This is a genomic window from Micromonospora coriariae (assembly GCF_900091455.1).
Taxonomy (GTDB): domain Bacteria; phylum Actinomycetota; class Actinomycetes; order Mycobacteriales; family Micromonosporaceae; genus Micromonospora; species Micromonospora coriariae.
Window position 1 is genome coordinate 3470244 of sequence record NZ_LT607412.1, and the last position, 56082, is coordinate 3526325.

At 73.2% G+C, this 56082-nt stretch carries 51 protein-coding genes (1 of these 51 cut by a window edge); 30 read left to right on the forward strand and 21 right to left on the reverse strand.

Going from position 1 to position 56082, the window contains the following annotated elements:
- Nucleotides 1–59 precede the first annotated feature (59 nt).
- Nucleotides 60–920, forward strand: coding sequence for an ABC transporter permease (locus GA0070607_RS16320; RefSeq protein ID WP_089018971.1), 861 nt, complete (start codon nucleotides 60–62; stop codon nucleotides 918–920).
- A 110-nt stretch (nucleotides 921–1030) separates the two neighbouring features.
- Here the strand turns inward: GA0070607_RS16320 and GA0070607_RS16325 are convergent, their stop codons facing one another.
- On the reverse strand, nucleotides 1031–2212 hold the full coding sequence (locus GA0070607_RS16325) for an ABC transporter substrate-binding protein (protein WP_089018972.1): 1182 nt from the start codon (nucleotides 2210–2212) through the stop codon (nucleotides 1031–1033).
- A 444-nt stretch (nucleotides 2213–2656) separates the two neighbouring features.
- On the opposite strand from GA0070607_RS16325, the gene GA0070607_RS16330 reads away from it, so the two are divergent.
- The 4 genes from GA0070607_RS16330 to GA0070607_RS16345 all read left to right on the forward strand — a co-directional run bounded on the left by GA0070607_RS16330 (nucleotide 2657) and on the right by GA0070607_RS16345 (nucleotide 7237).
- The gene (locus GA0070607_RS16330) at nucleotides 2657–5773 is read left to right on the forward strand and encodes a sensor histidine kinase (RefSeq protein WP_089018973.1); all 3117 of its coding nucleotides are present in this window, start codon (nucleotides 2657–2659) and stop codon (nucleotides 5771–5773) included.
- On the forward strand, nucleotides 5770–6177 hold the full coding sequence (locus GA0070607_RS16335; protein WP_007465177.1) for a roadblock/LC7 domain-containing protein: 408 nt from the start codon (nucleotides 5770–5772) through the stop codon (nucleotides 6175–6177). The genes GA0070607_RS16330 and GA0070607_RS16335 overlap by 4 nt, the downstream gene beginning before the upstream one ends.
- 90 nt (nucleotides 6178–6267) lie before the next feature.
- Nucleotides 6268–6633 carry a DUF742 domain-containing protein gene (locus GA0070607_RS16340; protein WP_007465174.1) on the forward strand — a complete coding sequence of 122 codons (366 nt, stop codon included), beginning with the start codon at nucleotides 6268–6270 and terminating at the stop codon, nucleotides 6631–6633.
- Nucleotides 6614–7237 carry a GTP-binding protein gene (locus GA0070607_RS16345; RefSeq protein ID WP_089018974.1) on the forward strand — a complete coding sequence of 208 codons (624 nt, stop codon included), beginning with the start codon at nucleotides 6614–6616 and terminating at the stop codon, nucleotides 7235–7237. Before GA0070607_RS16340 ends, GA0070607_RS16345 begins: the two co-directional genes overlap by 20 nt.
- Before the next feature lie 42 nt (nucleotides 7238–7279).
- Here GA0070607_RS16345 and GA0070607_RS16350 read toward each other — a convergent pair whose 3' ends face one another.
- The 5 genes from GA0070607_RS16350 to GA0070607_RS16370 are packed head-to-tail and all read right to left on the reverse strand — an operon-like array spanning nucleotide 7280 to nucleotide 14790.
- A complete protein-coding gene (locus tag GA0070607_RS16350) occupies nucleotides 7280–8368 on the reverse strand; it encodes a uroporphyrinogen-III synthase (protein ID WP_089018975.1) in 1089 nt (362 codons plus the stop codon).
- Complete coding sequence (gene nirD / locus GA0070607_RS16355) at nucleotides 8368–8715, reverse strand: nitrite reductase small subunit NirD (RefSeq protein ID WP_089018976.1); 348 nt, start codon at nucleotides 8713–8715, stop codon at nucleotides 8368–8370. The genes GA0070607_RS16350 and nirD overlap by 1 nt, the downstream gene beginning before the upstream one ends.
- Nucleotides 8716–8735: 20 nt before the next feature.
- Entirely contained in the window at nucleotides 8736–11291 is a 2556-nt protein-coding gene (nirB, locus tag GA0070607_RS16360) for a nitrite reductase large subunit NirB (protein WP_089018977.1), read from the reverse strand.
- On the reverse strand, nucleotides 11288–12724 hold the full coding sequence (locus tag GA0070607_RS16365; protein ID WP_089018978.1) for an FAD-dependent oxidoreductase: 1437 nt from the start codon (nucleotides 12722–12724) through the stop codon (nucleotides 11288–11290). Before GA0070607_RS16365 ends, nirB begins: the two co-directional genes overlap by 4 nt.
- Nucleotides 12721–14790 carry a molybdopterin oxidoreductase family protein gene (locus GA0070607_RS16370; RefSeq protein WP_231931167.1) on the reverse strand — a complete coding sequence of 690 codons (2070 nt, stop codon included), beginning with the start codon at nucleotides 14788–14790 and terminating at the stop codon, nucleotides 12721–12723. Before GA0070607_RS16370 ends, GA0070607_RS16365 begins: the two co-directional genes overlap by 4 nt.
- Nucleotides 14791–15039: 249 nt before the next feature.
- Between GA0070607_RS16370 and GA0070607_RS16375 the strand changes: the two genes are divergently transcribed.
- The 7 genes from GA0070607_RS16375 (at nucleotide 15040) to glmM (ending at nucleotide 20531) form a co-directional block, all read left to right on the forward strand.
- Complete coding sequence (locus GA0070607_RS16375; RefSeq protein ID WP_089018980.1) at nucleotides 15040–15747, forward strand: methyltransferase domain-containing protein; 708 nt, start codon at nucleotides 15040–15042, stop codon at nucleotides 15745–15747.
- A 69-nt stretch (nucleotides 15748–15816) separates the two neighbouring features.
- On the forward strand, nucleotides 15817–16104 hold the full coding sequence (locus GA0070607_RS16380; protein ID WP_089018981.1) for a DUF6364 family protein: 288 nt from the start codon (nucleotides 15817–15819) through the stop codon (nucleotides 16102–16104).
- Nucleotides 16094–16387 (forward strand): hypothetical protein, encoded by a 294-nt coding sequence (locus tag GA0070607_RS16385; protein WP_074314529.1) that lies wholly within the window; start codon nucleotides 16094–16096, stop codon nucleotides 16385–16387. The genes GA0070607_RS16380 and GA0070607_RS16385 overlap by 11 nt, the downstream gene beginning before the upstream one ends.
- Before the next feature lie 158 nt (nucleotides 16388–16545).
- Nucleotides 16546–17928 carry an MFS transporter gene (locus GA0070607_RS16390; RefSeq protein ID WP_089018982.1) on the forward strand — a complete coding sequence of 461 codons (1383 nt, stop codon included), beginning with the start codon at nucleotides 16546–16548 and terminating at the stop codon, nucleotides 17926–17928.
- Nucleotides 17929–18120: 192 nt separating this feature from the next.
- On the forward strand, nucleotides 18121–18564 hold the full coding sequence (rplM, locus tag GA0070607_RS16395) for a 50S ribosomal protein L13 (RefSeq protein WP_053653864.1): 444 nt from the start codon (nucleotides 18121–18123) through the stop codon (nucleotides 18562–18564).
- Nucleotides 18565–18584: 20 nt separating this feature from the next.
- Nucleotides 18585–19058: a 30S ribosomal protein S9 gene (gene rpsI / locus GA0070607_RS16400; RefSeq protein WP_074314527.1), complete on the forward strand. Its 474-nt coding sequence runs from the start codon at nucleotides 18585–18587 to the stop codon at nucleotides 19056–19058.
- A 117-nt stretch (nucleotides 19059–19175) separates the two neighbouring features.
- Nucleotides 19176–20531, forward strand: coding sequence for a phosphoglucosamine mutase (glmM, locus tag GA0070607_RS16405; protein WP_089018983.1), 1356 nt, complete (start codon nucleotides 19176–19178; stop codon nucleotides 20529–20531).
- Between the two features lie 18 nt (nucleotides 20532–20549).
- Here the strand turns inward: glmM and GA0070607_RS16410 are convergent, their stop codons facing one another.
- Together GA0070607_RS16410 and GA0070607_RS16415 are read right to left on the reverse strand one after the other, a co-directional pair.
- Nucleotides 20550–21296, reverse strand: a complete 747-nt coding sequence (locus GA0070607_RS16410) for an ABC transporter ATP-binding protein (RefSeq protein WP_089018984.1) — start codon at nucleotides 21294–21296, stop codon at nucleotides 20550–20552.
- 2 nt (nucleotides 21297–21298) lie between these two features.
- Entirely contained in the window at nucleotides 21299–24127 is a 2829-nt protein-coding gene (locus GA0070607_RS16415) for an FtsX-like permease family protein (protein ID WP_089018985.1), read from the reverse strand.
- Between the two features lie 75 nt (nucleotides 24128–24202).
- Here GA0070607_RS16415 and GA0070607_RS16420 point away from each other — a divergent pair, with 75 nt between their 5' ends.
- Nucleotides 24203–24853 (forward strand): PadR family transcriptional regulator, encoded by a 651-nt coding sequence (locus GA0070607_RS16420; RefSeq protein WP_157743170.1) that lies wholly within the window; start codon nucleotides 24203–24205, stop codon nucleotides 24851–24853.
- Between the two features lie 9 nt (nucleotides 24854–24862).
- Here the strand turns inward: GA0070607_RS16420 and GA0070607_RS16425 are convergent, their stop codons facing one another.
- Nucleotides 24863–26104, reverse strand: coding sequence for a pyridoxal phosphate-dependent aminotransferase (locus tag GA0070607_RS16425; protein WP_089018987.1), 1242 nt, complete (start codon nucleotides 26102–26104; stop codon nucleotides 24863–24865).
- An 86-nt stretch (nucleotides 26105–26190) separates the two neighbouring features.
- On the reverse strand, nucleotides 26191–27210 hold the full coding sequence (locus GA0070607_RS16430) for an MmpS family transport accessory protein (protein ID WP_089018988.1): 1020 nt from the start codon (nucleotides 27208–27210) through the stop codon (nucleotides 26191–26193).
- A 239-nt stretch (nucleotides 27211–27449) separates the two neighbouring features.
- On the opposite strand from GA0070607_RS16430, the gene glmS reads away from it, so the two are divergent.
- Nucleotides 27450–29363, forward strand: a complete 1914-nt coding sequence (gene glmS / locus GA0070607_RS16435) for a glutamine--fructose-6-phosphate transaminase (isomerizing) (protein WP_089018989.1) — start codon at nucleotides 27450–27452, stop codon at nucleotides 29361–29363.
- Nucleotides 29364–29449: 86 nt separating this feature from the next.
- Here glmS and GA0070607_RS16440 read toward each other — a convergent pair whose 3' ends face one another.
- On the reverse strand, nucleotides 29450–31129 hold the full coding sequence (locus GA0070607_RS16440) for an alpha/beta hydrolase (RefSeq protein WP_089018990.1): 1680 nt from the start codon (nucleotides 31127–31129) through the stop codon (nucleotides 29450–29452).
- Nucleotides 31126–31422 (reverse strand): hypothetical protein, encoded by a 297-nt coding sequence (locus GA0070607_RS16445; protein WP_089021886.1) that lies wholly within the window; start codon nucleotides 31420–31422, stop codon nucleotides 31126–31128. The genes GA0070607_RS16440 and GA0070607_RS16445 overlap by 4 nt, the downstream gene beginning before the upstream one ends.
- Before the next feature lie 173 nt (nucleotides 31423–31595).
- On the opposite strand from GA0070607_RS16445, the gene GA0070607_RS16450 reads away from it, so the two are divergent.
- The 6 genes from GA0070607_RS16450 (at nucleotide 31596) to ung (ending at nucleotide 37047) form a co-directional block, all read left to right on the forward strand.
- Nucleotides 31596–31964: a holo-ACP synthase gene (locus GA0070607_RS16450; protein ID WP_089018991.1), complete on the forward strand. Its 369-nt coding sequence runs from the start codon at nucleotides 31596–31598 to the stop codon at nucleotides 31962–31964.
- Nucleotides 31965–32016: 52 nt separating this feature from the next.
- Entirely contained in the window at nucleotides 32017–33486 is a 1470-nt protein-coding gene (locus GA0070607_RS16455) for an NAD(P)H-hydrate dehydratase (RefSeq protein ID WP_089018992.1), read from the forward strand.
- Between the two features lie 89 nt (nucleotides 33487–33575).
- Nucleotides 33576–34694 (forward strand): alanine racemase, encoded by a 1119-nt coding sequence (gene alr / locus GA0070607_RS16460; RefSeq protein WP_089018993.1) that lies wholly within the window; start codon nucleotides 33576–33578, stop codon nucleotides 34692–34694.
- A complete protein-coding gene (locus GA0070607_RS16465) occupies nucleotides 34691–35797 on the forward strand; it encodes an alpha/beta fold hydrolase (RefSeq protein WP_089018994.1) in 1107 nt (368 codons plus the stop codon). Before alr ends, GA0070607_RS16465 begins: the two co-directional genes overlap by 4 nt.
- Nucleotides 35794–36276, forward strand: coding sequence for a tRNA (adenosine(37)-N6)-threonylcarbamoyltransferase complex ATPase subunit type 1 TsaE (gene tsaE / locus GA0070607_RS16470; protein WP_089018995.1), 483 nt, complete (start codon nucleotides 35794–35796; stop codon nucleotides 36274–36276). Before GA0070607_RS16465 ends, tsaE begins: the two co-directional genes overlap by 4 nt.
- 69 nt (nucleotides 36277–36345) lie before the next feature.
- Nucleotides 36346–37047, forward strand: coding sequence for a uracil-DNA glycosylase (ung, locus tag GA0070607_RS16475; protein ID WP_089018996.1), 702 nt, complete (start codon nucleotides 36346–36348; stop codon nucleotides 37045–37047).
- 28 nt (nucleotides 37048–37075) lie between these two features.
- Here ung and GA0070607_RS16480 read toward each other — a convergent pair whose 3' ends face one another.
- Nucleotides 37076–37780, reverse strand: a complete 705-nt coding sequence (locus tag GA0070607_RS16480; RefSeq protein ID WP_089018997.1) for a helix-turn-helix domain-containing protein — start codon at nucleotides 37778–37780, stop codon at nucleotides 37076–37078.
- 234 nt (nucleotides 37781–38014) lie between these two features.
- On the opposite strand from GA0070607_RS16480, the gene tsaB reads away from it, so the two are divergent.
- The 6 genes from tsaB to GA0070607_RS16510 all read left to right on the forward strand — a co-directional run bounded on the left by tsaB (nucleotide 38015) and on the right by GA0070607_RS16510 (nucleotide 44083).
- Complete coding sequence (gene tsaB, locus GA0070607_RS16485; RefSeq protein ID WP_089018998.1) at nucleotides 38015–38692, forward strand: tRNA (adenosine(37)-N6)-threonylcarbamoyltransferase complex dimerization subunit type 1 TsaB; 678 nt, start codon at nucleotides 38015–38017, stop codon at nucleotides 38690–38692.
- On the forward strand, nucleotides 38689–39168 hold the full coding sequence (rimI, locus tag GA0070607_RS16490) for a ribosomal protein S18-alanine N-acetyltransferase (RefSeq protein WP_089018999.1): 480 nt from the start codon (nucleotides 38689–38691) through the stop codon (nucleotides 39166–39168). The genes tsaB and rimI overlap by 4 nt, the downstream gene beginning before the upstream one ends.
- Nucleotides 39161–40207, forward strand: coding sequence for a tRNA (adenosine(37)-N6)-threonylcarbamoyltransferase complex transferase subunit TsaD (gene tsaD / locus GA0070607_RS16495; RefSeq protein ID WP_089019000.1), 1047 nt, complete (start codon nucleotides 39161–39163; stop codon nucleotides 40205–40207). The genes rimI and tsaD overlap by 8 nt, the downstream gene beginning before the upstream one ends.
- A 14-nt stretch (nucleotides 40208–40221) precedes the next feature.
- Nucleotides 40222–40476 carry a hypothetical protein gene (locus GA0070607_RS16500; RefSeq protein WP_074314499.1) on the forward strand — a complete coding sequence of 85 codons (255 nt, stop codon included), beginning with the start codon at nucleotides 40222–40224 and terminating at the stop codon, nucleotides 40474–40476.
- 101 nt (nucleotides 40477–40577) lie between these two features.
- A complete protein-coding gene (locus tag GA0070607_RS16505) occupies nucleotides 40578–42278 on the forward strand; it encodes an ABC transporter transmembrane domain-containing protein (RefSeq protein WP_089019001.1) in 1701 nt (566 codons plus the stop codon).
- Entirely contained in the window at nucleotides 42278–44083 is a 1806-nt protein-coding gene (locus GA0070607_RS16510; RefSeq protein WP_089019002.1) for an ABC transporter ATP-binding protein, read from the forward strand. Before GA0070607_RS16505 ends, GA0070607_RS16510 begins: the two co-directional genes overlap by 1 nt.
- A 14-nt stretch (nucleotides 44084–44097) precedes the next feature.
- On the opposite strand, the gene GA0070607_RS16515 is transcribed toward GA0070607_RS16510, so the two are convergent.
- The 8 genes from GA0070607_RS16515 to GA0070607_RS16550 all read right to left on the reverse strand — a co-directional run bounded on the left by GA0070607_RS16515 (nucleotide 44098) and on the right by GA0070607_RS16550 (nucleotide 51653).
- Nucleotides 44098–44838, reverse strand: a complete 741-nt coding sequence (locus GA0070607_RS16515) for a DUF4142 domain-containing protein (RefSeq protein ID WP_089019003.1) — start codon at nucleotides 44836–44838, stop codon at nucleotides 44098–44100.
- A gap of 125 nt (nucleotides 44839–44963) precedes the next feature.
- Nucleotides 44964–45272, reverse strand: coding sequence for a DUF1707 SHOCT-like domain-containing protein (locus tag GA0070607_RS16520; RefSeq protein WP_089019004.1), 309 nt, complete (start codon nucleotides 45270–45272; stop codon nucleotides 44964–44966).
- Between the two features lie 19 nt (nucleotides 45273–45291).
- Complete coding sequence (locus GA0070607_RS16525; RefSeq protein WP_089019005.1) at nucleotides 45292–46473, reverse strand: ROK family protein; 1182 nt, start codon at nucleotides 46471–46473, stop codon at nucleotides 45292–45294.
- Nucleotides 46474–46493: 20 nt separating this feature from the next.
- Nucleotides 46494–47756 (reverse strand): sugar ABC transporter permease, encoded by a 1263-nt coding sequence (locus tag GA0070607_RS16530; protein WP_089019006.1) that lies wholly within the window; start codon nucleotides 47754–47756, stop codon nucleotides 46494–46496.
- Nucleotides 47753–48577: an ATP-binding cassette domain-containing protein gene (locus GA0070607_RS16535; protein WP_089019007.1), complete on the reverse strand. Its 825-nt coding sequence runs from the start codon at nucleotides 48575–48577 to the stop codon at nucleotides 47753–47755. Before GA0070607_RS16535 ends, GA0070607_RS16530 begins: the two co-directional genes overlap by 4 nt.
- A gap of 113 nt (nucleotides 48578–48690) precedes the next feature.
- Entirely contained in the window at nucleotides 48691–49785 is a 1095-nt protein-coding gene (locus GA0070607_RS16540) for a sugar ABC transporter substrate-binding protein (RefSeq protein ID WP_089019008.1), read from the reverse strand.
- Between the two features lie 178 nt (nucleotides 49786–49963).
- Nucleotides 49964–50443 (reverse strand): Cys-tRNA(Pro) deacylase, encoded by a 480-nt coding sequence (gene ybaK, locus GA0070607_RS16545; RefSeq protein ID WP_089019009.1) that lies wholly within the window; start codon nucleotides 50441–50443, stop codon nucleotides 49964–49966.
- A gap of 10 nt (nucleotides 50444–50453) precedes the next feature.
- Nucleotides 50454–51653, reverse strand: coding sequence for a THUMP-like domain-containing protein (locus GA0070607_RS16550; RefSeq protein WP_089019010.1), 1200 nt, complete (start codon nucleotides 51651–51653; stop codon nucleotides 50454–50456).
- Between the two features lie 395 nt (nucleotides 51654–52048).
- Here GA0070607_RS16550 and groES point away from each other — a divergent pair, with 395 nt between their 5' ends.
- From groES to GA0070607_RS16570, 4 genes are all read left to right on the forward strand, one after another.
- Nucleotides 52049–52363 (forward strand): co-chaperone GroES, encoded by a 315-nt coding sequence (groES, locus tag GA0070607_RS16555; protein ID WP_084757526.1) that lies wholly within the window; start codon nucleotides 52049–52051, stop codon nucleotides 52361–52363.
- A gap of 70 nt (nucleotides 52364–52433) precedes the next feature.
- Nucleotides 52434–54074 (forward strand): chaperonin GroEL, encoded by a 1641-nt coding sequence (groL, locus tag GA0070607_RS16560; protein ID WP_089019011.1) that lies wholly within the window; start codon nucleotides 52434–52436, stop codon nucleotides 54072–54074.
- Nucleotides 54075–54197: 123 nt separating this feature from the next.
- Entirely contained in the window at nucleotides 54198–55865 is a 1668-nt protein-coding gene (locus GA0070607_RS16565; RefSeq protein WP_089019012.1) for a molybdopterin-dependent oxidoreductase, read from the forward strand.
- A gap of 61 nt (nucleotides 55866–55926) precedes the next feature.
- A protein-coding gene (locus GA0070607_RS16570) for a low temperature requirement protein A (RefSeq protein WP_157743171.1) crosses the window boundary here: on the forward strand, nucleotides 55927–56082 show its 5' end (the start). 1017 nt of this gene lie beyond the right edge of the window; the window shows 156 of its 1173 coding nt (coding positions 1–156); it begins with the start codon at nucleotides 55927–55929; its stop codon lies beyond the right edge, outside the window.

Here is a 56082-nt window from a genome sequence, read left to right on the forward strand (position 1 = left end):
GTCGTACCCCCGTCGCTCGTCGGCCCCCGTGGGGGGCCCGGCATATCGAGGAGGACAAGATGACCGACGTCCGGTCAGCGGAGCCGGTGGCGGGGGTGCCCGTACCCCCGGGTGCCGGCACCGAGGCGGCGCGAGCGGGGCGGGGCGCCGGCCTGCGTGCCGGGGCCGGGGCGGTGCTGCTGCCCGCGGTCGGTCTCCTGGTCGCCCTGGCGGCCTGGTGGCTGACCGCCCGGCTGGAGTTGGTCCACCCGGCCGCCCTCCCACCGCCGGGCGAGGTGCTCACCGCATTCGTCGACAAGCCGGCCCGGATGCTCGAGCACACCTGGGACACCCTGTTGGAGATCGTGATCGGCTTCGCCCTGTCGGCGGCCGCCGGTGTCCTGATCGGGCTCTCCCTGGCCAGCTCCCGCACGGTGGAGCGGATGTTCACCCCGCTGCTGGTCGCCGTCAACGCGGTGCCCAAGATCACGCTGGGTCCGCTGCTGGTGGTCGCGTTCGGCTGGGGTCAGACGCCCATCCTGACCATGGTGTTCCTGCTCTGCTTCTTCCCGGTCGTGCTCTCCACCGCGACCGGGCTGACCACCACCCCGGCCGACCTGGCCGAGCTGGTCCGCTCCTGGAACGCCTCCCGCTGGCAGGCGTTCCGCAAGGTGCGCTTCCCGGCCGCGCTGCCGCAGATCTTCGTCGGGCTCAAGGTGGCCATGCCGCTGGCCGCGATCGGCGCGGTGATCGGTGAGTTCCAGGCCGGCGAGAGCGGCCTGGGCTACGTCATCACCCAGTACGCCGGCATCGGCGACACCGCCACCGCCTGGGCGGCGATCATGCTGGTGGCGCTGGTGAGCATCCTGCTCTACTCGGTGCTGGTGCTGCTCGAGCGGATCGCCCTGCCCTGGGTCCGAGAGACCACCAGCAGCCGCTGACCAGAGCAACGACAAGATCTGTCCCAGACGAAGGGCCGGCCCCCAACCAGGAGGCCGGCCCATTCCGTTGACCGTGACGCGCGGAGGTGTGGCCCAGCGGCCCCCAGCGTCTACCCCGCCAACCGCCACCGGCCGTTGCGCGCGACCAGCGTGGTGAGCGCCTGCGGCATCAGCCCGGAGTGGTTGTCCGGCGTCATCCGGATCGGGCCGGAGAGGCCGTCCATCTGGGACGTCTCCAGCACGTCCCGGATGCCGTCGCGGTCCACCCGCCCCGCCGGGCCGCCGGCGCGCAGCTCGGCGTCGGCGATGAGCTGAACCGCGTCGGCCGCGAAGGACGAGGATCCGTTGTACCCGCCGAAGCGCGCGGTGTAGTCCTGGAACCACTGCCGCCGGGCCGCCTTCGCCGGCGTCGTGGCGATCACGTCGTCGATCACCATCGTCTGGGTGAAGATCAGCGTGGCCTGTTCGGTGGCCCGGGCCGCCGCGCCGAGGAAGAGGTCGCCGGCCGCGCCCGGGTCGAAGAAGAGCGACCCGCGGAAGGTGGTCTGCTGGGCGCTGGTGGCGGCCAGCGTCGCCTGCTCCGGCGGGGTCCAGATGACCAGCGCGTCGGGCTTGAGCTTGGCCAGCCGCTCGACCTGCTGCGAGACGTCGGTGTCGGTGGTCTTCACCGATTCCTCGCCGACCGGTTTGATCGTGGTCTTGGCCAGCTCCCTGCGCAGCGCGACCGCGCCCTCCCGGCCGTAGTCGTCGTCGCTGTAGAGCAGGCCCACCTTGCGGACGTTCTTGCGACGCAGTTCGGTGGTCAGTGCCGCGGCGCTGTCCACTGCGTTGGGGCCCAGCTTGAACACGTATCGCCGATCTGCGACCGGGCTGGCGATCGCACCGGAAGAGGCGAGCGCAATGGTGGGAATCCGCTTCTCGTTGATGGTCCCGACCGCGCCGACCGCGCATTCGTTGCAGCCGCCCATGATGATGGCGCTGACCCGGGAATCACCGCTGAAGTCGGCGATGTTGCGCAACGACTCGGCAGCGTCGGAACGGTTGTCCTTCGGCTTCAGTTCGATCTTCCGGCCGTTCAGTGCTCCGGAGGAGTTCAACTGCTCGATCTTGAGATCCAGGGCCCTCTTGTATGCCCGGCCCACCGGCGCGGCGGCGCCGGAGAGTTCGAGGTCCGCAGCGATCACGATCGGACTCGTGTCCTGCTCCGCCCCGCCGAACTGGCAGCCGGTGAGCGTGGTGGCAACTACGGCCGATGCGAGCGCCGCGATGGTCGCGGAGCGGATGGGGCTCAACTCAGTCCTCCAGGTGCGGGCGCGGGCGCTGCCCGGTCACCGCCGCTAATCCGTCCTCAGTGGAGGACGGGATCTCCTCTGCCGTACGGTGTGCGCGAAGCCTGCAAAACCTTGCCAATGGCCGGCGCTGTGGTCAAGCGCGGACGTGGGTCGCATTTTCGGGACGGCCATCCCACATGCTGGGGTAACGCAATGTTTGCAAAAGGTCACTTTGCATGCACGCGCGACCACTCTGGAGTTACACGCCCTGTTCAGGGGCTTGCGGAAATGAAGGTATCAGTTGACCGGATCACGGGTTGCGCGCCGTCCGACCGTTTCCTGCCCCACTGCGGCTTCCCAAACAGAACCTTCTCTGATGAAATCGCGGCCGTGCCGCGCGTGGTCCCCTCCGCTGGCGGCACGGTTCGGCGGGTCAGGCGGGGAAGAAACGACGGAGGCGATGTCGTGAGCACCGGACCGACGACCCTGCCCGCGCTCGGCGACACCGCTCGGCCCACGCGCCGACGGTTGCCGAGGCTGCGCGACGCCCGGATCCGGTCCAAGCTGGCGCTGATCCTGGTCGTCCCGGTGGCGGCGGTGATCGCGCTGGCCACGGTCCGGCTGATCTCGGTGGGCGAGGGCGCCTTCGACGCCACCCGGGCGCGGTCGCTGACCGCGCTCTCCATCGACGTCAGCGCGCTGACCCAGGATCTCCAGGTCGAGCGGATGGCGGCGGCGGCCTACCTGGCCGCTCCGCAGCAGCCCGCCGACACGTACAACCTGCGGGTCCGCCAGACGCAGCAGCGCATCGACGAGTACCGCGCCGAGCGGGCCCGGATCGGCGAGGTGCCGGCGGCCCTGCGGAGCCGGCTGACCGCGATCGACGGGCATCTGGCCACGCTTGACGGAACCCGTCAGGAGGTGCTCGACCGTCGGCAGATGGCCGTCGCCGAGGCGGTGCTGCGGTACGGCGTCATCCTCACCGACCTGGTCGCCTACGGTGACGGGCTGGCCCAACTGCCCGGCGAGGAACGCCTGTCGGACAGCCGTCGGGCGGTCGCCGCGTTCGCCCGGGCCAAGGCGTCCGTCGCCGAGGAGGAGGCGGTCGCCTTCACCGCGCTGTCCGCCGGTCAGCTCGACGAGGAACAGTTCTCCTCCTTCGTCGCCACCCTGACCAGCCAGCAGGAGGCCCTGGTCGCCTTCTCGCTCGCCGCCGACCCGGTGCAGCGCGCCCTGGTCGACAGCACCGTCTCCGGTGACGCCGTCGGCCTGGCCGACCGGGTGGCCACCGACATCACCCGCTCGGTGGGGCAGCGACCGCTGGTCAGCGCCCAGGACGCCACCGCGGCCATCGGCGCGGTCAACGACCTGATGCGCTGGGCCGAGATCCAACTGCAGAACCGACTGCTCACGCAGGCCGACGAGGCGCGCTCGAACGTCATCCGGCAGGCCGTGGTCGAGTCGGTGCTGGTGCTGCTGACCCTGATCATCGCCGTGTCGCTGGCCGTGGTGCTGGCCCGCTCGCTGAACCACTCGCTGCGCCGGCTGCGCGAGGGCGCGCTCTCGGTGGCCAACCACGACCTGCCCGACGCGGTGCAGCGCCTGCAGAACATGGGCAGCGTGGGCGACGGTGGGGTGGACGAGATCGTCCGCCAGGTCCGGGATCCGATCCAGCTCACCAACCGCGACGAGGTCGGTCAGGTGGCGCTGGCCTTCAACGTCGTCCACCGGGAGGCCGTGCGGGTCGCCGCCGAGCAGGCCGCGCTGCGTACCAGCGTCTCGGCGATGTTCCTCAACCTGGCCCGCCGCAGTCAGACCCTGGTCGACCGGATGATCGGCGAGCTGGACGCGATCGAGCGTGGCGAGGAGGACCCGAAGCGGTTGGCGCAGCTCTTCGAGCTGGACCACCTGGCCACCCGGATGCGCCGCAATGACGAGAACCTGCTGGTCCTGGCCGGCGCCGACTCCGCCGTGCCGCGCCGCGACGACGCCCTGGTGGTGGACGTCCTGCGCGCCGCCCAGTCCGAGGTCGAGCTGTACAACCGCATCGAGTTCGGCACGGTGGACACCGACATCTCGGTGGCCGCGCACGCGGTCAACGACGTCGTACGGCTCATCGCCGAACTGCTCGACAACGCCACCCGGTTCTCGCCGCCGAACACCACAGTGGTCGCCGACGGTCGGCGGATCCGCGACTACGTGCTGATCCAGATCGAGGACCGGGGGCTCGGTCTCAGCGACGAGCAGCTCGACTCGCTCAACCGGCGGCTGGCCGCGCCGCCGAGCGTCGACGTCGCCGCGTTCCGGTTGATGGGTCTGGCCGTGGTGAGCCGGCTCGCCTCCCGCTACGGCATCCGGGTGGAGTTGCGCCGCAACATGGAGGGCGGCACTGTTGCCCAGGTGACGTTGCCCGCCGCAACCGTGGTGCTGCCCGTCAATCGGGGCCGCGAGCAGGCGCTGACCCGGCCACGCCAGCCGATGGCGGTCGAGCAGACGCCGCTCACCCCGGTCGGTCACGCCGAGCCGTTCGCCGGTGCCACCACCTCGGCGGCGACGCTGCCCGACCAGTGGCGGACCAGCACGCCGGCGCCGGCGACCTGGCCGTCCCCGCTGGACGCCCGGAACACCGCCCCGGCCGTGCAGGCGGGTGGCTTCACCGGGGCGCACACGACGGTGCCGCCCGCCGCGGCCCCGGCGGCCCCGGTCCCGCCGGCCCGGAGCCCGTTCAAGGGTGCGGGTGCCTCGGTGGGCAGCCCGACCGTCGCCTACCCGACCGTCGACCCGCTGCCCCGGCGTGGCTCGGTGTCGGACGCCGCCGACGCGCGGAGTGCTCCGGTGCTGCCGGTCGGGCCGGTCGCCGGCCCCGGTGCGGTCGCGCCGCCCGCCGCGCCGCCGGTGCCGGCCGCGCCGGTCACCAACCGGCCCGACTTTCCCGCCGAGGCACCGATCTTCCGGGAGATGGAGGCGGTCTGGTTCCGGTCGCACGGCGACGACGCCACCGCGATCTTCACCCGGCCGCAGTTCGACTCGCCGCCACCGTCCACCGACGCCGGCACGCGCTCGGGCGGCGGCGGTCAGCCGACCGCAGCGGCCGCGCCGGCCGCGCCGCCGGCCCGACCGCCCCTGCCCACCCGTACCCCGGGTAGCTCCGCCACCGACGGCACCGGAACGCCGGGCGCCGCGAGCACCGGCGGGTTCGGCGCCGCTACACCGCCGCCCCCGCCGTCGTACAACCCGCCGCCGGCCGCCCGGACCGCGCCCGCGGCGCCCGCCGCCGCGAGCGCGCCCGCCGCTCCGGCGGTGGACCCGAGCGCCTGGCGGACGGCGGCGGACGAGGGCTGGTCCCGGGCCAGCCGGGCCGCCGAGCCGGCGGCCGCTGGTACCACCCGCTCGGGGCTTCCCAAGCGGGTGCCGCAGGCGCAGCTCGTGCCGGGCGGCATCGAACCGAAGGGCGGCCGGGACCGCAGCCGGCGGACCCCCGATGAAGTACGCGGCCTGTTGTCGGCCTACCACCGTGGCGTGCAGCGCGGACGGACGGCCGGGACGGACCTGAACAGCACCTCGACCAAGGAGAGCCGATGAACAGGCCAGCTGCCATGCAGGACATGGGTTGGCTGCTCACCAACTTCGCCGACAGCGTGGCGGGTATCGCCCACGTGGTGGCGGTGTCCGCCGACGGGCTGCTGCTCGCCTCCTCCCGGGACCTCCCGGGAGACCGGGCGGACCAGCTCGCCGCGATCACCTCGGGCGTGGTGAGCCTGACCGAGGGCGCGGCCCGAATGTTCAGCGCGGGCGGGGTGTTGCAGACCGTCATCGAGATGGACAGCGGCTACCTCTTCCTCATGTCGATCAGCGACGGGTCGTCGATGGCCGTGCTGGCCGCGCGCAGTTGCGACGTGGGCCAGGTGGGCTACGAGATGGCGCTGCTGGTCGAGCGGGTGGGTGCCGCGCTGGTGCCGCTGCCGCGCGACGCGGTGCGCTCGTAGCGACGACGAGACGGCGTGCCGACGGCACGCCGGACCAGGGAGGGGAGGCGGTGTGGACCGGCTCCACGGGGGACGAGGAGGTGATCGGGGATGGACCAACGACGCGCTGACCCGCGCGGCGCTCTGGTACGTCCCTACGCGGTCACCCGTGGTCGTACCGAGCCCCGGCAGGACATCGCCCTCGAGGCGGTCCTCACGGCCTCTCCAACCCAGGTCGCCGAGTCCCGCTTCGCCGGGCACGACAAGCACCGAATCGCCACGGTCTGTGAAGGCCGGGCACAGTCGCTGGCGGAGATCGCCGCGTACACCCGGATGCCGCTGGGCGTCGCCCGGGTACTGGTCGCCGACATGGTGGCCGAGAGCCTGCTGACGTTACACACTGCTGCTCCCGCCGAGGGGTTCGAGGAGCGGATGGAACTGCTTGGAAGGGTGCTAAGTGGACTTCGCAGGCTATGACCCCGCCGGGGGACGGCCGAGCCGGGGAATCGTCTCCGCGAAGATCGTCGTCGCGGGCGGCTTCGGTGTCGGTAAGACGACGCTGGTCGGGTCGATCTCCGAGATCACACCGCTGACGACGGAGGCGGTGATGACCGCGGCCGGTGTCGGCATCGACGACCCGTCCAAGGTGCCGGGCAAGGAGACCACCACGGTCGCCATGGACTTCGGCCGTATCACCATGGCCCAGGACCTGATCCTGTACCTCTTCGGCACACCCGGCCAGACCCGGTTCTGGTTCATGTGGGACGAGATCATCCGGGGTGCGGTGGGTGCGGCCGTGTTGGTGGACACCCGCCGGATCACGGACGCCTTCGCGCCCCTGGACTACTTCGAGAACCGCAACCTGCCGTACGTGGTGGCGCTGAACCGGTTCGACGACGCTCCCCAGTACGAGCTGGAGGAGGTCCGTGAGGCGCTGGCCATCTCGCCGCAGGTGCCACTGGTGATGACCGACGCCCGGCAGCGGGATTCGGTCAAGCAGGTGCTGGTGACCGTGGTCGAGCACGCCATGCTCCGGCTCCAGGCCGAGCACGGGCGGGGATTCGCCACGCCGGTCGGCTGACCCGGCGCGGCCGGCCGGCACACACCGGCCGGCCGCGAGGCGTCAGTCGACCCGGAGCCGGTAGCCGCGCTTGACCACGGTCTGCACCACCCGGGGGGCGCGCAGGCCGGCCCGGAGCCGGGCCACGGCCATCTCCACCGCGTGCTCGTCCGCGCCCCGGGGCAGGGTCCGCAGCAGGGCCGTACGGGACAGCACCCGGCCGGGGGACTGGGCCAGCGCACGCAGCACCGCCATCGGGGCGGGGGCGAGCGGGCGCAGCTCACCGTCGATCACCGCCGCGTGCCCGCGCAGGGTGAGCAGGTGCCCGCCGGCCTTGAACGTCGTCGTCCGGCGGGGCAACTCGTCGACGATGGTCCGCACCAGCGCGCCCAGCCTTGCCCGGCCCGGCGCGCTGACCGGCACTCCGAGCCGCAGCAGCGGCTCTGCGGTCACCGCGCCGACGCAGCTGACCAGCACGTCGCCACGGAACGCGGACAGCACCGCGTCGGTACGGTCCCCGGCCGTCCGCAGCAGCGCCTCGGCCGCCGGTGCCGAGGTGAACGTCACCGCGTCCACCAGCCGGCCGGCGATCAGGTCGACCAGTCTGTGCAGCGGCGCCGGGTCGGTCGGCGGGGCCCAGCGGTAGACCGGCACCTCGATCACAGTGGCACCGGCCGCCTCCAGCGCGAGCGTGCAGTCCGGCTGCCGCTCGCCGTGCAGCTGCATGGCGATCACCTGCCCGGCGACCCCGCGCCGCCGCAGGTGGTCGACGACCTCGTCGCAGCTCTCCGAGGCCGGCGACCACTGGTCGTGCAGCCCGGCGGCCCGGATCGCGCCGCGCGCCTTGGGGCCTCGGGCCACCACGTACGACCTGGCCAGCACCGAGCGCAGTGGCTCGGCCAGTCCCCAGCCCTCGGCCGCCTCCAGCCAGCCGCGCATGCCGATACCGGTGTTGGCCATCAGGATGTCCGGCGGCCGGTCCAGGCAGGCGCGGGTCGCCTCGCGCAGCTCGGTGTCGTCGGACAGCGGCACGATGCGCAGTGCCGGGGCGAGGACCACCCGGGCACCCCGCCGTTCGAGCAGCGCTGCCAACTCGTCGCGCCGCCGGTCGGCGGTCACCCCGATGGTGAAGCCGGCCAGTTCATCCCGCATCAGGCCTCCTGTCGCAGCCGCACCTCGACGAGCCCGTCCCGGCAGCGCACGTCGTGCCGGGCCACGGCCACCCCGGGCAGGTCGAGGCAGCGCCCGGTGCGCAGGTCGTACACCTGCTTGTGCAGTGGCGAGGCAACCGTGGGCACCGCGCCGCGGCTGCCCACGATGCCCCGGGACAGCACGTACGCGCCGGCGACCGGATCGTGGTTGTCGATGGCGAACAGCCCGTCCGCGGTCCGGAAGAGTGCCACCTGCACGCCATCGACCAGGGCGGCGACGCCCCGGCCGGGCTCCAGCCGGTCGAGCCGGCAGACCCGGGCCCAGGTCAGGGTGGCGGTCCCGCTCATCGCCGTACCTCCGGTCCCGCTCATCGCCGTACCTCCGGCAGGCCCAGTGCCACCGGCTGCCGCCGTCGGCCGGTCTCGGCCGGTTCCCGTTCCCGACGGTCTTCGCCCGTGGGCGGTGGACCGCCGCGCGCCGGCACTGGCTGGCCTCGCTCCAGGGCGAAGGTGATCGACGGGTCCGGCACGTCAGGTGCGTTGACGAAGGAGGTGAAACGGCGCAGCCGCTCGGGGTCGTTCAGCACGTCCCGCCACTCGTCGGAGTATGACGCGACGTGCCGGGCCATCGCCGCGTCGAGTTCGGCGCAGAGCCCCAGCGAGTCGTCGACGATGACCGACCGCAGGTGGTCGAGGCCGCCGTCCATCGCCTCGATCCAGGCGGCGGTGCGTTGCAGCCGGTCGGCGGTGCGGATGTAGTACATCAGGAACCTGTCGATCAGCGAGATCAGCGCTTCGGTGGACAGGTCGGAGGCGAACAGGTCGGCGTGCCGGGGTCGGAAACCGCCGTTGCCGCCGACGTACAGGTTCCAGCCGGTTTCGGTGGCGATGATGCCGAAGTCCTTGCCGCGCGCCTCGGCGCACTCCCGGGCGCAGCCGGAGACCGCTGACTTGATCTTGTGTGGGGCGCGTAGCCCCCGGTAGCGCAGCTCCAGCGCGACGGCCAGCCCCACCGAGTCCTGCACCCCGTACCGGCACCAGGTCTCGCCGACACAGGACTTCACCGTGCGCAGCGCCTTGCCGTACGCGTGCCCGGACTCGAAGCCGGCATCAACCAGCCGCCGCCAGATCTGCGGCAACTGCTCCACCCGTGCTCCGAACAGATCGATCCGCTGACCGCCGGTGATCTTCGTGTAGAGGCGGAAGTCCCGGGCCACCTCGCCGATGACGATCAGCTTCTCCGGCGTGATCTCCCCGCCGGGGATCCGCGGCACGACCGAATAGCTGCCGTCGCGTTGCAGGTTGGCGAGGAAGTGGTCGTTGGTGTCCTGTAGCGACGCCTGCTCACCGTCGAGCACGTGCCCCGAGCCCAACGAGGCGAGGATCGACGCCACCACGGGCTTGCAGATGTCGCAGCCGTGACCCCGGCCGTGTTCGGCGACCAGCCGGGAGAAGGTGCGGATGCGGCGTACCCGGACGATCTCGAACAGGTCGCGCCTGCTGGCGTCGAAGTGCTCGCAGAGTGCGGTGGACTGCGCCACGCCGGCCGCGTCCAGGAGCTGCTTCAGCGTCGGCACGCAGGAGCCGCAGCTGGTCCCGGCCCTGGTGCACGCCTTCAACGCCGGCACGTCCGCGCAGCCACCGACGATGGCGGCGTCCACGTCGCCCCGCGTCACCGCGTTGCAGGAGCAGACCTGGGCGGCGGCGGGCAGCGCACCGGCGTCCGCGCCGCCGTCCGGCGCCAGCAGCGCCAGCGGGGCGGCCGGCAACGGGCCACCGACGCTGGCCCGCAGCGTCGGGTACGCGCTGGCGTCACCGACCAGCACCCCGCCGAGCAGGGTGCGCGCGTCGTCGGAGAGAACCAGCCTGGCGTAGACCCGGGTGGCCGGATCGGTGAACGTGACATCCAGGCAGCCCGGGGTCACGCCGTGCGCGTCGCCGAACGAGGCCACGTCGACGCCGAGCAGTTTCAGCTTGGTGGCCGTGTCCGCGCCCGGGAAGGTCGCCGCGCCGCCGAGCAACCGGTCGACCACCACCTCGGCCGTGGCGTACCCCGGGGCGACCAGGCCGTGGCAGGTGCCGTCGACCGCCGCGCACTCGCCGACCGCCCAGATCCGCTCGTCGGCGCTGCGGCAGGTCCCGTCGACCAGCACCCCGCCGCGCGGACCCAGCGGCAGTCCGGCGGCCCGGGCCAGTTCGTCCCGGGGTCGGATGCCGGCGGCCACCACCACCAGTTCGGCCCCCACCGTGCGGCCGTCGGAGAGTTCCAGCGCCGCGACCGCGCCGTCCGGACCGGGCCGGATCGCGCTGGTGGCCACCCCGAGGTGGGTCCGCACGCCCAGCTCCTCGACGTAGCGGCGGAGCATCGCGCCGCCGGCCGGGTCCACCTGCACCGGCATCAGCCGGGGTGCGAACTCGACCACGTCGGTGCTCAGGCCGAGCAGCCGCAGGGCGTTCGCCGCCTCCAGCCCCAGCAGCCCGCCGCCGATCACCGCGCCGGCCCGCCGGCCCCGCGCGTACGCCCGGATCGCCACCAGGTCGTCGAGGGTGCGGTAGACGAAGACCCCGGGCAGGTCTGCGCCGGGCACCGGCGGCACGAACGGGTACGACCCGGTGGCCAGCACCAGCGCGTCGTACCGGTGCGCGCCGGTGGCCGTCTCGACCACCCGCCGCTCGCGGTCGATCGCGATGGCCGGCTCGCCCAGGCACAGCCGTACGCCGTCGTGCGGGGTGTGCAGGTTCAGCGCGTCCGCGTCCACGCCGTCGAAGAACGCCGAGAGTCGTACCCGGTCGTACGCGGGTCGGCTCTCCTCGGCGAGCACCGTCACCCGCCACCGCCCGTGCGGATCGCGGGCTCGCAGCGCGTCCACGAAGCGCTGCCCGACCATGCCGTTGCCGATGACGACCAGATCGCCGCCGTTCATCGCGTCACCTCCACGGAGTCCGCCTGAGAGAGCCAGTCGACGATGCCGGCGACGGCGTCCCGACAGCCGCCGCAGCCGGTGCCGGCCCGGGTCGCCGCCAGCACGGCGTCCACGCTCCGGGCGCCGGAGCGCCAGCAGCTCACCAGGGCGCCCTTGGTCACGGTGTTGCACTGGCAGACCGTGGCCGCGTCCGGCATCAGCGCCGGAGACGCGGCCGGTGCCGCGCCGGCGCCGTCCGAGGCCCGGCCCAACAGCAGTGACCGCCGGTCGGCCGGGACCGGTTGACCCCGGTCGAAGAGCTGGATCACTGTGCCGATCGTCGGGTTGTCGCCAATCAGGATCGCGCCGGTCAGCCGCTCGTCGCGGATCCGCAGCCGGGCGTACGTGCCCCGGGTCGGGTCGCTGAAGGTCAGCTCCTCACCCGGACCACCGCCGGTGGCGTCGCCCATCGCGGCCAGGTCGATACCGGCCGCCTTGAGTCGGGTCACCGCCGGCCGGGGCCGGTACCGGGCCAGCGGCTCGGTGCCGCTGAGCACCTGGGCCAGCACCCGTGCCTGGGCCCAGGCGGGGGCGACCAGCCCGGTGAGTGTGCCGTCGTGCTCGGCGCAGTCGCCGATCGCCGAGATCCGTCGGTCGCTGGTGCGCAGCCGGTCGTCCACCACCACGCCGTGCCGCACGGCCAGGCCGGCGTCGGCGGCGAGCGTGGTGTCGGGGCGTACCCCGCAGGAGAGCACCAGCAGGTCGGCGTGCAGCGACCGGCCGTCGGCCAGCTCGAGGCGGACGCCGGTCGCGTCCGCCGCTACGCCGGTCGCCGGCACGGCCAGCTGGATGGTGACGCCGAGGCCGGCGAGCGTGCCGGCGAGCACCGCCCCGGCCGCCGGGTCGAGCTGCCGTTCCATTAGGTGCCCGGTGGGGTGGACCACTGTGGTCGCCAGCCCCCGGGTGGCCAGCCCGCGGGCGGCCTCCAGCCCGAGCAGTCCGCCGCCGAGGACCAGCGCGCTGCGCGCGCCGTCGGCCACCGCGCGGATCCGCCGGCAGTCGTCCAGGGTGCGGAACGGCACCACCCGGCGCGGCAGCTCCCCGGTCAGCCCGGGCAGCGGCGGCACCATCGCGCGGCTGCCGGTGGCCAGCACCAGGTGGTCGTAGCCGATCCGGTCGCCGTCGGCGGTGCGGACCGTTCGCCCGGCCCGGTCGATGCGGGTCACCGGCACGCCGGGGCGCAGGTCGCTGCCGTGCCCGGCGGTCTCGGCCAGTTCCACGTCCTGCTCGCCGATCCGGCCGGCCAGCAGCGCGGAGAGCATGATCCGGTTGTACGCGCGATGCGGTTCCGCCCCGAGCACTGTGACCTTCCGGTCGCCGCCGCGGGCGTCCAGCTCGGCGGCCAGGCGTGCGCCCGCCATCCCGTTGCCGACGATCACCACGCGTTCGGTCATGCCTTCTCCACCCGCACGGCGCAGATCTTGAACTCGGGCATCCCGGAGATCGGGTCCACCGCGTCGTTGGTGACCGAGTTGGCCCGGGCGGGGCCCGGCCAGTGGAACGGCGCGAAGACGGTGTCCGGCCGGATGGTCGGGCTGAGCCGGGCCGGGGCCCGCAGCTCGCCCCGACGGGAGGTGACCCGTACCGGTTCCCCGTCGCCGATGCCGAGCCGGGCGGCGAGGTCGGGGTGCAGCTCGACGAAGGCGTCCGGTGCGGCCCGGCGCAGCGCGTCCACCCGGCGGGTCTGGGTGCCGGACTGGTACTGGGCGAGCACCCGGCCGGTGGTGAAGTGCAGCGGGTACTCGTCGCAGACCGGCTCGGCGGCGGGACGGTGGTCCACCGGGTGGAACCGGGCCCTTCCGTCCGGGGTGGCGAACCGGTCGGTGAAGAGTCGGGGCGTGTCCGGCCCGTCCTCGGTGGGGCAGGGCCAGAAGACACCGTCGGCGGCGTCGATCCGGGACCAGCTGATCCCGGCGTAGTCGGCCGGCCCACCGGCGGAGGCCCGCCGCAGCTCCGCGAAGACGGCGGCCGGGTCGGTCGGGAACCGGGCCGCCGCGGTGCCGGCCGGCCCGGGGGCGTCGGTCGGCACCGCGGCCGGCTCGGCGACGGCCAACCGGGCCGCCAGGTCGGCGAGGATGGCCAGATCGGTACGGACGCCCGGCGGGGGAGGGCGGAGCGCCCGTCGGCGCAGCACCCGGCCCTCCAGGTTGGTCATGGTGCCGTCCTCCTCGGCCCACTGTGCGGTGGGCAGCACCACGTCGGCCAGCGCGGCCGTCTCGGACAGCAGGAGGTCGGCCACGACCAGCAGATCGAGCCCGCGCAGCCGGCGTTCGACGTGGGCCGCCCGGGGTGCGGACACCACCGGGTTGGAGCCGAGCACCAGCAGCGCCCGTGGCCCGCCCGGGGTGCCGAGCGAGTCGAGCACTTGGTACGCCGGCACGCCCGGGCCGGGCAGCTCGTCGGCCGGTACGCCCCACACCCCGGCGACGTGCTCCCGTGCGGCGGGGTCGTCGATGCGTCGGTAGCCGGGCAACTGGTCGGCCTTCTGCCCGTGCTCCCGTCCACCCTGGCCGTTGCCCTGGCCGGTCAGGCAGCCGTACCCGGACCCGGGGCGGCCGGGCAGGCCGAGGGCGAGGGCGAGGTTGACGTACGCGGTGACGGTGTCCACGCCCTTGGCGTGCTGTTCGGCGCCGCGCGCGGTGAGGATGATGGCCCGTCCGGCGGTGCCCAGGGCCCGGGCGGTCGCCTCCAGGTCGGCCACCGGCACGCCGGAGAGCTGTTCGGCGCGGGCCGGCCACCAGGCCGCCACGCTGCGCCGGACGGCCGCGAAGCCGGTGGTCCGCTCCGCGACGTACGCCCGGTCGGTCCAGCCCTCGGTGAGCGCGATGTGCAGCAGCGCGTTGGCCACCGCGAGGTCGGTGCCGGGCAGCGGTTGCAGGTGCAGGTCGGCCTGGCGTGCGGTGGCGGTGGCCCGTGGGTCGACCACGATCAGCCGGCCGCCGTTGCGGCGCTGCTCGGTCAGCCAGCGGACCAGCGGCGGCATGGTCTCCGCCGGGTTGGCGCCGACCAGCAGCAACGTGTCGGCCCGGCCCAGGTCGGCGAGGGGGAACGGCAGCCCGCGGTCGATGCCGAAGGCGCGCAGGCCGGCGGCCGCCGCCGAGGACATGCAGAACCGTCCGTTGTAGTCGATGTGCCGGGTGCGGAGCCCGACCCGGGCGAACTTCCCCAGCGCGTACGCCTTCTCGTTGGTCAGCCCGCCGCCACCGAACACGGCGACCGCGTCCCGGCCGGACTCGGCCTGGACGGCGCGGATGCCGGTGACGATGCGTTCCAGCGCGGCGTCCCAGCTGGCCGGGCGCAGCTCGCCGCTGGCCGGGTCGCGGAGCAACGGGGTGGTCAGTCGTTCGGGGTGGTCGAGCAGCTCGGCGGCGGTCCAGCCCTTCTGGCACAACCCGCCCCGGTTGGTGGGGAACTGCCGGGGGAGCACCGTCACCCCGTCGGCATCCTCGCGCAGCAGCATCCCGCACTGGAGGGCGCAGTACGGGCAGTGCGTCGCCGCCTCCCGGGGTGGGAATCCCTGTGGAGTTGCCGGTCGTGCACCGTCTGTCATGTCGGGAAAGCGTGCCGCCGGGCGGTTTCCGGTCCGGGTCCCTTCTGTTTCGGTCCTGTCAAGTGGGGCTCACACCGCACCGGCGCAGGGGGCTCGATGGCGGGACGGTGCCCATGGCTTAAAATATGAGAAAGTTGTCTCGATATTTGGGAGAGCGCGATGACTGTGGCGGACGCCTTCGACGCGGTGGCGGGCAGCTACGACACGGCACGCCGACGGTTGGTGCCCTGCTTCGACTCCTTCTACGGCACGGCGGTGCAGGTGGCCGCGCCCCCGCTGCGGGCCGCGCGGGCGGCCGGGCGTACCCCTGAGGTGCTGGACCTGGGCGCGGGCACCGGCCTGCTCTCGTTGCTGCTCGCCGCCGCTGTGCCGGGGGTGCGGCTGACCCTGGTGGACGCCGCGCCGGCGATGCTCGCCCGCGCCACCGACCAGCTGCACGCCCGGTCCGTGCCGCACCGGACGGTCCGGGCCGACCTGGCCGACCCGCTGCCGACCGGCCGGTACGACGCGGTGGTCAGCGCGCTGGCGATCCACCACCTGGCCGACACCGACAAGCGTGCCCTCTACCGGCGGGCCGCCGCCGCGCTGGTGCCCGGCGGGGTGTTCGTCAACGCCGAGCAGGTGGCCGGCCCGACCCCGGCCCTGGACCTGCGCTACGACGAGGTGTGGACCGAGCGGATCACCGAGCTGGGACCGCCTGCCGAGGAGATCGCCGCCGCCCGGGAGCGGATGCGGCACGACCGACCGGCGACCGTCGCCGACCAGTGCCGGTGGCTCACCGAGGCCGGGCTGGTCGACGTCGACTGCTACTTCAAGGAGTGGCGCTTCGCGGTGTTCGGCGGCAGGGCGAACGGCGTGGGGCGCTGACCTGTCCGACCAACGCCGGAATGCGCCTTTCGACGCCGGTGGTGACCCGCCCGGTCGTGAGGATGACTGATGGTCATACCGATGGGTAGTCTCACCGGCATGACTGCCAAGGTGACCCTGTCGTTCACAGACGAGACGATCGAGGAGGCCCGACGGTTCGCCAAGCGCGAGGGGCTGTCGCTCTCCGCGTGGATGGACCAGGCCGCCCGGGAGAAGGCGCTGCGCGAGGTCTTCACCGCGCACGCCGCCGCAGTGAACCGCGCCGGCCTGGACCTGGAATCCGCCGCCCTCGCCGACGCCCGCGAGGTGGGCATGGTCGACGACCTGCTCTTCCGCGGCCGGCCGCGTGCTGCGTAGGGGTGAGGTCTGGCGCATCGAGGGCGCCCGGGAACGCCTCGGACTCGTGATCAGCTCGGACGTCTACAACTCCACAGACGTGCCCATCGTGATCGTCGTCGAGGTGGTCGAGGAGTCGCTGCTGCGGGACTCCCCGCTCGCCGTGTCGATGGGCCGGTACGTGGTGATGCCCGACCGGCTCTCCTCGCCGATGAAGAAGTGGTTCACCGACTGCGTGGACGTCGCCGACACCGACACCATGCTCCGCGTCGGCCGCGCGCTGCGCATCCTCCAGCAGCTCTGACCACCGCCGCTTCCCGTCCGGTCGTTGCCGGGCGGGTCTCACCACCGCCACCGGTCGGCGGTGCGGCCCTCGTTTCCCTGTCGACCCGCGACGGGCACCGCCCGGTAACCCGGCGTTCCTAGCGTTCCCCCTGGTCACACCGACGAGGAGGAGCCGCAGTGCGCACGCTCACCAGCACCGCAGTCACCGCTGCCCCACCCGACGCCGCCGGGCGTCGGCGCGAGCTCACCGACTGGCGCCCCGAGGACCCCGGCTTCTGGCGGACGACCGGGGCGCCGATCGCCCGGCGCAACCTCTGGGTCTCGATCTTCGCCGAGCACGTCGGCTTCTCGGTGTGGAGCCTCTGGTCGGTGACCGTGCTCTTCCTCGGCCCCGAGTACGGCATCGATCCGGCCGGCAAGTTCCTGCTCACCGCCGTGCCGGCCGCGCTGGGCGCGGTGCTGAGGCTGCCGTACACGCTGGCGGTGGCCCGCTTCGGCGGACGACTGTGGACCATCGTCAGCGCGCTGCTGCTGCTGGTGCCGACCGTGCCGATGGCGGTGCTACTGGAGCCGGGGATCCCGTACCCCACCCTGATGGTGCTGGCCTGCCTGACCGGGGTCGGCGGCGGCAACTTCGCCTCCTCGATGGCGAACATCAACCTGTTCTATCCGCAGCGACTCAAGGGCCGGGCCCTCGGGTTCAACGCCGGTGGCGGCAACCTGGGCGTACCCGCGGTGCAACTGGTCGGGCTGGCGGTGCTGGCCACCGCCGGGGCCGCGTACCCCCGGCTGGTGCCGGCGGTCTACCTGCCGCTGATCGTGCTGGCCGCGCTGGCGGCGGCCCGGTGGTTGGACACCGTCCCCGGGGCCCGGAACGAGCCCGGCGCGCTGCGCGAGGCGGCCCGCGACCCGCACACCTGGATCATGTCGGTGCTCTACGTCGGCACCTTCGGGTCGTTCATCGGGTTCGGCTTCGCCTTCGGCCAGGTGCTCCAGCTCCAGTTCGCCGAACGCTTCCCCACCCCGGTCGACGCCGCCTGGCTGACCTTCCTCGGCCCGCTGGTCGGCTCGCTGATCCGGCCGCTGGGCGGGCACCTCGCCGACCGGCTGGGCGGAGCCCGGGTGACCTTCTGGAACTTCGTGGCGATGGCGGCCGGCGCCGGAACCGTCCTGTACGCGGCCCGGGAGCGGTCGTTCGCGCTCTACCTGGCGGGTTTCCTCGCCCTGTTCGTCCTCTCCGGCGTCGGCAACGGCTCCACCTACAAGATGATCCCGGCGATCTTCCGGGCCCGGGCGGCGGGACTGGTGGCCGACGACCGGTGCGATCCGGCTGCCGCCGCCCGCTGGGCCCGCCGGATGACCGGCGCGCTGATCGGCATCGCGGGGGCCGTGGGCGCCTCCGGCGGGGTGCTGGTCAACGTCGCCTTCCGCCAGTCGTTCCTCACCTCCGGCACGGCCGACGCCGCCTACCTCGCGTTCATCGCCTGGTACGCGCTCTGCGTCACGGTGACCTGGGTCGTCTACCGCCGGCGGGGGGCGGCCCGGCTGGCCGGCGTGTGAGCTGTGCCATGATGGGCTGCGCCGGCACGCGCGGCCGTACCCCCGTTTTGACCTGCTGATGGGGCGCCGGGTATCGTTGCCTGCTGTTGTACGACATCCAGAGGCGTGCCCTATCAGGTACGCTTGGTCGTTCGTGCGCGCCTGGTCACCTCGGCGCGCGACCCCAGACCGACGACGAGACAAGGTAGACCTGTGCGTACGTACAGCCCGAAGCCGGGTGAGATCGAGCGTCAGTGGCACGTCATCGACGCCTCTGATGTCGTGCTGGGCCGCCTGGCCACCCACGCCGCCACGTTGCTGCGTGGTAAGCACAAGCCGACTTTCGCGCCGCACGTCGACACGGGCGACTTTGTCGTCATCGTGAACGCGGGCAAGGTTGCGTTGACCGGCAACAAGCGCCAGACCAAGGTCGCTTACCGCCACTCCGGTTACCCGGGTGGTCTGAAGCAGATCGGCTACGACGAGCTGCTGACCAAGCGTCCCGAGCGGGCCATTGAGCTGGCCGTGAAGGGGATGCTCCCGCACAACAAGCTCGGCCGTCAGCTGATCAAGAAGCTGAAGGTCTACGCCGGTGCCGAGCACCCGCACCTCGCGCAGCAGCCGGTGCCGTTCGAGATCAAGCAGATCGCGCAGTGAGCGCGGGCGAAGGAAGCAGCATGACCGACATCACCGAGACCGAGGTCGCCCCGGAAGCCCCCGAGGCCACCGAGGCGCCGGCGCCCGTCGCCCGCGCGCCTCGTGGTGACCGGCCGATCCAGACCGTGGGCCGCCGCAAGGAGGCCATCGTCCGGGTCCGTATCGTCCCGGGCACCGGCAAGATCACCTGCAACGGCCAGGACCTCGAGGCGTACTTCCCGAGCAAGGTGCACCAGCAGCTGATCAAGGACCCGCTGGTCACCGCCGAGAAGCCCGAGCAGTTCGACGTCATCGCCAACCTGCGTGGCGGCGGCACCACCGGGCAGGCCGGTGCGCTCCGGCTGGGCATCGCCCGCGCGCTGATCATCAACGACCCGGACGACCGCCCGGCCCTGAAGAAGGCCGGCTTCCTCACCCGGGACGCCCGGGTCAAGGAGAGCAAGAAGTACGGCCTCAAGAAGGCCCGTAAGGCTCCCCAGTACTCGAAGCGCTGATCTTCACCAGCGCGTTGTACTTCTGACGGACGGCCGGTCCGCCTCCCCTCGACCGGGGAGGTGGACCGGCCGTTCCGCTTTCTCCTCATTGGCAGTGCTCATCGGAGGTTGGCGGGTATGGGTCGGTTGTTCGGCACGGACGGCGTACGCGGGCGGGCGAACGCGGATCTCACCCCGGAGTTGGCGCTCGCGCTCGCCGTGGCCGCCGCGCACACTCTCGCCGAGACGGACCGCAGCCATCCGCCGCTCGCCGTGGTCGGCCGGGACACCCGGGCCAGCGGCGAGATGCTGGAGGCGGCTGTGGTTGCGGGGCTGACCAGCGCCGGCGCCAACGTGGTGCGGGTCGGTGTGCTGCCCACCCCGGCGGTCGCGTACCTCACCGCGGAGGCCAAGGCCGACCTCGGGGTGATGCTCTCCGCGTCACACAACCCGATGCCGGACAACGGCATCAAGCTCTTCGCCGCCGGCGGGCACAAGCTGCCCGACGAGATCGAGATGCAGATCGAGGCGGCCGTGGAGGCGAACGCCACCACCGCCTGGGAGCGTCCGACCGGCGCCGGCGTCGGCCGGGTGCACGACCTGCTCGACGGCGCCGACCACTACGTCCAGCACCTGGTCGGCACAGTGCCGCACCGGCTGGACGGGATCAAGGTCGTGGTCGACTGCGCCAACGGCGCCGCCGCCGAGGTCGCCCCGGTCGCCTACCGGGAGGCCGGCGCGGAGGTCGTGGCGATCCACGCCGAGCCGGACGGGCTGAACATCAACGACGACTGTGGCTCGAACCACATCGAGGCGCTGCGCGAGGCCGTCGTCGAGCACGGCGCCCACCTGGGCATCGCCCACGACGGCGACGCCGACCGGTGCGTGGCGGTCACCGCCGACGGCGACGAGGTCGACGGCGACCAGGTGATGGCCATCCTCGCGCTCGCCATGCGGGACGCCGGCACGCTCACCCAGGACACCCTGGTCGCCACCGTGATGAGCAACCTCGGGCTGCGGCTGGCGATGTCCGCCGAGGGCATCCGGCTCATCGAGACGAAGGTCGGCGACCGGTACGTGCTGGAGGAGCTGCGCGCCTCCGGGCTGGCGCTCGGCGGTGAGCAGAGCGGCCACATCGTGATGCCCGCGCACGCCACCACCGGCGACGGAGTGCTCACCGGCCTGCACCTGATGGCCCGGATGGCGGCCACCGGCCGATCCCTGGCCGAGCTGGCCTCGGTCGTCACCAAGCTGCCCCAGGTGCTGATCAACGTGCCGGTCGGCGACCGCACCGTCGGCGCCGCCGCGCCGGCCGTACGTGCCGAGGTCGAGCGGGCCGAGGCGGAGCTGGGCGAGACCGGTCGGGTGCTGCTGCGCCCGTCGGGCACGGAGCCGCTGGTCCGGGTGATGGTCGAGGCGGCCACCGAGCAGACCGCCCGCTCCGTCGCCGAGCGGATCGCGGAGCTGGTCCGCACCGCCAGCCCGGTCGGCTGAGGCCGCCAACCGGCGGCGTCACAACCGCAGTCGCGCCGCCCGCTCGTACGTGTCGGCGGGGTCCTCGCCGTCGGTGAGGTCGAGGTCCTCGACCAGGCTGCCGTCACCGAGCCGGACCAACCGGTCGCAGCGGGCCGCGATCGACCGTTCGTGGGTGGCCAGCAGGATCGTCATGCCATGCCGCTCCCGCAGGTCGAGCAGCAGGTCGAGGATCTGGGCGCTGGTGGTCGAGTCGAGGTTGCCGGTGGGCTCGTCGGCCAGCAGCAGCCCGGGCGCGCCCATCAGCGCCCGGGCGATGGCGACCCGCTGCTGCTCGCCACCGGAGAGCTGCGTCGGCATCGCCCGTTCCCGTCCGCCGAGGCCGACGGCGTCGAGCAGCTCACGGGCCCGGGTCGCGTGGTCGGCCCGGCCGCGTTGCGGCAGCACCGGGGCGATCACGTTGTCCAGCACGGTCAACGCCGGCAGCAGGTGGTAGCGCTGGAAGACGAAGCCCACCCGCTGCCGGTACCGGGCCAGCGCGGTACGCCGCAGCGCCGTGATCTCCACGTCGTCGACCGTGATGGTGCCGCTGTCGGCCTGCTCGATGGCGCCGATCAGGTGCAGCAGTGTCGACTTGCCGGAGCCGCTGGGGCCGGTCAGTGCCACCACCGACCCCGCCGCGATCTCCAGCGAGACGTCGTCGACCGCGGTCAGCCGCTCGGCTCCGGTGCGGAACTGCCGGGTCAGCCCGACGATCCGGACCGTGCTGCCCGTCGTTGCCTCCATCGTCACTCCTCTGCCAGTAGCCGTGCGGTCGGGAGCCGGCGCAGCAACGCGGCCGGCACGAGCGCCGCGAGACAGGTGATCAGCACCCCGACGAGCGCCACCGCGGCGGCGACCAGGATCAGGGCGCTCGGCAGGCCACCGACCAGCCAGGCGGCCCCGGCGAGCCCGAGCCCGGCTCCGGCCACCGCCCCGAGCGCGCCGATCAGGAGCCCTTCGTAACCCACCAGGCGGGCCAGAGTGGCGTCCGTCCAGCCGACCGCGCGCAGTGTGGACAACTCCGCGGCGCGGTCCCGGACGTTCAGGTACAGCACGTCGGCGACGGCGCCCGCGCCGAGCAGGACGGTGACGACCGCTGCCAGGGTGTCCGCACTCCGTACGTTCAGCGAGATGGTGTCACCGAGCAGGCTGCCGACGATCGCGCCGCGGAAGGCGTAGGCGGCGGCGCTGACCAGGGTGAGCGCGGTCACCCCGATGGCCAGCGCGCCCGCCCCGAGCAGGGTGCGCCCGGGGGTGCGGACCAGGTTGACCAGGGCCATCCCGAACAGGCTGCGGGGGCGGCGTACCCAGCGGGCCGGGGCCACCAGCGGCCGCAGGGCGGCGGCCGGGTGGGCGCCCGCGGCCCGCAGCGCCGGGACCAGGCCCGCCACCAGCGCCAGCAGCAGAGCCACAGGTACGGCGAGCACCGCCTGACGCCAACCGATCCCGATGTCCAGCGCGGCGGCCAGGGGGAACGCCAACCCCAGCGCGAGCAGGCCGGCGGCCAGCCCCAGTGCGGCCACCTCGCCGAGGACCAGCGCCGCGATCCGACGGGCTGACCAGCCCAGGCAGGCGAGCACCGCCAGTTCGCGGCGCCGGTCCCGGACGGCGGCGGACACGGCGTTGCCGAGGAACAGCCCGCAGACCACCAACACCAACCCGAACAGCACGAGGCTCTTGCGGTCGACGGCCCTGGTGATGACCGACGCCACCCCGAGGGCGGACCACGGCTCGGTCAGTCGCAGCTCCGGCCGGCCGAACGAGCCCGCCGGCAGCTCCACGGTCTGCGGAGCGGGAGACGAGCCGAAGGTGAGATCGACGTCCAGCCCGGTCGTGTCGGCGATCCGCTCGGCGATCAGCCGGACCCGCTCGGCGGACCGGTCGGTGTAGCCGGCGACGTCGGAGACCCGGACCCGGATCGCGCTGATCGGCGCCGTTCGGGTGGGGGTGACGTCGCCCTCCAGCAGCTTCGGCACCGCCGCCAGGTTGGTGAGCAGCAGCGGCGGCGAGGAGAGGTAGCCGGCCGGGTTTCCGCTCGGCTCCAGCGGCCGACCGCCCAACGCCTGGCGGCTGCGTTCGTCGGCGCCGTCGGTGCGTGGCGGCTCGTACGTCTCCAGCGGCACCCGGGACAGGTCGCTGAACCCGCTCAGCTTCTCCGGATCGAAGATGCCGACGGTCTGCCAGAACCGGAGTTGGAGGTGCCCGCCGGACGGCGGCTGAGGAAGCGCGGTCACCGGGCGGAAGCCGTTGTCGTCGGCGAGCCACGGACGGGAGTGGAGGTTCAGAGCGCTCTCGCCGCCGTACAGCGCGTGATCGAACGGTGGTCGCGCGACAGCACGGAGAGCGCCGTCGGGGAGCCGCTCGTACTCCGGCGCGCCCGCCTGCATGATCGTCTGCAACTCACCCGTGCAGCAGCCGGTCTTGGAGATCCCTTTGGCGAGCAGGTCGCGGTACCCGTCGGTCAGCGTGTACTCCTCGGTGCCGACCCCGAGCCCGGTGGCGCGGCCCAGCGTCCGCTCCAGCTCGCCGATGGGCAGCCCCGCCGGTCGCGCCTGCGGCAGCCGGGTGAGGGCGGACCGCACTGTGACGTCGAGGTAGGGGCGGCTGGTGCTCAACACCGGGACCGACCGCTCGGTCACACTCGGTCCGGGAGAGGTCTCGGTGGTCGTGTCGTCGAGCCGGAGCGAACGGCCCTCGGTCACCGCGTCGTCCAGGCCGACGAGGCGCTGCTCCGCCTCGGGGTCCACCGCCGCCAGCAGGAACGGCACCGTCACCCGGTAGGTGACCACCAGTTGGTCGGTGACGACGCGTTCGGCCCGGCCGGGCAGCCAGCGGTTCGCCTCGAAACGCCCGTCTGGCAGGAGCCGGACGGTGTCGACGCTCCAGTTCTCCCGTTCGGAAGACTGCCCCGCGTTCCCGGACCTCACGGCCAGGTACGGGTCGCAGATCGGTTCGCTCCGTCCATCGGGGAGCACCTCCCGTGGGACCTGCCCGCAATACTCGTCGTACTTGTACGTCCGGCCGTCCGAGTACGGAGATGAGGGAACGTCCACGTCGCCGCCCCACTCGGGGTAGAGCAGAGGGCGCTTGGTCACGTACACGTAGCGCGGGCTGCTGGGGGCGGTGGAGAGCCCTCGCTCGGCGGTGAACGTGGGGTTGAGCCGGATGACCTGCCGCTCCAGCGAGGGGTCGACCGCGCGGGTCACATCGAATCGGACCGGCACCGTCGAGGTCGAATAGCCCAGCATGGCGATCGGCGCGGCGACGTCGACGCCGGCGACCTCCTTCACCTGCTCGTACTGCGCCGGGGTGATGCCGCCGAAGAGGCCGGAGAGGTAGTTTGGGCGGACCAGCCCGCGCTCGGCCTCAAGCGGGGTGCGCGCCCCGTTGGGACGGACCAGGATGTCGTAGGCGGCCCGGGTGTTGCGCTCCACCGCGCCGGTGACGTCGAGACGGGAGGTGGTGGTGGCGCCGGTCAGGACGACGAAGCCGGTGGTCGCCACCAGCACCCCGGCCAGCAGCGCCACCGACCGCCCAGCACGGCCGCGTAGCTGACCCCAGATGAACCCCAGCATGTCGCGCCTCCCCGTGTGCTGCCCCACACTCTGCGCGTTACATTGTCACAATGCAAGACCTGGTCCGGTCGACCAGTGGAATCGGAGGAGACGGTGGCGATCCAGCACGCGGTCCTGGCACTGCTCGCACGCGGCCCGAGCTACGGCTACGAGCTGAAGGGCGCCTTCGAGGCCGCCGCCGGTCCACAGTGGGGGTCGCTCAACATCGGCCACCTCTACCAGATCCTCGACCGGCTCTCCCGGGACAGCCTGGTGGTCGCCGAGCGGCAGGCCCAGCAGGTCAAACCCGACCGGGTGGTCTACCAGATCACTCCCGCCGGCCGGGCCGAACTCGACCGATGGCTCGACGAGCCGAGCCGGCGCAGTGGCGGCTTCCGGGACGACTTCTTCCTCAAGGTCACCGCCGCCGCCCGATCGGGTTCCGCGCGCACCGTCCGCACCGTGCTGACCAACCAACGCGGGCACCTGCTCCGCGAGCTGCGCAACCTCGACGGGCTGCGCCGCAAGGCCGGCGACCCGGTGGTCGGGCTGCTGCTCGCGGCGGCGGGCCGGCACGTTGAGGCCGACCTCGCCTTCGTCGATGACGCCGAGGCGGTGCTGCTGGCCGACAGCGGCGCGCTGCTCGCCACGCTGGCGGGCACAACGTCAGAGATCACGGCGTACGCCGCCGACGACTCATCGCCCGCGCGGGCGGACGACGTCGGACCGGCCCGCGCGGCCGGCTGACCTTAGCGATCAGTGCAGCCCGCGCAGCCGGGTGACCGCCTCGGTCAGCACCTCGGGGCGTTTGCAGAAGGCGAACCGGACCAGCCGCCGACCGGCCTCCTGGTCGTCGTAGAAGACCTGGGTGGGCACGGCCACCACGCCGCAGCGCTCCGGCAGCGACCGGCAGAACTCCACCCCGTCCCGACCGCCGAGGGCGGTGACGTCGGCTGTGACGAAGTACGTCCCCTCCGGCACCAGCACCTCGAACCCGGCGTCGGTGAGGCCGCCGACGAGCTGGTCGCGGCGCTGCTGGAGCCCGTCCCGGAAGCCGGTGTAGTAGTCGTCGGGCAGGGCCAGCGCCACGGCGACCGCGGGTTGCAGCGGGGCGGCGTTGACGAAGGTGAGGAACTGCTTCACCCGTAGCACCGCCGAGACCAGCGCCGCCGGACCGCTCACCCAGCCGACCTTCCAACCGGTGCAGGAGAACGTCTTGCCGGCCGAGGAGATGCGCAACGTCCGCTCCCGCATCCCGGGCAGGCTGGCCAGCGGCACGTGCGGGCCCGACGCGTCGGTGAAGACCAGGTGCTCGTACACCTCGTCGGTCACCGCGTACGCGCCGTACTCCTGGCACAGCTCCGCGACCAGCGCCAGCTCGGCCGGGGTGAAGACCTTGCCGGTGGGGTTGTGCGGCGAGTTGAGCAGCACCAGCCGGGTGCGTGGGCCGAACGTCGCGCGCAGCTCGGCCGGGTCGAAGGCGTACCGACCGTCGGCGGCGGGACGCAGGGTGACCGGCCGCCGGACCGCGCCGGCCAGCGCGATCGAGGCGGCGTACGAGTCGTAGTACGGCTCGAAGCAGACCACCTCGTCGCCCGGCTCGCAGAGGGCGAGGATGCTGGCCGCTATCGCCTCGGTCGCGCCCGCGGTGATCACGATCTCGCCGTCCGGGTCGTACGCCAGGTCATGGAACCGCCGCTGGTGGGCAGCGACCGCCGCGCGCAGGGCGGGGATCCCCGGCCCGGGCGGGTACTGGTTCTGCCCGGCGCGCAGCGCTTCGGCGGCGGCGGCCAGCATCTCCGGTGGGCCGTCGGTGTCCGGGAAGCCCTGGCCGAGGTTGACCGCGCCGGTCCGTACGGCGAGGGCGGACATCTCGGCGAAGATCGTCGTGCCGAACGGCCGCATCCGGGCCACCAGCGGGTCGACATCGGTGCTCGTCGTCACCTGCGCCAGCCTACGGCCACCCACGGGCCGAACCCCAGCCCACCGGGTTCCCATGATCGACTCGAGATCGCTGATATCGGGGTATCAAAGGCACTCCGATACCGCGATATTGCCGATCCCGTGTCGATCAGGCGAAAGCCTCACTCCGCCGTGCAGGTGGTCCGCCAGTATCCGCGGGTCTTGTCGACGACCGGCTTGCCGGCGCCGGTGATCGTGACCGTGCAGTCGAGCGGTCCGTTGTATTCGATGTCCGGCCAGGTGGCCTCCACCATCACCCGGCTCTGGCCGTTGGTCCGGATGGTGGTGCGCCACGGGAGCTTCGCGTCGTCGACGTGGATGAGGTCGCTCTCGGCGTCGTAGTACGCGATGTCCGCCGGGCCCGATCCGGTCACCTCGTAGACCACAGTCACCGGGGCCGGCCCCGAGGTCGGACGGGTGACCGGCTTCTTGGTGGGCGCCGGCGCGGTGCTGGCGGGTGCGGCGGTGGACGGTTCGGTGGTGGGCGGTTCGACGGTGGGGGGCCAACCGTCGTCGTCGAAGGGGCCGGAGTCGTACGGGTCTTCGGCGACCGGCTCCGGGACCAACTGGCTGACCAGCGGGCCGGCCGCGCAGACGCAGCCGCAGAGGGCGAGGGTGAGGACCGCGACGATCGCGACGACGATCCCGACCCGGCCGTTGCCGCCCGGCGGGCGACCGGCGACCTGTGGATACCCCGGGTGGAGGTAGGGCGGCGGGTAGCCGGGCGGCGGCCACCCCGACGGTGGCTGGCCGGGCGGTGCCCAGCCCGGTGGCGGGTGGCCGGCGGGGGAGGGGCTGGAGCCGGTTGACGGCGACGGCGGCGGGGGCGTCGCGGAGGTGGGTGTCCACGAGGTCTCCGACGGGCCGGGCGTCCAGGGCGCGGACGACGGTCCGGGCGTCCACGACGTCTCGGGCGGTCCAGGCGTCCAGGGCGCGGAAGACGGTCCGGGCGTCCACGGGGCAGGTGGCGCCCAGGGTTGGCCGGGGGCCAGCGGATCGGGCGCCGGATATGACGCCGGAGGGGCCAGGTCGGACGGCGGGTTGGCGGCCGGCTGGCTGCCCGCGGCGGACGTGTCCGGCGGCGTTGGAGTCGGGTCCGAGGGCGGCGTCGGGGTCGGGTCAGGCGGAGGCGCGTCGGACATGGCTGCTCCGGGCGGGAGTGGGTATGGGTGGAACGAGTGTGGAGAGGACCCGCCGCACCCGCCGAGAGACTTTCGTACCCGGGGAGCCCTCGCAACCCCGTCGCCCTGGGACGCGGCCCGAGCGGACCGGGGTGGCTCGTCCCGTTGTTACCCGCCAGCCACCGATCGCTCAGTTTCAGTGATTGTTTAGCCGACTTTCGAGCAACCATCGTGAGCGAAACTGGGTTAGGCTGCGGGCCATGTGTGGAATCGTGGGTTACGCGGGCGCGCGCCCCGCACTCGGCATCGTGCTGGACGGGCTGCGGCGGCTGGAATACCGCGGCTACGACTCGGCGGGCGTCGCGATCGTCTGCGACGACCAGCTGCTGATCGAGAAGAAGGCCGGCAAGCTGGCCAACCTGGAGAAGGTGCTCTCCGAGCGGGCCGCCGACGACCCGACGTCCTGCGCCGCCAGCCCGATCGGCATCGGTGACGGCACCACCGGCATCGGGCACACCCGCTGGGCCACCCACGGCGGCCCGACCGACCGCAACGCCCACCCGCACCTCGCCCCCGACGGCCGGGTCGCCGTGATCCACAACGGCATCATCGAAAACTTCGCCAAGCTGCGCGCCGAGCTCGAGGCCGACGGCGTCCAGTTCACCAGCGACACCGACACCGAGTGCGCCGCCCACCTGCTCTCCGCCGCGCTGGCCGATCTGCGCGCCGCCGGCCAGCCGGACAGCCCGCAACTGCTCGCCGCCGGCATGCGGGTGGTGTGCCAGCGGCTGGAGGGCGCCTTCACCCTGCTCGCGGTGGACGCCGCGGTGCCCGGCGCGGTCGTCGGCGCCCGGCGCAACTCGCCGCTGGTGGTCGGCCGGGGTGACGGGGAAAACTACCTGGCCAGCGACGTGGCCGCGTTCATCGAGCACACCCGGGACGCCGTGGAACTGGGCCAGGACCAGATCGTCCTGATCACCGACGACAGCATCGAGATCACCGACTTCGAGGGCCAGCCGGCCACCGGCAAGGACTTCCACATCGACTGGGACTCGTCGGCCGCCGAGAAGGGCGGTTACGACTGGTTCATGCTCAAGGAGATCGAGGAGCAGCCGCAGGCCATCGCCGACACGCTGCTCGGCCGGCTCACCGAGACCGGCGAGATCGCCCTCGACGAGGTCCGCCTCAGCGACCAGGACCTGCGCGACGTCGACAAGATCTTCATCGTGGCCTGCGGCACTGCGTACCACGCCGGAATGGTCGCCAAGTACGCCATCGAGCACTGGACGCGGATCCCCTGCGAGGTGGAGCTGGCCAGCGAGTTCCGCTACCGCGACCCGGTGCTCGACCGGTCCACGCTCATCGTGGTGATCTCGCAGTCCGGCGAGACGATGGACACCCTGATGGCGCTGCGCCACGCCAAGGACCAGAAGGCCCGGGTGCTGGCGATCTGCAACACCAACGGCTCGACCATTCCCCGCGAGTCCGACGCGGTGCTCTACACCCACGGCGGGCCGGAGATCGCCGTCGCCTCCACGAAGGCGTTCCTCACCCAGGTCGTCGCCTGCTACCTGATCGGCCTGCACCTGGCCCAGGTGCGCGGTATCAAGTTCGCCGACGAGGTGGGCGCGGTGGTCGCGCAGTTGCAGGAGATCCCGGGCAAGCTGCGTGAGCTGCTGGACCGGATCGACCCCGTGCGCGAGCTGGCCCGGGAGCTGAAGTCCGAGCCAACTGTGCTGTTCATCGGTCGGCACGTCGGCTACCCGGTGGCCCTGGAGGGCGCGCTCAAGCTCAAGGAGCTGGCGTACATGCACGCCGAGGGCTTCGCCGCCGGCGAGCTGAAGCACGGCCCGATCGCCCTGATCGACAAGGGCACGCCGGTGATCTGCGTGGTGCCCTCGCCGGTCGGCCGGGGCATGCTGCACGACAAGGTCGTCTCCAACATCCAGGAGGTGCGGGCGCGCGGCGCGCGGACCATCGTGATCGCGGAGGAGGGCGACGAGGCCGTGGTCCGGTACGCCGACCACCTGATCTACGTGCCGCGTACGCCGACCCTGCTGGCCCCGCTGGTCACCACCGTGCCGCTCCAGGTGCTCGCCGCCGAGATCGCCGCCGCCCGCGGGCACGACGTGGACCAGCCCCGCAACCTGGCCAAGTCCGTCACCGTCGAGTAACCGACCCCGAGCGCCGACCCGGGCCCCGGACGTCGCACCACGCGGCGACCGGGGCCTTCGTCGTGCCTGACCTGGCCCGCCGGCCGTCAGTGGCCCAGGACGATGCGGGCCATGCCGTCCAGCGCCGGGTTGGCCGGATCCCAGTAGCCCACGTGGCCGTGCCGCCCGCTTGGAAAGGTGCGCCCACCAAAGCCCGCTCCGGCCGGATCCCGGCCGAACCACAGCTCGTGCTCGCCCGGCCCGGCCAGGTTGAGCGCGGCCGCCAGCGGTGACGTGCCGAGCAGCACCTGCCGGGCCAGGTCGGCCGGGGGACGGGTCAGCCGGATCACGTCGTCCGGTGCGCTGCTCGCCCAGACCTGCCCGGCCGGTACGCCCAGCTCCGCGGCCTGCGCGACGCCGACCCCCGGCGAGCCGACGAAGACCAGCGCGTCGGCGGCCAGGCCGTGGTCCCGGGCGGCCATGCCCACCACCAGCGACCCGTAGCTGTGCCCGAGCACGGTCTGCCGGGCCGGCGGCCCCTCGTGGCTGGCCCGTAGCCCCTCCTGGAAGCGGTGCAACGCCGGACCGGCGTCCCGGGCCTGGCCGGCCGTGGCCGCCTCGTGCAGGAAGTCCGGGGCGTCGTAGTCCAGCCAGAGCACCCCGGCGGTCTGCTCGCCCGGGTCGAGCGTGGCGCACCGGCCCTGCACGCGCGCCACCCGGGCCAGTTCGCCCGGCGCGTCGTCGAGGCCGGCGGTCATCCCCGGCACGTAGGTCACCACCCGGTCGGCCTGGTCCGGGTCACCGAGCGAGACCACCACCCGTCCCTCGCCGGTCGGGTCCAGCCCGAGCAGGTAGGCCCGCGGGGCTCGCGGCTCGCCCAGCCGCTCGGCGAGCGCCTCCAGCCCGGCCAGGCGCGCCTCGACCCGGCGCAGCCGCAGTGCGCCGACCGGCCCGGGCGGGACCCGGGACAGCAGCCGCCGCCGTTCGGCGAGCAGCTCCTCCCGCCGGGCACCGAGCAGCAGCCGGTTGGCCTGGTCGCGGGCGGCCACCGGCAGGCCGTCGAGCCGCCCGACCAGCGTCGGCTCGTGCCCCACCAGCCACCGGCGCTGCGCCGGTGTCAGCCCCGCCCACCACGCCCGCACGTCGACCGGGGCGGCACCCGGCGCGGGCCGGCCGGGCGGCGGTGGCGCCTGCCAGCCGTCGAGAGCCGCCATGACGAGTTCGCCCAGCCGGGCGGTCGCGGCCCGGTCCGCCGCGCCGGCCAGCTCCAGCGCCGCCCGTAGTGCCGTCGCCACCCGGGCCGCCGCCGGGCCGTCCCGCTCGGCGGACGGCCGCGACCGGGCCGGATCGGTGTCGACCCGGCCGTGCCGGTCGATCAGCAGCCCCGCTCCCTCCGCCAGCGCCACCGCCGCCGCGAGCCGGCCCTTCGCCGCCGTGAGCCGACCGGCGAACTCGGCGAGCACCTGATCGGCCTCGATCAGCGCGGGTGCGATCGAGGTCAGCTCGCCGCGCAGCCCCGCGAGCCGCCCGTCGGCCGCCGTCCCCGCCCGGCCCGACCAGGCGACGCGCAGCGCCCTCGCGTCCGTGCTCAGCTCGCCGGCCCGCCTCTCGACCAGCGCGGTCAGCCCCGCCCACGCGGCTCCGGCGGCCTGCCACGCTCCCGGATCGGCGGTCCAGAGCTGGGCGTAGCCGACCGCACCCGCCGAGGGGGCGTCGCGATCCGCCGCAACGCGTCCCCGGGCACCTGCCGGCCCGGCGTCCGTGCGCGGGCGTGTCCGGGCGGTCACCGGGGTAGCGCGGCGAGCCGGCGGGCGGCCCGGTCGTCCGCCGCCCGGTAGGACTCCACCGCCGTCCGGACCGCCCCGCCCGTCACCGCCACCAGGCCGCCGAGGCGGCCCAGCCACCCGTGCACCGCCGACTCCAGCCCGACCAGCGCCGCGCCGGCCGCCCAGTCGGGCGCGGACACCATCAGCCCGGGCACCCCGAGCAGCCCGTGCGCCAGCCGGTACGCGTCGTCGTCCAGCGCCCGGGCGACGCCCCGCAACAGCTCCGGCCGGACCGTCAACGGCTCATCTGTCATCCCCACACCCCCGTGTGCGATCGGCATCGACGGATCGACGGTAGGCGGGACAGGTACACCCCGACGTGCCCTGTGGACAGCCGCTGGCGGCCGTACCCCGACCTGTCCACAGGCGTTGCCCACCGCGCGGCCGACGGCTAATCTGCCGCCTCCGACGCCGGTAGGGTGGGTTGGTGATCGTCGCTGTCGGCATCGACGTCGTCCTGGTCGACCGGTTCGCCCGGTCCCTGGCGCGGACGCCGCTGCTCGCCGACCGGCTCTTCACCGAGACCGAGCGGCAGACGGGCTCCGGCAATCCACGCTCGCCGGAGTCGCTGGCCGCCCGCTTCGCCGCCAAGGAGGCCGTCGCCAAGGCGCTCGGCGCGCCGGCCGGTCTGAGCTGGCACGACTGTGAGGTCGTCTCCGACCCGGACGGCCGTCCCTGGCTGACGGTCTCCGGCACGGTGGCGGCGGCGGCCGTGGAGCGTGGGGTCAACCGCTGGCATCTCTCGCTGTCGCACGACGGCGGGATCGCGTCGGCGATGGTGGTCGCGGAACGGTGACGTCGGCCGGGTGGGCCGTTCCGGCCGCCCGCGAGCGGAATGGGACGGTGGCATGAGACCGGTGTGGCGGGTGGCCGACGTGCGGGCGGCCGAGGCGGGGCTGATGGGCACGCTGCCCGAGGGCACGTTGATGCAGCGGGCCGCCGCCGGGCTGGCCCGCCGGGCCGCGCTGGTGCTCGCCGAGCGGGGCGGGGTGTACGGCGGTCAGGTGCTGCTGCTGGTCGGCTCCGGCGACAACGGTGGCGACGCCCTGTACGCCGGGGAGCGGCTGGCCCGCCGGGGCGTCTCCGTCTCCGCCCTGCTCCTCACCCCCGGGCGGGCGCACGCCGCCGGGCTGGCCGCGCTGCGGGCCGCGGGCGGCCGGTTGGTGGACCGCCCGACCGGCCCGGTCGACCTGGTCCTGGACGGCATCGTCGGCATCGGTGGCACCGGTGGGCTGCGGACGAACGCGGACGAGGTGGTCCAGGGTCTCGACGAGCTGCGCGGGCGGGACGGCGTCCGGGCCACCGTGCTGGCGGTGGACGTGCCGAGCGGAGTGGCGGTGGACACCGGGCACGTGCCGCTGTCCGCGTCCGGTCGGCCCGCCGCCGTCCGCGCGGACGTGACGGTCACCTTCGGCGCGCTGAAGCCCGCGCTGGTGGTCGGGCCGGCGGCCCCGTTGGCCGGTCAGGTAGAGCTGGTCGACATCGGGCTGCGGCCGTGGCTGCGGGGCACCCCGGCGCTGCGGGTCACCGAGTGGTCCGACCTGGTCGACTGGTGGCCGACGTTGGGCCCGGCATCGGAGAAGTACAGCCGGGGCGTGGTCGGCGTGGCGACCGGCTCGGAGACGTACCCGGGGGCAGCGGTGCTCTCCGTCGGCGGGGCGCTGGCCGGGCCGACCGGCATGGTGCGCTACGCCGGCGGCGCCCGGGCCGAGGTGCTGCACCAGCACCCTTCGGTGATCGCCACCGGCCGGGTCGCCGACGCGGGCCGGGTGCAGGCCTGGGTCTGCGGCTCCGGGCTGGGCACGGGCGACGACGCGGCGGCCGAGCTGCGCGCCGTGCTGGCCGCGCCGGTGCCCGTGGTGCTCGACGCCGACGCGCTGACCCTGCTGGTCGACGGTTCGCTCGCCGACCGGCTGCGCGGCCGGGACGCCCCGATCGTGGTCACGCCGCACGACCGCGAGTTCGCACGGCTCTGCGGGGAGGAGCCCGGCGCGGACCGGGTCGCCGCAGCGCTGCGGCTGGCCGCCTGGATGAACGCTGTGGTGCTGCTCAAGGGGGACCGCACGGTGATCGGCACGCCTGACGGTCGGGCGTACGTCAACCCCACCGGCACCCCGGCTCTGGCCACCGGCGGCACCGGCGACGTACTGTCCGGGCTGCTCGGCTCCCTGCTGGCCGGCGGTGTGCCGGCGGACCGTGCGGCGGCCTCGGCCGCGTACCTGCACGGGCTGGCCGGCCGGGAGGCGGCCCGAGGCGGGCCGGTGACCGCGCCCGACGTGGCCACCGCGTTGCGTCCGGTCGTCGCCCGGCTGGGCTGATCGCGTCGTTGCGGCCGGGCTGCCCGGATCGGCGACTCGGGGCGTGCGTCGCCGCCCGCGGTGATCACGGCGGAAAGTAGGCTGGGCGTATGTGGCAGGCCGAGGTACGCGTCGATCTTGATGCGATCCGTGAGAACGTGAGCCGACTCCGGTCCGGCACCAACGCCGAGCTGATGGCGGTGGTGAAGGCCGACGGGTACGGCCACGGCATGGTCCCGGCCGCGCGGGCGGCAGTCGACGCCGGGGCGGACTGGCTCGGCGTCTGCACCCTCGAGGAGGCGCTCACCCTGCGCCGGGCCGGGGTGGCCGTGCCGGTGCTGGCCTGGCTGCTCGCGCCCGGCCTGCCGCTGCACGAGGGCGTCAGCGCCGGGGTGGACCTGGCGGCGGCCAGCCTGCCGCAACTGGACGAGATGATCGAGGCGAGCCGACGCGCCGAGCGCCCGGCCCGACTGCACCTGAAGATCGACACCGGATTGTCCCGGGGTGGGGCGACCGTCGCCGACTGGCCGGCGCTGCTCGACGCCGCCGCCAAGGCGCAGGCGGACGGCCTGGTCGAGGTGGTCGGTGTGTGGAGCCACTTCGTGTACGCGGACATGCCCGGCCACCCGACCACGGACCGGCAGTTGGCCGTCTTCCACGAGGGGCTGGCCATGGTGGAGCGGGCCGGGCTGCGTCCGCGCTGGCGGCACCTGGCCAACTCGGCGGCCACCCTGACCCGGCCGGACACCCACTTCGACCTGGTCCGGCCGGGGCTGGCCGTCTACGGGCTCTCCCCGGTGGCCGGCGAGACGTACGGGCTGCGGCCCGCGATGACCGCGCGGGCCCGGGTCATGCTCACCAAGCGGGTGCCGTCCGGCACCGGCGTCTCCTACGGGCACACCTACACCACGGCGAGCGACACGAACCTGGCCGTGGTGCCGCTCGGGTACGGCGACGGGGTGCCCCGGCACGCGTCGAACAGCGGGCCGGTGCAGCTCGCCGGCGCGCGGCGGACCATCTCCGGGCGGGTCTGCATGGACCAGTTCGTACTGGACTGCGGCGACGACCCGGTGGCCGACGGCGACATCGCGACGCTGTTCGGCAGCGGCGCCGACGGCGAGCCGACCGCCGACGACTGGGCCGAGGCCGTCGGCACGATCAACTACGAGATCGTCACCCGGTTCGGCGGCACCCGGGTGCCCCGGGTCTATGACGGTGAGCGGCCATGAGCCCGTACCGCATTCCACGACCGCGGACCGCGGCCGGCCGGGTCGCCGGGCTGGTCGGCGCCGCGGTCGGGGTGGCCGCGGCCGGCCTGGCGGCCGGCGTCGCGACCGAGCGCACGCTGGTCCGCCGCCTGAAGGCCGACCCGACCGACCGCTACGCGCACGAGACGTTCGGCGAGCAGCGGTACGACGAGGCGTTCCGGCTGGAGTTGCCGGACGGCACCGACATCCACGTCGAGGTGGTCGAGCCGACCCGGCCGGTGCCCGGGCACCCGACGGTGGTGCTTGTGCACGGCTTCTGCCTGGACATGGGCACGTTCCACTTCCAGCGCCAGATGCTCGCCGCGCGCGGCGACTACCGGATCGTGACGTACGACCAGCCCGGTCACGGTCGGTCCGGCCGGCTGGAGAGCGGCGAGTACGACCTCGCCGCGCTCGGCCAGACGCTGCGCCGGGTGATCGACCGGACCACGCCCGAGGGGCCCCTGGTGCTGGTCGGTCACTCGATGGGCGGCATGACGATCATGGCGTTCGCCGAGTTGTTCCCGGAGCTGTTCGGTGACCGGGTGGTGGGCACGGTGCTGATGGCCACCTCGGGCGGGCTGATCGCGGAGACCAAGCTGGTCGCGCCGGCGCTGCTCGGCCGGGTCGGTGGGCCGGTGCTGTTCATGGTCAGCAACGCCACCCGGTACGGCGGACCGGTGATCGACAAGGCCCGCAAGTCGACCTCGAACGTGGCCTGGCTGCTCACCCGCAAGTACGGCTTCGGCACCCGCAAGCCCAGCCCGGCGCTGGTGTCCTACGTGGAGACGATGAACTCCCGGACGTCCGCCGACACGGTGACCCGCTACCTGCGGACCCTGGCGACCCACTCGCGCTTCCCGGCGCTCGCGGCGCTGGCCGACACCCCTGTGCTGGTGGTGGTCGGCGACAAGGACATGATCACCCCGGTGACGCACTCGGAGGAGATCGTCCGGCGGTTGCCGCACGCCGAGTTCGTGAAGATCCAGGACAGCGGGCACGTGGTGATGCTGGAGCACGCGACCGAGGTCAACGCCGCGCTGGAGCGGTTCCTCGAGTCACTGCAGAGCGTGGAGGAACGGTGAGTCACGTCGTCAAGCTCCCGACCGTCGAGGACACCCGGGAGTTCGGCCGCCGGTTGGCCGGGCTGCTGCGCGCCGGCGACCTGGTGCTGCTGACCGGGCCGCTGGGTGCCGGCAAGACCGCCCTGACCCAGGGCATCGGCGCCGGGCTCGGGGTGGTCGGAGACATCACCTCGCCGACGTTCGTGATCGCCCGTGTGCACCGGCCCGACCCGGCCCGGGGCGGTCGGGTGGCCCTGGTGCATGCCGACGCGTACCGGCTGGGTGCCGCCACGGACCCGCGCGCCGAGATCGACGACCTGGACCTGGACGCCTCGGTCGACGAGTCGGTGACCGTGGTGGAGTGGGGCGAGGGCCTGGTGGAGCAGTTGGTGGACGCGCACCTGCGGGTCCGCATCGACCGCCGGGACGACGACACCCGGATCGTCGAGCTGGATCCGGTCGGTGGCGACTGGGCCCGGCGGCTCGCCGACCTGGGTTAGGCGGCCGGGGCGCTGTCGTACCGGATGCCTAGAGTGCGGGGGACCGACCCGCGCTGTGAGAGGTTCCTGATGCCCGACGACGCCCCCGCCCTGGATCTGCTGGCCCTGCTGCCCGAGCCGTGGCGTGCCGTGCTCACCCCCCACCTGGATCCGGCCCGCACCGCCGCGCTGGCCGAGTTCGTCGCCCGGGAGTACGCGACGCAGACCGTCTTCCCGCCGCTGGCGGACCTGTTCTCGGCATACCGGCTCTGTCCGCCGCAGGGCACCCGGGTGCTGATCCTCGGGCAGGACCCGTACCACCGGGCCGGGCAGGCGCACGGGCTGAGCTTCAGCGTCCGGGACGGGGTGACGGTGCCGCCGTCGCTGCGCAACGTCTTCAAGGAACTGGGTGAGGACCTGGGCGTGCCCAAGCCGCGCAGCGGCAACCTCGACGGCTGGGCCGCGCAGGGCGTGCTGCTGCTCAACGCGGTGCTGACGGTCCGTCAGGCCACCCCCGGCTCGCACGCCAACTCCGGTTGGGAAGAGTTCACCGACGCCACGATCCGGGCGCTGGACGCGTCACCCGACCGGGTGGTCTTCCTGCTCTGGGGCGGGTATGCCCGCAAGAAGGCCGCGCTGGTCACCAACCCGCAGCACGTGGTGCTGGAGGCCGGCCACCCGAGCCCGATGAACCCGCGCGGCTTCCTCGGCAGCCGGCCGTTCAGCGCGGCCAACAAGGCGCTCGCCGACGCCGGCCTGCCCACCATCGACTGGGACCGCACCGCCGGCTGACCCGGTCCGGGCCGACGGGTCGGGACCGTCATTTCCCGCCGGCGACCTGCCGGGCCCGATGACGACGCAGCAGGCCGGCCGCCCGCGGCTCGGTCAGCTCCAGATCGACCAGTGGCACGACCCGGTAACTCCGGCCCCCGTGGCACACCTCGATCGTTTCGGGCAGCTCGTCGCACATCGTGGCCCTGATCTCGCCGTAGCGGGTCGTCCAGAGATGCTCGCCCTGCTCCTCGGGCTCCAACCACACCCCGCCGAACTCACCCCAGCGGGCATTCCACCGCTGGCCGTAGGCCGCCTCCAGCCAGCGGGTGAACCGTTTCGAGTCCTGCCAACGCACGGCGATCTCCAGCGCCTCGACCGGCACCGGCGCGCCCTGCAACAGCGCCGCCGTGCTTCCGGTGATCACCTGTGGGAAGTCGGTGAGCCGGTCCAGCATCCGGTGCAGGCCCAGTTCGTCGATCCGCTCGGCGATCGGCCGGGCGGCCAGGTCGTCGATCCGGGCGTCCAGGTGTGCGTCCAGCGGCTCGACCCCGACGACCAACTGTGAGTCCATGGCCGCGAGCAGTCGCTCCAGCAGCGGGATGCTGGGCGTCCGATCGCCGCGTTCGATCCGGGCGACGGTCGCCTGGCTGACCCCGGCCAGGTCGGCCAGGTCCCGCTGGTTCAGCTCGCGCAGGTGCCGTTGCTGTCGCACGACGGCGCCGAGGAGGAGGGCGAGGCGAGTGGAGGACATCCCGGCATCGTGGAACAAGGGGAGCGGCGGCGGTACCGGTGAGGCAACTTGTCGACTCACGGGCTCGTGCCTCGGGGCGGCGGGCCTCGCTCTGATGAGCCTGATACCTGTGAGGCATAAATATGCCTGAGAGGTATCACGCTCACGAGGGTGACCGCCCCCCAACCCAAGCCCCGCGCCTTCGCCGGGGCCACCGGGTGGTGGGCCGGGCCGGGGCGGCTAGGCTGGCTAACCGTGCTCGTACTCGTGGTGGACAGCTCGACCCCCGCGGTGACCGCAGCGCTGGTGGAGGTCTCGGCGGACGGCGTCGCGTCCCGGGCGCACCGGTGCACGGTCGACGCCCGCGCGCACGGTGAACTGCTGGCGCCTCAGGTCGACGCGGTCCTCGCCGACGCCGACGCGCGCCCGCGGGACCTGGGCGCCATCGTCGCCGGGCTCGGCCCGGGGCCGTTCACCGGGCTGCGGGTCGGCCTGGTCACCGCCGCCACCATGGGTCAGGTGCTCAGCATCCCGACGTACGGCGTCTGCTCGCTGGACGGCATCGGTTACCCGGCGGCAGCCGGCGAGCCGGTGCTGGCCGCCAGCGACGCTCGCCGCAAGGAGCTCTACTGGGCCGTCTACGACGGCGCCGGCCAGCGGATCATCGGACCCGAGGTGTCCACGCCCGCGGTGGCCGCCGCCCGCGCCCGGGAACAGGGAGCGACGGTCGCGGTCGGTGACGGTGCCCACCGGTACGCCGAGACTCTGAGCCTTCCGGTCCGGGTCGAGCCGCGCTACCCGGACGCCACAGTGCTGGCGCTGCTCGCCGCCGAGCGGATCCGGGCCGGCGCACCCGGTGAGCGGCTCACCCCGCTCTACCTGCGCCGACCGGACGCCGTGGTGGCGACCGGCCGCAAACCGGTCCTCCCATGAGCGTGCGGCTGGACCGTTTCCGCTGGTGGCACATCGACCAGGTGCTGCCGATCGAGGCGGACCTCTTCGGCGCCGAGCAGTGGTCGCCGGCGATGTTCTGGAACGAGCTGGCCAACGGGCACCACTACCGGGTCGCCGTCGACGACGACGGCACGGTGCTGGGCTACGCCGGGCTCGCCGGTGCTCCGCCGGACGAGGTGTGGGTGCAGAACATCGCGGTCCGCCGCGACGCGCAGCGGCGCGGTGTCGGCCGTGCCCTGCTGGAGGAACTGCTCGCCGAGGCGGCCCGGGTCGGTGCCCGCAGCACCCTGCTGGAGGTCGCCGTGGACAACGCCCCCGCACAGCGGCTCTACGCGATGTACGGGTTCGAGCCGATCGGGGTGCGGCGCGGCTACTACCAACCGAGCAACACCGACGCGCTGGTCATGCAGCGCGTCGCCGAGTCGACCGGGGACGGACCACACGACCATGGCTGACGAACCGCTGATCCTGGGCATCGAGACCTCCTGCGACGAGACCGGCGTCGGCATCGTGCGAGGGCACACACTGCTGGCCGACGCGCTCGCCTCCAGCGTCGAGGAGCACGCCCGGTTCGGGGGCGTGGTGCCCGAGGTGGCCAGCCGGGCCCACCTCGAGGCCATCGTGCCGACCATGGACCGGGCGCTGGCCGAGGCCGGCGTCACCCTGGCCGACATCGACGCGATCGCGGTCACCTCCGGCCCCGGGCTGGCCGGCGCGCTGCTGGTCGGCGTCGCCGCCGCCAAGGGGTACGCGGTCGCCGCGGAGAAGCCGGTGTACGGCGTCAACCACCTGGCGGCGCACGTGGCCGTGGACACCCTGGAACACGGTCCGCTCCCCGAACCCGCCATCGCGCTGCTGGTGTCCGGCGGGCACTCGTCCCTCCTGCTCGTCGACGACCTGGCCCGGGGCGTCACCCCGCTGGGCGCCACCATCGACGACGCCGCCGGCGAGGCGTTCGACAAGGTCGCCCGGCTGCTCGGGCTGCCGTTTCCGGGCGGCCCGCCCATCGACCGCGAAGCCCGGGCCGGGGACGCCGCCGCGATCGCCTTCCCGCGCGGCCTGACCGCCGCCAAGGACCTCGCCGCGCACCGGTACGACTTCTCGTTCTCCGGACTGAAGACGGCGGTGGCCCGCTGGGTCGAGGCGCGGCAGCGCGCTGGCGAGCCGGTGCCGGTGGCCGACGTTGCCGCGTCCTTCCAGGAGGCGGTCTGTGACGTGCTGACCACCAAGGCGCTCGCCGCCTGCCGGGCGAACGGAATCGAGACCCTGGTGATCGGCGGGGGCGTGGCGGCGAACTCGCGGCTGCGGGCATTGGCCGAGCAGCGGGCCGAGAAGTACGGCATCCGGGTCCGGGTGCCCCGGCCGAAGCTCTGCACCGACAACGGGGCGATGGTCGCCGCGCTCGGGTCGCACCTGGTCGCCGCCGGGGTCGCGCCCAGCCGGCTGGACCTGCCGGCCGACTCGGCGCTGCCGTTGACCACGGTCAGCGTGTGACGGGGACGGCGGACATGATCGTGCGGATGTGGGAGGCGCGCGCCGAGGCGTACGGCGTCGCCGACCTGATCACCTGGGTGTGCGACACCGCCCTGCCCGAGTTGGAGCACGACCCGCTGCACGTGTCCAGCGAGGTGTTCTCCTCCACCGACCACCGGGTGGTGGTCATCTCCAAATGGCGCAGCAACCCGCGCCCGTTACCCGAGCCGCCCGCTCTGCTGGTGGCCCGCGCACCGCACTCCTGGGACTTCACCCAGGTCGACCGCTGACCCCGTCGACCCAACTGCTCGGGTGAGCTGCGGCACGTTCGGCACCCTCGGGCGGTAATTGATTCGCCCGGGCCAGTGTCGCCGCCTAGCGTCGAGCCGCTATGCGCTTCTCACCGGCCGGCGAACCCGGCATACCCGATACCCGGTCGGCGACCCGCTATCTGATCTGGTTGGCCGGCCGGCACAAGCCGCTGTTCACCGCCGGCATCGCGCTCGGTGTGGTGTGGATGGTGGCGCAGGCGCTGATGCCGGCCGCCGTCGGCCGGGCCGTCGACGGGTTGGCACGCCGCGATGAGGGCGCTCTGCTCACCTGGGGTCTGGTGCTGCTCGGGCTGGGCGTGCTCCAGGCGGTGGCAGGGATCCTGCGGCACCGCTGCGCCGTGCACAACTGGCTGGCCGGGGCGTACCGGACTGTGCAGTTGACGGTGGCGGCGGCGAACCGGCTCGGCGCCGCGCTGCCCCGCCGGGTGGCCGCCGGCGAGGTGGTGAGCATCGGTACCGCCGACATCGGCCAGATCGGGCACGCCATCGACATCACCGCCCGGGGCACCGGTTCGCTGGTCGCGATCGCCACCGTCGCGGTGATCCTGCTGAACGCCTCCATGCCGCTCGGGCTGGTCGTGGTGCTCGGAGTGCCGTTGCTGATGGCGGTGGTGGCGCTGCTCATCCGGCCGCTGCACCGCCAGCAGCAGGCGTACCGGGACGCCGAGGGAGCGCTCACCACCCGGGCCGGCGACATCGTCTCCGGGTTGCGGGTGCTGCGCGGCGTCGGTGGCGAGCCGGTGCTCTCCGCCCGCTACCGGGCCCGGTCACAGGAGTTGCGTACGCGTGGCCTGCGGGTGGCCCGCGTCGAGTCGCTGCTGGAGGCGGCGCAGGTGCTGCTGCCCGGTGCCTTCCTGGTGCTGGTGACCTGGTTGGGCGCCCGGTTCGCGCTGCGCGACCAGATCAGCGCCGGGCAACTGGTCGCCTTCTACGGCTACACCGCGTTCCTGGTCAGCCCGCTGCGCAACCTCACCGAGGCGGTCGACAAGCTGACCCGTGGGCACGTGTCGGCCCGCCGGGTGGTCCGACTGCTGCAACTCACCCCGGAACTGGTCGACCCGGCGCAGCCGGTGGCGCTGCCGGACGGGCCGGGTGAGCTGGCCGACCCCGCCTCCGGGGTGGTGCTGCCCCCCGGCCGGTTCACCGCGCTGGCCGCCGCCGCCCCCGAGGACGCGGCCGCGATCGTGGACCGGCTCGGCCGGTACACCGATTCGGACGCCACGCTGCACGGCGTACCGCTGCGGTCGCTCGCGCTGGCGACGGTGCGCGCGCGGATCCTGGTGGCCGACAACGACGCACATCTGTTCACCGGTCGGCTCCGCACGGAGTTGGACCCGCACGACCGGGGCGACGACGCGGCGCTCACCGCGGCGCTGGTCGCGGCGAGCGCCACGGACATCGTCGAGGCGCTGCCCGACGGGTTGGACAGCCCGGTGGCCGAGCGTGGGCGGGAGTTCTCCGGGGGGCAGCGGCAGCGGCTGCGGTTGGCCCGCGCGCTGGTCGCCGACCCGGAGACGTTGCTGCTGGTCGAGCCGACCAGCGCGGTCGACGCGCACACCGAGGCCCGCATCGCGCAGCGGTTGGGTGACGCGCGTGCCGGCCGGACCACAGTGGTCTGCACCACCAGCCCGCTGGTGCTCAGCCGAGCCGACCGGGTGATCTTCGTGGAGGACGGCAAGGTGGTGGCCGAGGGGACACACGCCGAACTGCTGGACGGCGAACCGCGCTACCGGGCGACGGTCAGCCGGGAGGAGGACTGATGGCCACCGCACTGCCGGTCGCCGACGCGCGGCAGGTCCGTCGGTACGCGCGCACGCTTGTCCGCCGGCACCCGCGCGCGCTGGCCGCCGCGCTGGGCCTGCACGCGCTGGCCGCAGCCGCCGGGCTGGCCGCGCCGCGGCTGCTCGGCGACCTCGTGGAGGGCATCGCCCGAGGTGTCGGCCAGTCCACCGTGGACCGGGTCGCGCTGCTCATCGGCGGTTTCGTGCTGGCCCAGTCGGTGCTGGTCCGGTTCGCCCACCTGGCCTCGGCCCGGCTCGGTGAGCGGGTCCTCGCCGAGCTGCGTGAGGAGTTCGTGGACCGGATCCTCGACCTGCCGCTGGCCACCGTCGAGCGGGCCGGCACCGGCGATCTGCTCACCCGCACCTCCCGGGACGTCTCCGCGTTGTCGCGGACCGTCCGCCTGGCGGTGCCGGAGACACTGATCGCGGTGGTCACCACCGGGTTCGTCATCGGCGCGCTGCTGTTGATCGGCCCACTGCTCGCGCTGCCCTGCCTGCTGGCGGTGCCGCTGCTGTGGGCCGGCACCCGCTGGTACCTGCGCCGCGCACCCGCCGGCTACCTGCGGGAGAACGCCGCCTACTCGGACATCACCGACGGCATCAGCGAGACCGTCGAGGGCTCGCGGACCACCGAGGCGTTGCGGCAGCAGGCGCGCCGCCGGGCCCGCACCGACGTGGACGTCCGCCGGTCGTACGCGGCGGAGCGGTACACCCTCAACCTGCGGACCGTCTTCTTCCCGGTTGCCGAGATCGGGTACGTGGTGCCGGTGGTCGCCACGCTGCTGATCGGTGGCTGGTTCTACCTGCGGGGCTGGGTCAGCCTCGGTCAGGTCACCGCGGCCACCCTCTACGTGCAGCAGCTGGTGGACCCGGTCGACCGGCTGCTGTCCTGGCTGGACGAGCTTCAGGTGGGCGGTGCCTCGATGGCCCGCCTGCTGGGGGTGGCCCGTACCGGCGACGGCCCCGCCGCCGACGCGCGGCCCGCCGGCACCGAGCCGTCCCCCGCCGCGTCCGTGGACGGCGGCGCGGAGCAGCTCGCCGCGCGCGACGTCCGGTACGCGTACCGCACGGGGCGGGACGTGCTGCACGGGGTGACCCTGGTCCCGAGGCCGGGGGAGAAGCTGGCCATGGTGGGGCCGTCCGGTGCCGGCAAGTCCACTCTGGGTCGCCTGCTGGCCGGGGTGCACGCTCCCCGCAGCGGCTCGGTGACTGTGGACGGGCGGCGGCTCGACGAGCTGCCGCTGGACGAGCTGCGCTCGCACGTCGCGCTTGTCACCCAGGAGCACCACGTCTTCATCGGTTCGTTGCGGGAGAACGTGGCCATGGTCCGGCCGGGCGCCGATCCGGCGCAGGTGCGGGCGGCGCTCGCCGCGGTCGCCGCCCTGGACTGGGCCGACGCGTTGCCCGACGGGCTGGAGACCGTGGTCGGCGCCGGTGGCCATCCGCTCTCTCCGGCGCAGTCGCAGCAGGTGGCGCTGGCCCGGCTGGTGCTGGCCGACCCGCACACCCTGGTGCTGGACGAGGCGACCTCGCTGATCGACCCGCGTGCCGCCCGGGAGTTGGAACGCTCCCTGGCCGCCGTGCTGGCCGGTCGTACGGTGATCGCCATCGCGCACCGGCTCTTCTCGGCGCACGACGCCGACCGCGTGGCGGTGGTCGAGGACGGCCGGATCACCGAGCTGGGCCCGCACGACGAGTTGGTGGCGGCCGGTGGCTCGTACGCGGCGCTGTGGCACTCCTGGCACCACAGCGACGCGCCCGGCGACCGGTCCGCCACCAGCTAGGCCCGCACGGAGGGTCAGCTGCGGCGCAGCATCCGGTAGGTGGCGATCCCGCCGGTGCCCAGCGCGGCGAGGAAGACCAGCCAGACGACTGTGCTGCTGACACCGACCTGCGGGCCGGTGTTCGCGGCGGCGGCGGCCAGCAGCCCGTCGTTGCCGGGGGCGGGCAGCGCCGCCGGCGGCAGCTCCGGCCAGCGGACCAGATTGGTGCTCTCCAGCATCTGCATGTGGTGCAGCACGAAGCTGTTGGCGTCGTCGCAGAGCTTGCGGACGGTGGCGTCCCGGGTGCTCGCCCGCACCGCGCCGATCACCGGAAAGATCTTGCCGTGGGCCACCCGGAGCCGGGTGACGAAGATCTGGTCGAACCGGGCGCCGGAGGCCTTCTGCATCTCCGACAGCCAGCCCTTCTGCTCGGCGGTCGGCTCGGACGGGATGGTCGCGCCCAGCTTGTTGGCGGCGTCCACGACGAGCTGGTCGAGCTTCTGGTGCTCGTTGGCGATGCCCGCGCCGATCTCCCGGACCTTGGCCGACTGTCCCTTCTCGGCGGCCATCTGGCCGGCTGGCATCTCCCACAGCCCGGCCAGCCGCACCCCGTTGAGCAGCGTCATGTCGGCGGCGTTGAGCTGCTGCCCGCCGGCGGGTGCGGCGACGGCCACACCGGGCAGGACACCGACCCCCGCGATGACAGCGATGAGCAGCATCGCCGCCCGGTGGGTCCGGTTGCCCGACCGGCGACGGGCGGATCTGAGCGGTGCCATGTCTGCGGTGCCTCCTCGGTCCGGACCGAAACGCGTCTGAACCGGGCAGCCGCGTGCCGCCGACTGCCCGTCCGTCCACTGATACGGACTGACCGCCCGATCAGTTCACCGGTGGGCGACTCGGGTCAGCGGGTGATGGCGAGGAAGCCGCCGAGCAGCAGCAGGGTGAGCGCGGCGACGGCGAAGAGCACCAGCAGCTCCCGGCGGCCGTGCCCGGCGGGGTCGCCGCCGGCCGACGCGTCGTCGGCCGGACCGGGCAGGGCCGGCAGGTCGCGGGTGAGTGCGGCCAGGTCACCGAAGGTGCGGGCGGTCCACACCGAACCCACCCGGTCGGAGAACTCGTCCAGGGTGAGCCGGCCCGCCGTGGTGTGCCGGTGCAGCTCGGCGACCACCTGGTTGCGGTCGTCGTCGGAGGCGCGCAGCTGGACATCCACGCCGGACAGCGTACGCGGATCAGCCCACGTCGAGGGGGTCGGCGAGCAGCCGTTCGAAGGCCAGCTCGGCGGCGCCGATCAGGGGCGCGTCCGCGCCCAGCTTGGGGGTGCGCAGCCGGACGTGCTCCAGGCAGGCGCCGAGCGCGTTGGAGTTGAGCCGGCTGCGGATCTGGGCTGCCGCGGCGAGGTAGAGGTCGCGCATGGTGCCGCCGAAGATGACCATCTCGGGGTTGAAGACGTTCACCAGGTTTGCCACCCCGAAGCCGAGCCAGTCACCGGCCTGGCGGACCGCCGTCTGGGCCCGGGCGTCGCCCCGGTCGGCGGCGTCGAAGACCGCGAGCAACGCGTCCCGGCCCCGGGCGTCGGAGCGTCCGGCCGCACGGAGCAGGCCGTGCTCGCCGATCTCGGTCTCCCAGCAGCCCCGGGAGCCGCACTCGCAGGGCATGCCGTCGCGGACCACCTTCATGTGGCCGACCTCGCCGCCGTATCCGCCGTGCCCGGTCAGCCGACGCCCGCCGGCGATGATGCCGGCGCCCACGCCGACGTCGCCGTACAGGTAGATGACGTTGTCGCAGCCGGCCGCGACACCTCGCGCGTGCTCGGCGAACGCGGCCACGTCGGCCACGTTGCCCACCGTGATGGGCACGTCGATGCCCAGTTCGGCGCCGAGCGCCGCGCCGATCGGTTCGTCCACCCAGCCGGTGGTCGGGCCGAGCCGGACCAGGCCGTCGTCGCGGCGGACCATGCCGCAGACCGCGACGCCGGCGCCCACGCAGATCGCGTCGGGCGGTACGCCCTGCTGCATCTCCTTGACCGCGCCGGCCAGCAGCGGCGCCGCCTCCGCGGCGAGCAGGCCGCGCGGGCGGTCCAGCTCCCGCTGGTCCAGCACCGCGCCGCCGAGGCCGATCCGGGCGGCGCGCAGCCGATCCACCTCCACGGAGTACGCGTACGCGAACACCCGGTCCGACTCGGGCCGGACGACCAGCGACGGTCGTCCGGCCCGGCCGGTCTCCCTCGGTGCTTCCTCGCTGACCAGCCCGACGCCGGCCAGGTCGGCGGTGAGCGCGCCGATGGTGCTGCGGTTCAGGCCCAGCGTGGTGGTGAGTTCGGCACGTGTGGTCGCCCCGTGGACGTGCACGTGCCGCAGCAGAGCTCCAAGGTTCTGCCGTCGGACCTCGTCCTGGCTCGGTGCCGGGCGCATCGCGGTGCTACCTCCCGCGGTCAGCGGGTGCCGGTGGCCGCCGCGCGGCGCCGGGAGACGGCGTCGACACTCGCGGCGAGCAGCAGCACGAGGCCGGTGACCACGTACTTGACTCCCGCGCTGTACCCCATCAGGCCCATTCCGTTCTCGATGACCGCGACCACCGCGCCGCCGAGCACGGCGTCCAGGACCCGGCCCTTGCCGCCGAAGAGGCTCGTGCCGCCGATCACCGCCGCGCCGACCGCGTAGAGCAGTACGTTACTGCCCCCCGTGTTCGGGTCGACCGAGTTGGCCCGGCTGGCCGCCACGATGCCACCGACGGCCGCCATCGACGAGCAGATCACGAACACCGAGATCCGGATCCGGTCGACGTTGATGCCGGCCCGGCGGGCCGCTTCCCGGTTGCCGCCCACGGCGTAGATGTGCCGTCCGTAGCTGGTGCGTTGGAGCACGAAGGTCCAGATGATCAGCAGCACCGCGATGACCGGGACAACGATCGGCACACCCTTGAGTGAGCTGAACAGGACGTTGCGGCTGCGCTCCAGGTTGAGGACGTACACGGCCGTGCCGAGGATGACGGCGAGTCCGCCGATCCGCAGTGCCACCACCGCGATCGGGTCGGTGATCAGGCCGCGGGCCAACCGGGTGCGGTGGCGCAGGAGTTGCACCGCCGCGTAGCCGACGACCGCGAGAGCGGCCAGCGCCCAGCCCAGGGTGGGGGTGAGGTTGCGGTTCGCGATGGCGAGCAGCACGTTGTCGCGGATGGAGATGTTTGTGCCCTCCTTGACGAGGAGCAGCACGATGCCCTGGAAGGCGAGGAAGCCGGCGAGGGTGACCACGAAGGACGGAATTCCGATCTTCGCGACGAGCAGACCGAGGCCGGTGCCGATGACCAGACCGGTGGCGACCGCGGCGAGCACGGCCACCCACCAGGGATAACCGAGCACGGTGACCACATTGGCCAGCACCGCCGCGCAGACCCCGCTGGCGAAGCCGGCGGAGAGGTCGATCTCGCCGAGCAGCAGCACGAAGACCAGACCCATCGCGATAAGCGTGACCGCCGCGCCCTGGGTGAAGAGGTTGGCGAAGTTGCCGGCCGACAGGAACGACGACGGCCGCATGACCGCGAAGACGGTGCAGAGCACGATCAGGCCCAGCACGGCCGGTAGCGCGCCGACGTCGCCACCGCGTACCCGGCTCCAGTAGTTGCGGACGTGGCCCCCGACGGTCGGCGGCGGTGTGACGGCCGCGGGGCCGCCCTTCCGCACGGCGGTGGTGGTCATCGGTGGCCTCCTGAGGTCGAGTCGGCCGGCTGCGCGCCGTTGCCGTTGCCGCCTGTGCCCGCGTCGGTGGCGAGGCCCAGCCCGCCCGAGCGCCCGGCCGTGATCAGTTCGACCACCTGGGCGTGGGTGATGTCGGTGGTCTTCACCTGGGCGACCATCTGGCCGAGGTACAGCGCGGCGATCCGGTCGGAGACGGCGAAGACGTCGTTCATGTTGTGCGAGATGAGCACCACGGCCAGGCCGTTGTCGGCGAGCCGGCGGACCAGTTCGAGCACCTGGGCGGTCTGTGCCACACCCAGCGCCGCGGTCGGCTCGTCCAGGATGACCAGCCTGCTGTTCCACAGCACCGCCTTGGCGATGGCCACGGTCTGGCGCTGACCGCCGGAGAGGCTGGAGACGTGCTGGCGCAGCGAGGTGACGGTGCGGATGGAGAGCCCGGCCAGCGTCTCGGCGGCGAGCTGTTCCATTGTCGGTTCGTCCAGCACTATGCCGCTGCGCTTCTCCCGGCCGAGGAACATGTTCTGCACGATGTCGAGGTTGTCGCAGAGCGCCAGGTCCTGGTAGACGACCTCGATGCCGAGCGCGGCGGCGTCGCGCGGGTTGCCGATGTGCACCGGTTCGCCGTTGAACAGGAACTCACCGGCGTCGGTGGGGTGGATGCCGCTGATGCACTTCACCAGGGTCGACTTGCCAGCGCCGTTGTCGCCGACCAGCGCGGTCACCTCGCCCGGGTGCACTGTGAGGGCGACATCGCGGAGCACCTGGACGGGACCGAAGCTCTTGTCGATCCCGCGTACTTCCAGCAGGGGGGTCGCGGACACGGGGGTCTCCTTCGCAAGGGAGGTCGGGGCCCGTCCGGCGTGCGCCGCCCGGCACGGGAGGGTGCTCCCGTGCCGGGCGGCGATGGTCGTCCCGGCGGGTACTGCGGCGTCGGTCAGCTGATGCCGGCGTCGGCGCAGAGCTTGGCGTACGTCCCGGAGCAGACCTCTTCCTTGGTCACGTAGCCGTCGGCGATGACGTCCTTGACGTTCTCCTTGTAGATGGCCTTGGGGGTGAGCAGCACCGAGGGGACGTCCCGGCCGCCCTCCGGGTCCTTCACCGTCTGGCCGGTTTCCTTCTTCTCACCCTTGGCGAGCGCGACGGCCAGGTCGGAGGCGGCCTTGGCCTCTTCCCGGACCGCCTTGTAGACGGTCATGCACTGGTCGCCGGCGAGGATGTTCTGCAGGCCCTCGGGGGTGGCGTCCTGCCCGGTCACCGGTACCTTGCCGTTGAGCTTGTTCTTCTTCAGCACCGAGATGGCCGCGTTGCCGAGACCGTCGTTGGCGGCGAGCACGGCATCGATCTTGCCGTTGGCCTTGGTGAGCTGCTGCTCGAAGATCGTCGTGGCCTGCGCGTTGTCCCACGCCGGTACGGCGTCCTCCGGGCCCTTGGTGTATTCCTTGGCGTCGAACTTCGGCTTGAGCACCGAGTCGTAGCCGTTCTTGAACAGGGTGGCGTTGTTGTCGGTGGGGGAGCCGTTGAGGTACGCCACGACCGGGTTCTTGGCGCTCTGGTCGGTCAGGCACTTGACCAGGCCCTCGCCCTGGAGCTTGCCGACGGACTCGTTGTCGAAGCTGACGTAGTACTGGGCCGAGCCGCCCAGGGTCAGCCGGTCGTAGTCGATGGTGGCGACGCCCTGCGACTTGGCCTTGTCGAGCACGGCCTTGCCGGTGCCGGAGTCCAGGTTGACGATCATCAGGGCGGTGACGCCGCTGGTGATCATCTGGTCGGCGATGGTCTGGAAGGCGGTCTTGTCGTTCTGGGCGTTCTGGATGTCGTACTGGACGCCGGCGGCCTTGAACGCCTCTTCCAGGAACCGACGGTCCGCGCTCTCCCAGCGGGCGGAGGACTTGCTGTCCGGCAGGATGACGCCGATCTTGGGGGTCTTGGCGGAGCTGGCCTGGTCGTCGCCGGAGTCGCCGCCGCAGGCGGTCATGCTGCCGGTCGTGAGCAGGCCCACGGCGGCGATGGTGAGGAGCCCCTTACGCATGTGCAGGGTCCTTTCGGGGTGGGGGAAGGTGTTCTTTTGTTGTGCCCGGCAACGTATTGCGCCCCGCGTGCGGTTCACAAGACCGGCGGGGCGTCAAGTTTGTTGGGAGCGATAACAATTCAGCAACGCGACTGTCACTCCCTGATCATCCAGGGGCAATGACCATGGGCGGCAGCCGTCAGCGGGCCTGCAACGCCGCAGTGCGCGCCTCGGTCAACGCCACCAGATCCGCCGCGGCCAGTTCGAGTTGCAGACCGCGCCGGCCAGCGGAGACATAGATCGTCGGCAGGCCCAGCGCGGAGTCGTCCAGCACGGTCGGCAGTCGCCGGCGCTGCCCGAGCGGGCTGATCCCGCCCCGCACGTAGCCGGTCGCCCGCTCGGCGACCGCCCGGTCGGCCAGCGCCGCCCGCTTGCCGCCGACAGCCGCCGCCAGCGCCTTGAGGTCGAGTTCGCCGGTGACCGGTACGACCGCGACGGTGAGCGCGCCGTCGACCTCGGTCACCAGCGACTTGAACACCCGTTCCGGCGGTACGCCGAGCGCCGCCGCCACCAGAGCGCCGTAGTTCGGCGCGTCCGGCGCCACCCGGTAGGGATGGGTTCGATGCGCGATCCCGCGCTTGACCAGCAGTGCCGTTGCCGGAGTGCCCTGTCCCGCCACGCCGACGAACCTAGTCGACCGGCTGGCAGATCAGAACTGTCGGTGCCCCGGCGACCCGGGTGAGCACCAGGCTCGCCGCCGCGTCACCGGTCAACCGCAGGTCCCGCCGGAGCTGCTCCGGAGTGAGCGCGGAACCCCGCTTGAGGATCTCCACCCGGCCCACCCGGCGGTCCCGCAGCAGAGCCCGCAGGCGCTTGAGCGAGAACGGCAGCACGTCGGTCACCTCCAGGCAGCGCGCGTACGGGGTGCGGGTCGGCTGATCGGCGTAGAGGTAGGCGATGCTCGGGTCGCCGAGGGTGGCGCCCAGCTCGCCGGCCAGCTCGGCGACGAGGTGGGCGCGGACCACCGCCGCATCCGGGTCGTACAGGTAGCGGCGCGTCGGGCCGACCGGAGCCTCGGCGGCGCCCGAACCGGTGAGCTCGTGGTGGCCGGCCTCGTCGCCCGGTCCCTGCCGGTAGAGCGTGGCGCGGCGGGGCACCTCCGCCAGTTCGCCGCACCAGAGCGCGGCCTCGACCAGGTCGCCGTCCACGCCGACCCACTCGGCCTCCGCGCCGGCCGGGATGAGCGCGTGATCCAGACCAGGCGCCACCTTGACGACGGTGCGGGGCACCCGCTCAGCGAGCCCGGTGACGAAATCCCACGGCGGCGAGTAGGCGCGCGGGTCGAAGATCCGCCGCCCGGTGCCGGCCCGGCGACGGGCGGGGTCGCAGAACACCCCGTCGACCCGGGAGACGTCGAACGCTGTGGCGTCGCCGCACTCGACAGTGAACAGCTCGGCCAGCCCGGCCGCCGCGGCGTTGGCGGCGGCCATCGCGGCGGTCACCGGGTCGGCCTCCACCCCGTACACCCGGATGCCGGCGCGGGCGGCGGCGAGCGCGTCGGCACCGAGCCCGCAGCCGAGGTCGGCCAGGGTGCGCACGCCGGCCGCGCGCAGCCGGGCGGCCCGGCTGTCGGCGACCACCCGGCGGGTGGCCTGCTCCAGCCCGGCGCGGGTGAGGAACATCCCGGCGGCGGCCGGGCCGAACTTGCCGACCGCCCGGTGGCGCAGCTCGGCCTGGGTCAGTGCCGCCGAGGCCAGTGCCGGCGGCACGCCGGTCGCGCGCAGCGCCGACGCCGCGGCCAGCGGGTCACCGCCGGCCAGTCCGGCCGCCGCCGCGAGCGCGGCCGACCCCTCAGGGGTACGCAGCGCCGCCAGCTGATCGAGATCCACCCGAGCATTGTCCCGGGCCGGCCGGACTGGCCGGACGGTGGTGTCAGTCGGCGGGACACTCGGCTCCCCTTTCCGCGGCTTCCGGTGGTGGCAACCGACGGTAGGGAGATGGCCACGCTGGGACGAGGCGTTCCCGGCGTGTTGCGGTAACGACTGGCGGAACTGTGGCGACACGTCGGACGGCGCGTTGGCACTCTCCTTGACGGAGTGCTAGCCACGGAATAACCTGCGATTAGCACTCTCACCCTGAGGGTGCCAGCTTCCGGGTCTCGCGACCCGGGTGCGAAACGCCAGGCGGACCGGCACCCGCGACGACGGCCCCGCCCGGTGGCATGTGGCAGATTGACGCTGGTCGGCCCCGCCGGCCAGCAACGAAACCAGTACCCCAGGAGGGTATGCCCGTGACTACCGCGACCAAGGTTGCGATCAAGCCGCTCGAGGACCGGATCGTGGTCCAGGCGAACGAGGCTGAGACCACCACGGCGTCGGGCATCGTGATCCCCGACACCGCCAAGGAGAAGCCGCAGGAGGGCACTGTCCTCGCTGTCGGCCCGGGCCGGATCGACGACAACGGCAACCGTGTGCCGCTCGACGTAAAGGTCGGCGACACCGTTCTCTACTCGAAGTACGGCGGCACCGAGGTCAAGTACGCCGGCGAGGAGTACCTGGTGCTCTCCGCCCGCGACGTCCTCGCGGTCATCGAGAAGTAAGCAACCGATCAGTGCCATTGCCCCGGTCCGGCTCGCCGGGCCGGGGCAGTGGCGCTTCGAAGGGACATTCATGGCGAAGATCCTGAGCTTCTCGGACGACGCCCGGCACCTGCTGGAGCACGGTGTCAACGCCCTCGCGGACGCGGTCAAGGTCACCCTCGGCCCGCGCGGGCGCAACGTCGTCCTGGACAAGAAATTCGGTGCGCCGACGATCACCAACGATGGTGTGACCATCGCCAAGGAGATCGAGCTCACCAATCCCTACGAGAACCTCGGCGCGCAGCTGGTCAAGGAGGTGGCGACCAAGACCAACGACGTCGCCGGCGACGGGACCACCACCGCGACCGTGCTGGCCCAGGCCATGGTCCGTGAGGGCCTGCGCAACGTGACCGCCGGGACCAACCCGGCCGGGCTCAAGCGGGGCATCGACGCGGCGGCCACCAAGATCTCCGAGGCGCTGCTCGGCCGGGCCGCGGAGGTCACCGGCAAGGAGTCGATCGCGAACGTGGCGACGATCTCCGCGCAGGACTCCACCATCGGCGAGCTGATCGCCGAGGCGATGGAGCGGGTCGGCCGCGACGGTGTCATCACCGTCGAGGAAGGCTCGATGCTCACCACCGAGCTGGACGTGACCGAGGGTCTCCAGTTCGACAAGGGCTTCATCTCGCCGAACTTCGTCACCGACCTGGAGGGTCAGGAGTCCGTCCTCGAGGACGCGTACATCCTGGTCACCACCCAGAAGATCTCGGCGATCGAGGAGCTGCTGCCGCTGCTGGAGAAGGTCCTGCAGAACAGCAAGCCCCTGCTGATCATCGCCGAGGACGTGGACGGCCAGGCGCTCTCCACCCTGGTGGTCAACTCGCTGCGCAAGACCCTCAAGGTCTGCGCGGTCAAGGCCCCGGGCTTCGGTGACCGGCGCAAGGCGATGCTCCAGGACATCGCGATCTCCACCGGCGCCGAGCTGGTCGCCCCGGAGCTGGGCTACAAGCTCGACCAGGTCGGCCTGGAGGTGCTCGGCACCGCACGGCGTGTGGTGGTCGACAAGGAGAACACCACGATCGTCGACGGTGGCGGCCAGAAGGCCGACGTCGCCGACCGGGTGGCTCAGATCCGCAAGGAGATCGAGGCCTCCGACTCCGACTGGGACCGGGAGAAGCTGGCCGAGCGGCTGGCGAAGCTCTCCGGCGGCATCGCCGTGATCAAGGTGGGCGCGGCGACCGAGGTCGAGATGAAGGAGCGCAAGCACCGCATCGAGGACGCCATCGCGGCGACCAAGGCAGCGGTCGAGGAGGGCACAGTGCCCGGCGGCGGCGCCGCCCTGGTGCAGATCCTTCCGGTGCTCGACGACGACCTGGGCTTCACCGGTGACGAGAAGGTCGGCGTCTCGATCGTGCGCAAGGCGCTCGTCGAGCCGCTGCGCTGGATCGCCCAGAACGCCGGTCACGACGGCTACGTCGTGACGCAGAAGGTCGCCGACCTCAAGTGGGGCAACGGCCTCGACGCCGCCAAGGGCGAGTACGTCGACCTGGTCAAGGCCGGCATCATCGACCCGGTGAAGGTGACCCGCAACGCGGTCACCAACGCCGCCTCGATCGCCGGTCTGCTGCTCACCACGGAGAGCCTCGTGGTGGAGAAGCCGGAGCAGGCCGAGCCGGCCGCCGGTGGCGGGCACGGCCACGGTCACGGCCACCAGCACGGCCCGGGCTTCTGATCCGGTAGCACAATCGTCCCGGGGCACACCGTCGTACGGCGGTGTGCCCCGGTCCGTCTCCGGATCATTACCAGACGCTGACATGGTTGGCGACCTGGCGAGTTGATCGCGCACACTGGGCCGATGAGCACCACGTCGCACCGGTACGCCGCGCTGGCCGGAGTCACCGCCGCCGCCATCGCGATCGGGATCGCGGAACCGGTGGCGGTGCTGACCGGGCCCCGGTCGGCGCCGCTGGTCGCGGTCGGCGGGGTGGTCGTCGACGCCGTCCCGGAGTCGCTGAAGCAGCTCGCCATCGACATATTCGGCACCGCCGACAAGATCGCCCTGCTGGTCGGCACCGCGCTGCTGCTGGGCGCGTTCGCCGCGCTGCTCGGGGTGCTGGCGGTGCGCCGGTTGGCCCTCGGCCTGGCCGGGATCGCGGCGTTCGCCGCAGTCGGAGTGGCCGCCGCGCTGACCCGTTCCGGCGCGGACGCCGCCGACGCGCTGCCGTCGCTGGTCGGCGGCGTTCTCGGTGCCCTTGTGCTCTGGCTGTTCATCGCCGGCCCACTGGAGCTGGACCCCTGGCCCTGGTCGCCGCCGACGCCGACCGCGCCCCGCGCGGAGGCACCGCAGTCGCCGGCCGGCCCGGTGACTTCGGAGGACCTGCCGGTGCCGGTGACTCCCGCAGTGCCGCCGGAGCCGGCCGCGCCGATCGGGCCGGCGCCGGGTGAGGGGGTCGACGCGGAGTCACGGCGACGGTTCCTCACCGGCGCCGGGGTGCTGCTCGGCACGGCCACTGTGGCCGGCCTCGGCGGGCGCTGGCTGGCCGGTCGACGCGGTGTGTCCGCCGCTCGGGAGGCGATCCGGCTGCCCGCGCCGGTCGCCCCCGCACCGGCCCTGCCGGCGGGCGCGGACCTCTCGATGGCCCAGCTCGCGCCGTACGTCACCCCGAACTTCGGGTTCTACCGGATCGACACCGCGCTGGTGGTGCCGCAGGTGGACCCGGCGACCTGGCGGCTGCGGATCCACGGGCGGGTCCGTACCGAGCGCACCTACAGCTACGCCGACCTGCTGGCCCGGCCGCTGGTCGAGCGGTACATCACGCTGGCCTGTGTCTCCAACGAGGTGGGCGGGGACCTGATCGGCAACGCCCGTTGGCTCGGCGTACCCCTGCGCGAACTCTTGGACGAGGTCGAGCCGGAGGCGGACGCCGACCAGGTCGTCGGCCGGTCGGTCGACGGCTGGACGTGCGGCACCCCCACCGCCGCGCTCCGCGACGGGCGGGACGCGCTCCTGGCGATCGGCATGAACGGCGAGCCGCTGCCCGTCGAGCACGGCTTCCCGGTCCGGGTGGTGGTGCCCGGCCTCTACGGCTACGTGTCCGCCTGCAAATGGGTGACCGAGCTGGAGCTGACCCGGTTCGCCGACTTCGACGCGTACTGGGTGCCGCGGGGCTGGTCCGTCGAGGGGCCGATCAAGACCCAGTCGCGGATCGACGCGCCCCGGGCGCGCAACCGGCTCACCACCGGCCCGGTCACCGTGGCCGGGGTGGCGTGGGCGCAGCATCGGGGCATCCGCCGGGTCGAGGTACGCGTCGACGGGGGGCCCTGGCAGGAGGCGGAACTGGCCCCGACGGTGTCGGTGGACACCTGGGTGCAGTGGTCGTGGCGCTGGGACGCCACGCCGGGCGAGCACCGGCTCCAGGTCCGGGCGACCGACGCGACCGGTGCGACCCAGACCGAGCGGACGCAGGGCGTCGTCCCGGACGGCGCCACCGGCTGGCACACGGTCACCGTCACCGTCCGCTGATTGCGGTCGCGTGCCGGCGAACCGGGGTCAACCGGTCACCGGTCCTCGCTAACCTCAGCTGGTGGAGGCAGGGCGTGGCGGCAGGCGCTCCCTGATCCATGGCTACGGCGTGGCGCGCCGGGCCAGCTGGCTGGAGCTCTTCTTCGACCTGGTGTTCGTGGTCGCGGTGCTCCGGCTCGGTCAGCGGCTGGTGGACGATCCGACGGCCCACGGAGTG

What these genes read in the sequence shown, in the direction of transcription:
- GA0070607_RS16445 (WP_089021886.1), bottom strand. Translation starts at nt 31,422, where the DNA reads ATGACAGATGAGCCGTTGACGGTCCGGCCGGAGCTGTTGCGGGGCGTC.
- GA0070607_RS16565 (WP_089019012.1), top strand. Translation starts at nt 54,198, where the DNA reads ATGAGCACCACGTCGCACCGGTACGCCGCGCTGGCCGGAGTCACCGCC.
- groES (WP_084757526.1), top strand. Translation starts at nt 52,049, where the DNA reads ATGCCCGTGACTACCGCGACCAAGGTTGCGATCAAGCCGCTCGAGGAC.
- GA0070607_RS16500 (WP_074314499.1), top strand. Translation starts at nt 40,222, where the DNA reads ATGATCGTGCGGATGTGGGAGGCGCGCGCCGAGGCGTACGGCGTCGCC.
- GA0070607_RS16525 (WP_089019005.1), bottom strand. Translation starts at nt 46,473, where the DNA reads ATGCGCCCGGCACCGAGCCAGGACGAGGTCCGACGGCAGAACCTTGGA.
- glmS (WP_089018989.1), top strand. Translation starts at nt 27,450, where the DNA reads ATGTGTGGAATCGTGGGTTACGCGGGCGCGCGCCCCGCACTCGGCATC.
- GA0070607_RS16480 (WP_089018997.1), bottom strand. Translation starts at nt 37,780, where the DNA reads ATGTCCTCCACTCGCCTCGCCCTCCTCCTCGGCGCCGTCGTGCGACAG.
- GA0070607_RS16375 (WP_089018980.1), top strand. Translation starts at nt 15,040, where the DNA reads ATGACTGTGGCGGACGCCTTCGACGCGGTGGCGGGCAGCTACGACACG.
- GA0070607_RS16515 (WP_089019003.1), bottom strand. Translation starts at nt 44,838, where the DNA reads ATGGCACCGCTCAGATCCGCCCGTCGCCGGTCGGGCAACCGGACCCAC.
- GA0070607_RS16370 (WP_231931167.1), bottom strand. Translation starts at nt 14,790, where the DNA reads ATGCTGCTGCGCGAGGATGCCGACGGGGTGACGGTGCTCCCCCGGCAG.
- rpsI (WP_074314527.1), top strand. Translation starts at nt 18,585, where the DNA reads ATGACCGACATCACCGAGACCGAGGTCGCCCCGGAAGCCCCCGAGGCC.
- GA0070607_RS16350 (WP_089018975.1), bottom strand. Translation starts at nt 8,368, where the DNA reads ATGCGGGATGAACTGGCCGGCTTCACCATCGGGGTGACCGCCGACCGG.
- GA0070607_RS16335 (WP_007465177.1), top strand. Translation starts at nt 5,770, where the DNA reads ATGAACAGGCCAGCTGCCATGCAGGACATGGGTTGGCTGCTCACCAAC.
- GA0070607_RS16505 (WP_089019001.1), top strand. Translation starts at nt 40,578, where the DNA reads ATGCGCTTCTCACCGGCCGGCGAACCCGGCATACCCGATACCCGGTCG.
- alr (WP_089018993.1), top strand. Translation starts at nt 33,576, where the DNA reads ATGTGGCAGGCCGAGGTACGCGTCGATCTTGATGCGATCCGTGAGAAC.
- GA0070607_RS16415 (WP_089018985.1), bottom strand. Translation starts at nt 24,127, where the DNA reads ATGCTGGGGTTCATCTGGGGTCAGCTACGCGGCCGTGCTGGGCGGTCG.
- rimI (WP_089018999.1), top strand. Translation starts at nt 38,689, where the DNA reads ATGAGCGTGCGGCTGGACCGTTTCCGCTGGTGGCACATCGACCAGGTG.
- GA0070607_RS16380 (WP_089018981.1), top strand. Translation starts at nt 15,817, where the DNA reads ATGGTCATACCGATGGGTAGTCTCACCGGCATGACTGCCAAGGTGACC.
- tsaD (WP_089019000.1), top strand. Translation starts at nt 39,161, where the DNA reads ATGGCTGACGAACCGCTGATCCTGGGCATCGAGACCTCCTGCGACGAG.
- nirB (WP_089018977.1), bottom strand. Translation starts at nt 11,291, where the DNA reads ATGAACGGCGGCGATCTGGTCGTCATCGGCAACGGCATGGTCGGGCAG.
- GA0070607_RS16320 (WP_089018971.1), top strand. Translation starts at nt 60, where the DNA reads ATGACCGACGTCCGGTCAGCGGAGCCGGTGGCGGGGGTGCCCGTACCC.
- GA0070607_RS16540 (WP_089019008.1), bottom strand. Translation starts at nt 49,785, where the DNA reads ATGCGTAAGGGGCTCCTCACCATCGCCGCCGTGGGCCTGCTCACGACC.
- GA0070607_RS16455 (WP_089018992.1), top strand. Translation starts at nt 32,017, where the DNA reads ATGAGACCGGTGTGGCGGGTGGCCGACGTGCGGGCGGCCGAGGCGGGG.
- GA0070607_RS16340 (WP_007465174.1), top strand. Translation starts at nt 6,268, where the DNA reads ATGGACCAACGACGCGCTGACCCGCGCGGCGCTCTGGTACGTCCCTAC.
- GA0070607_RS16425 (WP_089018987.1), bottom strand. Translation starts at nt 26,104, where the DNA reads ATGGGAACCCGGTGGGCTGGGGTTCGGCCCGTGGGTGGCCGTAGGCTG.
- glmM (WP_089018983.1), top strand. Translation starts at nt 19,176, where the DNA reads ATGGGTCGGTTGTTCGGCACGGACGGCGTACGCGGGCGGGCGAACGCG.
- GA0070607_RS16510 (WP_089019002.1), top strand. Translation starts at nt 42,278, where the DNA reads ATGGCCACCGCACTGCCGGTCGCCGACGCGCGGCAGGTCCGTCGGTAC.
- GA0070607_RS16530 (WP_089019006.1), bottom strand. Translation starts at nt 47,756, where the DNA reads ATGACCACCACCGCCGTGCGGAAGGGCGGCCCCGCGGCCGTCACACCG.
- GA0070607_RS16410 (WP_089018984.1), bottom strand. Translation starts at nt 21,296, where the DNA reads ATGGAGGCAACGACGGGCAGCACGGTCCGGATCGTCGGGCTGACCCGG.
- ung (WP_089018996.1), top strand. Translation starts at nt 36,346, where the DNA reads ATGCCCGACGACGCCCCCGCCCTGGATCTGCTGGCCCTGCTGCCCGAG.
- nirD (WP_089018976.1), bottom strand. Translation starts at nt 8,715, where the DNA reads ATGAGCGGGACCGCCACCCTGACCTGGGCCCGGGTCTGCCGGCTCGAC.
- GA0070607_RS16430 (WP_089018988.1), bottom strand. Translation starts at nt 27,210, where the DNA reads ATGTCCGACGCGCCTCCGCCTGACCCGACCCCGACGCCGCCCTCGGAC.
- GA0070607_RS16465 (WP_089018994.1), top strand. Translation starts at nt 34,691, where the DNA reads ATGAGCCCGTACCGCATTCCACGACCGCGGACCGCGGCCGGCCGGGTC.
- GA0070607_RS16365 (WP_089018978.1), bottom strand. Translation starts at nt 12,724, where the DNA reads ATGACCGAACGCGTGGTGATCGTCGGCAACGGGATGGCGGGCGCACGC.
- groL (WP_089019011.1), top strand. Translation starts at nt 52,434, where the DNA reads ATGGCGAAGATCCTGAGCTTCTCGGACGACGCCCGGCACCTGCTGGAG.